At 74.2% G+C, this 55,117-nt stretch carries 53 protein-coding genes and 2 pseudogenes (1 of these 55 running past the window's edge); 30 read left to right on the top strand and 25 right to left on the bottom strand.

The window, feature by feature from the left end:
* Positions 1-53: 53 nt before the first annotated feature.
* On the bottom strand, positions 54-3,086 hold the full coding sequence (locus BLW85_RS35080) for an FAD-binding and (Fe-S)-binding domain-containing protein (protein ID WP_074995349.1): 3,033 nt from the start codon (positions 3,084-3,086) through the stop codon (positions 54-56).
* Between the two features lie 116 nt (positions 3,087-3,202).
* On the opposite strand from BLW85_RS35080, the gene BLW85_RS35075 reads away from it, so the two are divergent.
* Both BLW85_RS35075 and BLW85_RS35070 read left to right on the top strand, forming a co-directional pair.
* A complete protein-coding gene (locus BLW85_RS35075) occupies positions 3,203-3,640 on the top strand; it encodes a MarR family winged helix-turn-helix transcriptional regulator (RefSeq protein WP_070023439.1) in 438 nt (145 codons plus the stop codon).
* Between the two features lie 96 nt (positions 3,641-3,736).
* Entirely contained in the window at positions 3,737-4,321 is a 585-nt protein-coding gene (locus tag BLW85_RS35070) for a hydrolase (RefSeq protein WP_070023318.1), read from the top strand.
* Positions 4,322-4,385: 64 nt separating this feature from the next.
* On the opposite strand, the gene BLW85_RS39640 is transcribed toward BLW85_RS35070, so the two are convergent.
* The 3 genes from BLW85_RS39640 to BLW85_RS35060 all read right to left on the bottom strand — a co-directional run bounded on the left by BLW85_RS39640 (position 4,386) and on the right by BLW85_RS35060 (position 5,592).
* Positions 4,386-4,559 (bottom strand): hypothetical protein, encoded by a 174-nt coding sequence (locus BLW85_RS39640; RefSeq protein ID WP_208624997.1) that lies wholly within the window; start codon positions 4,557-4,559, stop codon positions 4,386-4,388.
* 131 nt (positions 4,560-4,690) lie between these two features.
* On the bottom strand, positions 4,691-5,059 hold the full coding sequence (locus tag BLW85_RS35065; protein WP_239697663.1) for a DUF6479 family protein: 369 nt from the start codon (positions 5,057-5,059) through the stop codon (positions 4,691-4,693).
* Positions 5,060-5,304: 245 nt separating this feature from the next.
* Complete coding sequence (locus BLW85_RS35060) at positions 5,305-5,592, bottom strand: hypothetical protein (protein WP_074995347.1); 288 nt, start codon at positions 5,590-5,592, stop codon at positions 5,305-5,307.
* A 198-nt stretch (positions 5,593-5,790) separates the two neighbouring features.
* Here BLW85_RS35060 and lanKC point away from each other — a divergent pair, with 198 nt between their 5' ends.
* The 4 genes from lanKC (at position 5,791) to BLW85_RS35040 (ending at position 12,337) form a co-directional block, all read left to right on the top strand.
* Entirely contained in the window at positions 5,791-8,418 is a 2,628-nt protein-coding gene (gene lanKC, locus BLW85_RS35055; protein ID WP_074995344.1) for a class III lanthionine synthetase LanKC, read from the top strand.
* Between the two features lie 39 nt (positions 8,419-8,457).
* Positions 8,458-8,574: a SapB/AmfS family lanthipeptide gene (locus BLW85_RS35050; protein ID WP_074995342.1), complete on the top strand. Its 117-nt coding sequence runs from the start codon at positions 8,458-8,460 to the stop codon at positions 8,572-8,574.
* A gap of 89 nt (positions 8,575-8,663) precedes the next feature.
* Positions 8,664-10,433 (top strand): ABC transporter transmembrane domain-containing protein, encoded by a 1,770-nt coding sequence (locus tag BLW85_RS35045; protein WP_074995340.1) that lies wholly within the window; start codon positions 8,664-8,666, stop codon positions 10,431-10,433.
* The gene (locus BLW85_RS35040) at positions 10,430-12,337 is read left to right on the top strand and encodes an ATP-binding cassette domain-containing protein (protein ID WP_341867958.1); all 1,908 of its coding nucleotides are present in this window, start codon (positions 10,430-10,432) and stop codon (positions 12,335-12,337) included. Before BLW85_RS35045 ends, BLW85_RS35040 begins: the two co-directional genes overlap by 4 nt.
* On the opposite strand, the pseudogene BLW85_RS40820 reads toward BLW85_RS35040, so the two are convergent.
* Positions 12,263-12,451, bottom strand: a pseudogene (locus BLW85_RS40820) (LuxR C-terminal-related transcriptional regulator); the annotation flags it as partial. The gene BLW85_RS35040 and the pseudogene BLW85_RS40820 sit on opposite strands and share 75 nt — an antisense overlap.
* A 1,017-nt stretch (positions 12,452-13,468) precedes the next feature.
* Here BLW85_RS40820 and BLW85_RS35030 point away from each other — a divergent pair.
* The 4 genes from BLW85_RS35030 to BLW85_RS35015 all read left to right on the top strand — a co-directional run bounded on the left by BLW85_RS35030 (position 13,469) and on the right by BLW85_RS35015 (position 19,639).
* A complete protein-coding gene (locus BLW85_RS35030) occupies positions 13,469-13,684 on the top strand; it encodes a hypothetical protein (protein ID WP_070023312.1) in 216 nt (71 codons plus the stop codon).
* 102 nt (positions 13,685-13,786) lie between these two features.
* Complete coding sequence (locus tag BLW85_RS35025) at positions 13,787-14,590, top strand: HlyD family efflux transporter periplasmic adaptor subunit (RefSeq protein WP_074995337.1); 804 nt, start codon at positions 13,787-13,789, stop codon at positions 14,588-14,590.
* Entirely contained in the window at positions 14,587-16,812 is a 2,226-nt protein-coding gene (locus BLW85_RS35020) for an NHLP family bacteriocin export ABC transporter peptidase/permease/ATPase subunit (RefSeq protein ID WP_070023310.1), read from the top strand. Before BLW85_RS35025 ends, BLW85_RS35020 begins: the two co-directional genes overlap by 4 nt.
* A gap of 1 nt (position 16,813) precedes the next feature.
* On the top strand, positions 16,814-19,639 hold the full coding sequence (locus BLW85_RS35015) for an NHLP bacteriocin export ABC transporter permease/ATPase subunit (RefSeq protein ID WP_070023309.1): 2,826 nt from the start codon (positions 16,814-16,816) through the stop codon (positions 19,637-19,639).
* 15 nt (positions 19,640-19,654) lie between these two features.
* Here BLW85_RS35015 and BLW85_RS35010 read toward each other — a convergent pair whose 3' ends face one another.
* Positions 19,655-20,470 (bottom strand): ribonuclease BN, encoded by an 816-nt coding sequence (locus BLW85_RS35010; RefSeq protein WP_070023308.1) that lies wholly within the window; start codon positions 20,468-20,470, stop codon positions 19,655-19,657.
* Positions 20,471-20,801: 331 nt separating this feature from the next.
* Here BLW85_RS35010 and BLW85_RS35005 point away from each other — a divergent pair, with 331 nt between their 5' ends.
* Complete coding sequence (locus BLW85_RS35005; RefSeq protein ID WP_107409235.1) at positions 20,802-21,854, top strand: MGDG synthase family glycosyltransferase; 1,053 nt, start codon at positions 20,802-20,804, stop codon at positions 21,852-21,854.
* A gap of 74 nt (positions 21,855-21,928) precedes the next feature.
* Here the strand turns inward: BLW85_RS35005 and BLW85_RS35000 are convergent, their stop codons facing one another.
* The 4 genes from BLW85_RS35000 to BLW85_RS34985 form a co-directional block, all read right to left on the bottom strand.
* Complete coding sequence (locus BLW85_RS35000) at positions 21,929-22,648, bottom strand: polysaccharide deacetylase family protein (protein WP_074995333.1); 720 nt, start codon at positions 22,646-22,648, stop codon at positions 21,929-21,931.
* 28 nt (positions 22,649-22,676) lie between these two features.
* Complete coding sequence (locus tag BLW85_RS34995; protein WP_074995331.1) at positions 22,677-23,594, bottom strand: DMT family transporter; 918 nt, start codon at positions 23,592-23,594, stop codon at positions 22,677-22,679.
* A 5-nt stretch (positions 23,595-23,599) separates the two neighbouring features.
* On the bottom strand, positions 23,600-24,427 hold the full coding sequence (locus BLW85_RS34990) for an SDR family NAD(P)-dependent oxidoreductase (protein ID WP_074995330.1): 828 nt from the start codon (positions 24,425-24,427) through the stop codon (positions 23,600-23,602).
* A gap of 123 nt (positions 24,428-24,550) precedes the next feature.
* Positions 24,551-25,078 carry an SRPBCC family protein gene (locus BLW85_RS34985; RefSeq protein ID WP_074995328.1) on the bottom strand — a complete coding sequence of 176 codons (528 nt, stop codon included), beginning with the start codon at positions 25,076-25,078 and terminating at the stop codon, positions 24,551-24,553.
* A 220-nt stretch (positions 25,079-25,298) separates the two neighbouring features.
* On the opposite strand from BLW85_RS34985, the gene BLW85_RS34980 reads away from it, so the two are divergent.
* From BLW85_RS34980 to BLW85_RS34965, 4 genes are read left to right on the top strand one after another with little or no spacing between them, the layout of a single operon-like run.
* A complete protein-coding gene (locus BLW85_RS34980; protein ID WP_074995325.1) occupies positions 25,299-25,490 on the top strand; it encodes a hypothetical protein in 192 nt (63 codons plus the stop codon).
* Positions 25,491-25,518: 28 nt separating this feature from the next.
* Entirely contained in the window at positions 25,519-26,526 is a 1,008-nt protein-coding gene (locus BLW85_RS34975; RefSeq protein WP_074995323.1) for an iron-containing redox enzyme family protein, read from the top strand.
* 14 nt (positions 26,527-26,540) lie between these two features.
* The gene (locus BLW85_RS34970; protein WP_074995321.1) at positions 26,541-27,215 is read left to right on the top strand and encodes a HemK2/MTQ2 family protein methyltransferase; all 675 of its coding nucleotides are present in this window, start codon (positions 26,541-26,543) and stop codon (positions 27,213-27,215) included.
* Positions 27,196-27,393 carry a CDGSH iron-sulfur domain-containing protein gene (locus BLW85_RS34965; RefSeq protein WP_071828548.1) on the top strand — a complete coding sequence of 66 codons (198 nt, stop codon included), beginning with the start codon at positions 27,196-27,198 and terminating at the stop codon, positions 27,391-27,393. Before BLW85_RS34970 ends, BLW85_RS34965 begins: the two co-directional genes overlap by 20 nt.
* 202 nt (positions 27,394-27,595) lie before the next feature.
* Here the strand turns inward: BLW85_RS34965 and BLW85_RS34960 are convergent, their stop codons facing one another.
* Positions 27,596-28,030, bottom strand: a complete 435-nt coding sequence (locus BLW85_RS34960) for a subtilase-type protease inhibitor (RefSeq protein ID WP_070023299.1) — start codon at positions 28,028-28,030, stop codon at positions 27,596-27,598.
* Between the two features lie 409 nt (positions 28,031-28,439).
* On the opposite strand from BLW85_RS34960, the gene BLW85_RS34955 reads away from it, so the two are divergent.
* The gene (locus tag BLW85_RS34955) at positions 28,440-29,609 is read left to right on the top strand and encodes a lactate 2-monooxygenase (protein ID WP_074995319.1); all 1,170 of its coding nucleotides are present in this window, start codon (positions 28,440-28,442) and stop codon (positions 29,607-29,609) included.
* Between the two features lie 362 nt (positions 29,610-29,971).
* Here BLW85_RS34955 and BLW85_RS34950 read toward each other — a convergent pair whose 3' ends face one another.
* Both BLW85_RS34950 and BLW85_RS34945 read right to left on the bottom strand, forming a co-directional pair.
* The gene (locus tag BLW85_RS34950) at positions 29,972-30,349 is read right to left on the bottom strand and encodes a toxin Doc (protein WP_070023437.1); all 378 of its coding nucleotides are present in this window, start codon (positions 30,347-30,349) and stop codon (positions 29,972-29,974) included.
* Positions 30,350-30,352: 3 nt separating this feature from the next.
* Positions 30,353-30,595 carry a hypothetical protein gene (locus BLW85_RS34945; RefSeq protein WP_070023297.1) on the bottom strand — a complete coding sequence of 81 codons (243 nt, stop codon included), beginning with the start codon at positions 30,593-30,595 and terminating at the stop codon, positions 30,353-30,355.
* A gap of 209 nt (positions 30,596-30,804) precedes the next feature.
* On the opposite strand from BLW85_RS34945, the gene BLW85_RS34940 reads away from it, so the two are divergent.
* A complete protein-coding gene (locus BLW85_RS34940) occupies positions 30,805-31,527 on the top strand; it encodes a 2OG-Fe(II) oxygenase (RefSeq protein WP_074995317.1) in 723 nt (240 codons plus the stop codon).
* A 262-nt stretch (positions 31,528-31,789) separates the two neighbouring features.
* Positions 31,790-34,171, top strand: a complete 2,382-nt coding sequence (locus BLW85_RS34935) for a SpoIIE family protein phosphatase (protein ID WP_074995314.1) — start codon at positions 31,790-31,792, stop codon at positions 34,169-34,171.
* Positions 34,172-34,183: 12 nt separating this feature from the next.
* On the opposite strand, the gene BLW85_RS34930 is transcribed toward BLW85_RS34935, so the two are convergent.
* Positions 34,184-34,768, bottom strand: a complete 585-nt coding sequence (locus tag BLW85_RS34930) for an RNA polymerase sigma factor (RefSeq protein ID WP_177329941.1) — start codon at positions 34,766-34,768, stop codon at positions 34,184-34,186.
* A 9-nt stretch (positions 34,769-34,777) separates the two neighbouring features.
* On the opposite strand from BLW85_RS34930, the gene BLW85_RS34925 reads away from it, so the two are divergent.
* The 4 genes from BLW85_RS34925 (at position 34,778) to BLW85_RS34910 (ending at position 38,863) form a co-directional block, all read left to right on the top strand.
* Entirely contained in the window at positions 34,778-36,166 is a 1,389-nt protein-coding gene (locus BLW85_RS34925; RefSeq protein WP_074995312.1) for a serine/threonine-protein kinase, read from the top strand.
* A 149-nt stretch (positions 36,167-36,315) separates the two neighbouring features.
* Positions 36,316-37,017: a DUF4232 domain-containing protein gene (locus BLW85_RS34920; RefSeq protein ID WP_074995311.1), complete on the top strand. Its 702-nt coding sequence runs from the start codon at positions 36,316-36,318 to the stop codon at positions 37,015-37,017.
* Positions 37,018-37,100: 83 nt separating this feature from the next.
* A complete protein-coding gene (locus tag BLW85_RS34915; RefSeq protein ID WP_079172528.1) occupies positions 37,101-38,354 on the top strand; it encodes an SLC13 family permease in 1,254 nt (417 codons plus the stop codon).
* A gap of 14 nt (positions 38,355-38,368) precedes the next feature.
* Positions 38,369-38,863 (top strand): universal stress protein, encoded by a 495-nt coding sequence (locus BLW85_RS34910; protein ID WP_070023292.1) that lies wholly within the window; start codon positions 38,369-38,371, stop codon positions 38,861-38,863.
* A 26-nt stretch (positions 38,864-38,889) separates the two neighbouring features.
* Here BLW85_RS34910 and BLW85_RS34905 read toward each other — a convergent pair whose 3' ends face one another.
* Positions 38,890-39,858: an aldo/keto reductase gene (locus BLW85_RS34905; protein WP_074995309.1), complete on the bottom strand. Its 969-nt coding sequence runs from the start codon at positions 39,856-39,858 to the stop codon at positions 38,890-38,892.
* Between the two features lie 140 nt (positions 39,859-39,998).
* On the opposite strand from BLW85_RS34905, the gene BLW85_RS34900 reads away from it, so the two are divergent.
* Positions 39,999-40,844, top strand: a complete 846-nt coding sequence (locus BLW85_RS34900) for an endo alpha-1,4 polygalactosaminidase (protein WP_074995307.1) — start codon at positions 39,999-40,001, stop codon at positions 40,842-40,844.
* On the opposite strand, the gene BLW85_RS34895 is transcribed toward BLW85_RS34900, so the two are convergent.
* Positions 40,841-41,794: an IS481 family transposase gene (locus BLW85_RS34895; protein WP_107409234.1), complete on the bottom strand. Its 954-nt coding sequence runs from the start codon at positions 41,792-41,794 to the stop codon at positions 40,841-40,843. The genes BLW85_RS34900 and BLW85_RS34895 overlap by 4 nt on opposite strands.
* Before the next feature lie 294 nt (positions 41,795-42,088).
* Here BLW85_RS34895 and BLW85_RS34890 point away from each other — a divergent pair, with 294 nt between their 5' ends.
* Together BLW85_RS34890 and BLW85_RS34885 are read left to right on the top strand one after the other, a co-directional pair.
* A complete protein-coding gene (locus BLW85_RS34890; protein ID WP_074995305.1) occupies positions 42,089-42,928 on the top strand; it encodes an SDR family NAD(P)-dependent oxidoreductase in 840 nt (279 codons plus the stop codon).
* 153 nt (positions 42,929-43,081) lie between these two features.
* Positions 43,082-43,936: a hypothetical protein gene (locus BLW85_RS34885; RefSeq protein ID WP_074995302.1), complete on the top strand. Its 855-nt coding sequence runs from the start codon at positions 43,082-43,084 to the stop codon at positions 43,934-43,936.
* Between the two features lies 1 nt (position 43,937).
* On the opposite strand, the gene BLW85_RS34880 is transcribed toward BLW85_RS34885, so the two are convergent.
* The 4 genes from BLW85_RS34880 to BLW85_RS34865 all read right to left on the bottom strand — a co-directional run bounded on the left by BLW85_RS34880 (position 43,938) and on the right by BLW85_RS34865 (position 46,657).
* On the bottom strand, positions 43,938-44,480 hold the full coding sequence (locus BLW85_RS34880) for a flavoprotein (RefSeq protein ID WP_074995300.1): 543 nt from the start codon (positions 44,478-44,480) through the stop codon (positions 43,938-43,940).
* 80 nt (positions 44,481-44,560) lie between these two features.
* Positions 44,561-44,779 (bottom strand): ferredoxin, encoded by a 219-nt coding sequence (locus tag BLW85_RS34875; protein ID WP_074995298.1) that lies wholly within the window; start codon positions 44,777-44,779, stop codon positions 44,561-44,563.
* Positions 44,780-44,791: 12 nt separating this feature from the next.
* A complete protein-coding gene (locus BLW85_RS34870; protein WP_074995296.1) occupies positions 44,792-46,021 on the bottom strand; it encodes a cytochrome P450 in 1,230 nt (409 codons plus the stop codon).
* Between the two features lie 177 nt (positions 46,022-46,198).
* Complete coding sequence (locus tag BLW85_RS34865) at positions 46,199-46,657, bottom strand: nuclear transport factor 2 family protein (RefSeq protein ID WP_074995294.1); 459 nt, start codon at positions 46,655-46,657, stop codon at positions 46,199-46,201.
* A 221-nt stretch (positions 46,658-46,878) separates the two neighbouring features.
* Between BLW85_RS34865 and BLW85_RS34860 the strand changes: the two genes are divergently transcribed.
* The gene (locus tag BLW85_RS34860; protein ID WP_070023283.1) at positions 46,879-47,328 is read left to right on the top strand and encodes a nitroreductase family deazaflavin-dependent oxidoreductase; all 450 of its coding nucleotides are present in this window, start codon (positions 46,879-46,881) and stop codon (positions 47,326-47,328) included.
* A gap of 81 nt (positions 47,329-47,409) precedes the next feature.
* Here BLW85_RS34860 and BLW85_RS34855 read toward each other — a convergent pair whose 3' ends face one another.
* On the bottom strand, positions 47,410-48,426 hold the full coding sequence (locus BLW85_RS34855) for a cation diffusion facilitator family transporter (protein ID WP_074995291.1): 1,017 nt from the start codon (positions 48,424-48,426) through the stop codon (positions 47,410-47,412).
* A gap of 64 nt (positions 48,427-48,490) precedes the next feature.
* Between BLW85_RS34855 and BLW85_RS34850 the strand changes: the two genes are divergently transcribed.
* A complete protein-coding gene (locus BLW85_RS34850) occupies positions 48,491-49,507 on the top strand; it encodes a glutathione S-transferase family protein (RefSeq protein WP_074995288.1) in 1,017 nt (338 codons plus the stop codon).
* Between the two features lie 28 nt (positions 49,508-49,535).
* Complete coding sequence (locus tag BLW85_RS34845; RefSeq protein ID WP_070023280.1) at positions 49,536-49,841, top strand: DUF4235 domain-containing protein; 306 nt, start codon at positions 49,536-49,538, stop codon at positions 49,839-49,841.
* Positions 49,842-50,009: 168 nt separating this feature from the next.
* Here the strand turns inward: BLW85_RS34845 and BLW85_RS34840 are convergent, their stop codons facing one another.
* Positions 50,010-50,474: a pyridoxamine 5'-phosphate oxidase family protein gene (locus tag BLW85_RS34840; protein WP_074995286.1), complete on the bottom strand. Its 465-nt coding sequence runs from the start codon at positions 50,472-50,474 to the stop codon at positions 50,010-50,012.
* 99 nt (positions 50,475-50,573) lie between these two features.
* On the bottom strand, positions 50,574-51,434 hold the full coding sequence (locus BLW85_RS34835; protein ID WP_070023278.1) for a hypothetical protein: 861 nt from the start codon (positions 51,432-51,434) through the stop codon (positions 50,574-50,576).
* A 132-nt stretch (positions 51,435-51,566) separates the two neighbouring features.
* Here BLW85_RS34835 and BLW85_RS34830 point away from each other — a divergent pair, with 132 nt between their 5' ends.
* Both BLW85_RS34830 and BLW85_RS34825 read left to right on the top strand, forming a co-directional pair.
* Positions 51,567-52,517, top strand: coding sequence for an NADP-dependent oxidoreductase (locus tag BLW85_RS34830; RefSeq protein WP_074995283.1), 951 nt, complete (start codon positions 51,567-51,569; stop codon positions 52,515-52,517).
* Positions 52,518-52,644: 127 nt separating this feature from the next.
* Positions 52,645-53,025, top strand: a complete 381-nt coding sequence (locus BLW85_RS34825; protein WP_070023276.1) for an anti-sigma factor antagonist — start codon at positions 52,645-52,647, stop codon at positions 53,023-53,025.
* A gap of 17 nt (positions 53,026-53,042) precedes the next feature.
* Here BLW85_RS34825 and BLW85_RS34820 read toward each other — a convergent pair.
* Both BLW85_RS34820 and BLW85_RS34815 read right to left on the bottom strand, forming a co-directional pair.
* Positions 53,043-53,978, bottom strand: a pseudogene (locus BLW85_RS34820) (ribose-phosphate diphosphokinase); the annotation flags it as partial.
* Positions 53,979-54,020: 42 nt separating this feature from the next.
* Positions 54,021-55,117, bottom strand: partial view of an ArnT family glycosyltransferase gene (locus BLW85_RS34815; RefSeq protein WP_074995281.1) — the end only. It continues 1,108 nt past the right edge of the window; the window shows 1,097 of its 2,205 coding nt (coding positions 1,109-2,205); its start codon lies off the right edge, out of view; its stop codon occupies positions 54,021-54,023.

Below are 55,117 nucleotides of genomic sequence, written 5' to 3'. Positions count from 1 at the left end.
CGACGCGGACGTGGTCGTCGTGGAACCGCTTCGGGTGGCACGCGACGGACTCCTCAGGCGCGGCGGCGCAGCAGCCACAGGCCGAGCGCGGCGCCCGCGGGCAGGGCGGCGGCCGTCGCCCAGCGGGCCGTGCGGGACGGTCCGGACGGGCGGTCGGCCAGGCGTTCGGGGTGCTCGCTCGGCAGATTGCCGTCGAGGGCGAACGCCAGGGCCTCGGCGAGGTGCACGGCGCGGCGGCCGGTGCCGCCCTCCTCGATCTGGGTGCGGCAGCTGAATCCGTCGGCGAGGACCAGGCTGTCGGGGGCGGCGCCCCGCACGGCGGGCAGGACGCCCTGCTCGGCGACGGCCATGGAGACCTCGTGGTGGCCGCGTTCAAAACCGAAGTTCCCGGCGAGTCCGCAGCAGCCCTCGTCCAGAACGTCGGCGTCCAGGTGGGCGCGGCGCATCAGCTCGCGGTCGGCGTCGAACCCGAGCACGGCGTGCTGGTGGCAGTGGGTCTGTACGGTGGCCTGCCGGGCGAGCCGGGGTGGTCGCCAGTCGTCGGGGGCGTGGTGCACGAGTTGTTCGGCGAGGGTGCGCACCTGTCCGGCCAGCCGGGCGACGTCCTGGTCCCCGGGGAGGAGTTCGGGGGCGTCGGAGCGGAAGACCGCGGTGCAGGACGGTTCGAGTCCGATCACCGGGGTGCCCGCCGCGAGCCAGGGCGCGAGCACATCCAGGGTGCGCCGCAACACCCGCTTGGCCGCGTCGAGTTGGCCGGTGGAGATCCAGGTGAGGCCACAGCACACCGGCTCGGTGGGGACGGCGACCCGGAATCCGGCGTCCTCCAGGACGCGCACGGCCGAGCGGCCGATCGCCGGATGGAAGTAGGTGGTGAAGGTGTCCGGCCACAGCAGCACGGTGCGCGGGTCGGCGGGGTCCGGCGGCTCGCGGTCCTGGGCCCGCCACCACTGGACGAAGGACTCCTCGGCGAACACGGGCGCCGCGCGGGCCTGGTCCACGCCCGCCAGCAGTTTGCCCGCGCGGGCCAGACCGGGCGCGTGCAGCGCGGAGTTGGCCAGCGCGGGGGCGAGCCGGGACAGCCGGGCCCACAACGGGAGCCGGCCCAGGGCGTAGTGGGCGGCGGGGCGGGGGCGGCCCGCGTAGTGCTGGGAGAGGAACTCGGCCTTGAGGGTGGCCATGTCGACTCCGGTGGGGCAGTCGGACTTGCAGCCCTTGCAGGCCAGGCACAGGTCCAGGGCGTCGCGTACGGCGGTGGAGCGCCAGCCGTCCTTGATCGCGGAGTCGGCGTGCCCGTTCAGCATCTCGAACAGCAGCCGGGCCCGGCCCCGGGTGGAGTGCTCCTCCTCGCGGGTGGCCCGGTAGGAGGGGCACATCACGCCGCCGGAGTGGCTGCGGCAGTTGCCGATGCCGACGCAGCGCATCACCGCGCGGTTGAAGGAGTGGTCGTCCTCGGGGAAGCCGAAGTGGGTGGCCGGGGTGTCGGGCCGCCAGGCGGAGCCGAGGCGCAGCTGTCCGTCCACCGGGTGCGGCCGGACGATCTTTCCGGGGTTCATCCGGTCGTCCGGGTCGAACAGGTCCTTCAGCTCGCCGAAGGCGGTGACCAGGCGCTCGCCGAACATCCGGGTGAGCAGTTCGCCGCGGGCCTGGCCGTCGCCGTGCTCGCCGGAGAGCGAGCCGCCGTAGGAGGAGACGAGGTCGGCCGCGCGTTCCAGGAAGCGGCGGAAGTCGGCGATGCCCTCGGCGGTCCTGAGGGCGAAGGGAATGCGGGTGTGGACACAGCCCTGCCCGAAGTGGCCGTACAGGGAGGGGTGGTCGTAGTCGAACTCCTCGAACAGGCCCTTGAGGTCGCGCAGGTAGTCGCCGAGCCGCTCGGGCGGTACGGCGGAGTCCTCCCAGCCCTCCCAGGTCTCCCGGTCGTCCGGCGGGCGGGCGGTGACGCCGAGGCCGGCCTCGCGGGCCTTGAGCATCTTCTGCTCGCGCTCGGGGTCGTCGGAGAAGGCGACGGCCGGGTCCCGCTCGTCGCGGCCGACGGCGCGCAGCAGGGCGTGCGCCTGCTCGTCGACGTCCTCCTGGCTGTCCCCGCTGTACTGCACCATCAGCCAGCTGTCGCCCTGGGGAAGGACGTCGAGGGAGTCGAGGTAGGCGCCCTCCTCGCGCATCAGCTGGGCCATGCGCCCGTCCAGCGCCTCCAGTTGGGTGGGCGAGCAGTGCTCCAGGAGGCGGGGCACGTCATCGGCGGCGGCGCAGATGTCGTCGTAGCCGAGGACGAGCAGCGACTGGTACGGCGGCACGGGCACGAGGTCGAGTTCGGCCCGCAACACGGTGACCAGGGTGCCCTCGCTGCCGACGAGCGCCTTGGCCACGTCGAAGCCGTTCTCGGGCAGCAGCGAGTCGAGGTTGTAGCCGGAGACGCGGCGCGGGATCTTCGGGTAGCCGTGGCGGATGTCGGCCAGGTACTCGGTGGCGATGCGGTCGAGGCCGGCGTAGATCGCGGCGAGCCGGCCACCGCCGGAGATGATCCGGGCCCGTTCCTCGGGTGGGGTGGGGCCGACCCAGGCGCGCTGTCCGTCGTAGGTGAGGATCTCCAGGCGGCGGACGTTGTCGACGGTCTTGCCGTAGGCCTGGGCGGAGGCCCCGCAGGAGTTGTTGCCGATCATGCCGCCGATGGCGCAGTGGCTGTGGGTGGACGGCTTCGGGCCGAACTGCAGCCGGTGTCGGGCGAGTTCGCCGTTGAGGGCGTCCAGGACGATTCCGGGCTCGACCACGCAGGTGCGCCGTTCGGGGTCCACGGTGATCAGGGCGTCGCAGTACTTGGTCCAGTCGATCACCACGGCGGTGTTGGTGCACTGCCCGGCCAGGCTGGTGCCGCCGCCCCGGGACAGGACGGGCGCGCCGAAGCGCGCGCACACCGACACCGCCCGGGCGCCCGCCTCCACCGTGCGGGGGACGACGACGCCGAGAGGCACCTGCCGGTAGTTGGAGCCGTCCGTGGCGTAGGCGCCACGGCTGCCCGCGTCGAAACGGATCTCGCCGTCCACCTCGGCACGCAGTGCCGCCGCAAGGCCGGCCGTGTCCCCAGAGCTCATCCGCGCTCCTCGCCTTCCGCCGGGTCGGTCCGAGCGCCGAGTACCCGAGAGTTGTTCAGGTAAGGCTGAACAGTCTCAGCTGGACAGTTCTGCCTGGCGGACCTAGGGTGACCGGCATGGATCACATCTCCGACACGGCCGTCCGGGCGGCGCGTGACCTGCGGGTGGTGTTCAGCCGGCTGCGGCGGCGCATCCGCGAGGTCGCCCAGGACGCCGACCTGACACCGTCGCAGGAGTCCGCGCTGAGCCTGGTCGGCAAGCACGGCGCGGCCACCGCGAGCGCGCTGGCCGCCGCCGAGGGGGTGCGCCCGCAGTCCATGGCCACCACGCTGGCCGCACTCGAACAGCACGGGCTGATCCGCCGTGCCCCCGACCCGGACGACGGCCGTCGCCAGCTGGTCACCCTGACCGACGCCGGCCGGGCCCGGATCGAGGGCAACAGGCAGGTGCGCGAGGAGTGGCTGGCGCGCGCCTTCCAGGACCGGTACACGGACGAGGAGCGGCAGACGGTCCTCGCGGCCCTGGAGCTGTTGCAGCGGCTGTCCCAGCACTGACGCCGAAGCCCCACCGGCCGGTCCGCCGGTCCGCCCCGCGCGACCGGCTCCCCGGCGAACCCCCGAAGAACACCCCCCGAAAGGCCTGGCCGACTCATGTCGCTCACCACGCTCGACCCCCGTACCGCCCTCGTCGTCATCGACCTCCAGCGCGGCATCGTGGGCTCCCCCACCCAGCCGCACTCCGGCGCCGACGTCCTGGCCCGCTCGGTGCGGCTGGCCGACGCGTTCCGCGCCCGCGACCTGCCCGTCGTCCTCGTCCGGGTGTCCTTCGCCGCCGACTTCGCCGACGCCATGCCCGGCCGCACCGAGCAGCAGGGCGGCGGCGCGGCCTTCCCGGAGGGCTGGGACGTCCTCGTCGACGAACTGACCGGCCACGACGGCGACATCCAGGTCACCAAGCACAACTGGAGCGCCCTGTTCGGCACCGACCTGGACGTGCAGCTGCGCCGCCGCGGGGTCACCCAGATCGTGCTGACCGGCATCGCCACCAGCATCGGCGTCGAGTCCACCGCCCGCGACGCCTACGCCCTGGGCTACAACGTCACCCTCGCCACGGACGCGATGGCCGACCGGGACGCGCAGACGCACGCGCACAGCGTCGAGAAGATCTTCCCGAAGCTCGGCGAGACCGGCACGACCGCGGAGATCCTGGAGCTGCTCGCCAAGACCCACGGCTGAACCGCACGCGGGCCCGGCCCCACACCGCCTCGTCGCGGTGTGGGGCCGGGCCCGCGCGTGCCGGTCAGTCCTCGCCGCGCACGATGATGTCCTCGGCACCCTCCCCCGGCCGCCGGGCGGCGCGGTCCAGGACGGCGGGGACGCAGGTACGCACTCCCCGGTCCCGCCGGCCGCGCGCCTGCGCCCAGCCCGTCTCGCCCTCCGGCACGTCCGGCTTCCGTGTGGTCCGCACGATCACGTCGCGTCATCTTCCCTCTGCGTGCTGCGCCGACGGGACCGGAACGCCGGCCCCGCGCGGGTCTGGTGTCCGCTGTCGGGGACGGGTCCCACACATGGCGGACCGCAAACCCCGGCCAGACCGCGCGGCCGTCAGGTGCGGCCGCCGCCACCGCCGCCGAAGGACCCGCTGGAACCGGGCGACCAGCGCGGACGACGCTGGTCGTCGGCGCGCCGGGAGCGCACGTTGGTGAGCTGGTGGGGGGTCAGCCGCTCGTTCCCGTCGGCGGCCTTCGGCACGTCCTCGGGCTCCCGCATCTCACGACTCTCGCGCACCGGCCCGGTCGTCGGCAGCTTGGGCTGCTCCTCGGGGCGCGGCGGGGCGGGTTCGCGCTGACGCACCTTGAAGCCCAGCCGGAACGCCCAGATCAGCCCGCCGACACAGGCGGCGCCGACGACCAGGATGAGGACGTATCCGAAGACCTGTGAGCGGGTGGCCGCTTCGTACATGGCAGTGTTCATGGACGCCGGGTACCCGGGCCGCGCGAGCGAATACCCGCAGGCGACGAGCGATACGGGGGCGGCGGGGGTGCGTTGTCGAAGCAGGGGACGCCGAGGCTGCGCAGGCGCGTTGCCCGAGAAGCGGGGGCGCGGGGGCGCGTTGCCCGAGAACCAGGGGCGCGGGGGCGGCTTCGGTCGGCACGGATGTGGGCCCCGCGGGGTGCGGGCGGGTCGTGGCGGGGCCCTGCCCCTCCGGCCCGGCCGTGTCAGCCGGCCGGTGGGCGGTGGGCCTGGTCGGCGGCGGCGCGTTCCACCTCGGCCTCGATGTCGGCGCGCGGCCGGCCGGTCTCCTTCGCGTACTCGCTCAGCGCGGCCTGCACGTCCCGGGCGAGGTCGCGCCAGGCGCGCAGCGCGGTCTCGTAGGTGCCCGACTGGGCGCCGGTCATGCCCCGCTCGGCCGGCGGTCCGTAGGTCTCCCGCAGGTCCTCGACCGTGGCGTGGGCCGCGTCGGCCGCCCGCTGTTTCTGCACCAGTTCATCGAAGGTGTGTGCCACCCCATCGAATCTAGGCGGGGTCCGGTCGGCGCGCCTGTCGAACCCGCGGCCACGGTCCCGCCCGACCACTCGAAAGCCGCCGAACACAACTTGACTCGTGCGTTCCTCACGGTGTTCTCGTGACAGACGTGACTGTCCGCGACCGGTCGGCTCCTGCGAGTGTCTAGCCGTCACCCAGGAGAGGGGCGGAGCAGTCGCATGGACAAGCGGTACGAGGTGTACGCGCTGACCGACGGGCACTTCTACGACACGCCCGACCGGCTCTCGGCGGCCGACGGCACGGCCGCGCCGCTGTTCCCGACGGCGCGCCGCACCGTCCCCGACGGCTGGCGCGCCGCGCGCAGCGGTGACTGGCTGACGCTGACCCCGCTCGGCGCCGACGGCACGCCGCCGCCCGCACCGGCCCAGGGCTGGAAGATCCACTCCTCGGCCACCGCGGAGAACGCGGAGAAGATCGCCGGCATCGTGTGGGACTACTGCGTGCCGCGCCGCATCCCCTTCAAGTTCGTGCCCGGCCCGCATCTGCTGCATCTGCGCAACGCCAAGTACGCGGGCCGCGACACCAGCGGCAAGTTCGTCACCGTCTACCCGGACGGCGAGGAGCAACTCCAGCGGGTGCTGGAGGAGTTGGGCGTCCTGCTGGAAGGGTTCCAGGGGCCGTACATCCTCACCGACCTGCGCTGGGGCGAGGGCCCGCTGTACGTCCGCTACGGCGCCTTCGCGCGCCGGTACGTGGTGGACGAGCGCGGCACGCTGGTCCTGGCGGTCGAGGACGGCACGGGTCGTCTGGTGCCGGACCGGCGGGCGCCGTCCTTCCAGGTGCCGGAGTGGGTGACGCTGCCGGAGTTCCTGCGCCCGCACCTCGCGGCACGCAACACCACGACGGTGGGCGAGCTGCCGTACCGCATCGAGAAGGCGCTGCACTTCTCCAACGGCGGTGGGGTGTACGCCGGTACGGACACCCGCGACGGACGCCGGGTGGTGCTGAAGGAGGCCCGGCCGCACGCGGGGCTGGCCGCCGACGGCGCGGACGCGGTGGCCCGGCTGGAGCGGGAGAAGGCGGCGCTGGAGCGGGTCGCCGGGACCGGGGTGGTGCCCGAGGTACGGGACTGGTTCACCCTCGGCGACCACCGGTTCCTGGTCATGGACTTCCTGGACGGGCGCCCCCTCAACTCCTTCTTCGCCGAACGGCATCCGCTGCTCACCGCCGACCCCGACCCGGCGAAGGTGGCCGCGTACACGGCGTGGGCGCTGCGCATCCACGCGGCGGTGGAGCGGGCGGTGGCGGCGGTGCACGCGCGCGGACTGGTCTTCAACGACCTGCACGTCTTCAACATCATGGTGGCGCCGGACGAGGAGTCGGTGTTCCTCATCGACTTCGAGGCCGCCGCCCCGGCCACGGACAACGCCCGGCAGACGGTGGCCAATCCGGGGTTCTTCGCGCCGCCGGACCGCCGTGGCACGGACGTCGACCGCTACGCGCTCGCCTGTCTGCGGCTCGCCCTCTTCCTGCCGGTGACCACGCTGTTCGTGGTGGACCGGGGCAAGGCGGCGCACCTGGCGGAGGTGATCGCCGGGGAGTTCCCGGACGTGCCGCGCGCCTTCCTTGACGAGGCGGTCGCCGAGATCACCCGGGCCCCCGGGGAACGCGCGGCGCGGCGCAGCCGGCCCGCGCCGCCGGTGGTGCCGGGCGACTGGCCCTACAGCAGGGACTCGATGGTGAAGGCGGTGCTCGCCTCCGCCACGCCCGAGCGCGACGACCGGCTGTTCCCCGGTGACATCGCCCAGTTCTCCGACGGCGGCGGCCTCGGGCTCGCGCACGGCGCGGCCGGGGTGCTGTACGCGCTGCGCGCCGCCGGGGCCGCCCGGTACGAGGAGGGTGAGCGCTGGCTGCTGGACCACACCGCGCCGCCACCGCCCGGCACCCCGCTCGGCCTGTACGACGGGCTCGCGGGCGTGGCCCTCTTCCTCGACGGACTCGGCCACCGGCAAAGGGCATTGGACCTGGTGGAGGGCGTGCTGCGGGAGAACTGGCGCGGCCTGTCCGCCGAGCTGCACGGCGGGCTCGCGGGGCTGGGCCTGGTCCTGGACCACCTCGCGGGCACCACCGGCGAGTCCGCGCTGCGGGCGCATGCCGCGGAGGCCGCCGAGATCCTCGTACGGCGCCTCGCCGAACCGGTGCCGGACACGCCGCGCCGCCGGGCCGGCCTGCTGCGCGGCGCCACCGGACCCGCGCTGTTCCTGCTCCGGTGCTACGAACGGACGGGCGAGGAGCACCTGTTGGTGAGCGCGGCCGAGGCGCTGCGCCGGGACCTGGCCATGTGCGTCCGCCAGGAGGTGACCGGCGGCCTCGAAGTCGACGAGGGCTGGCGGACGCTGCCGTACCTCGGCGACGGCAGCGCCGGGATCGGCATGGTCCTGGACGACCTCCTGGCAGCCAAAGTGCCCGATCCTGACGGCGAGTTCGCACGCGCCCGGGACGGCATCCTCACCTCGGCCACCTCACGCTTCTACGCCCAGCCCGGCCTGTTCCAGGGCCGTGCCGGGATGATCCTGCACCTCGCCCGCAGCGGCGCTCCGGGGGCCACCCCCCAGCGGCTGACGCGGCAGATCGAGGCGCTGGGCTGGTCCGCCATGAGCTATCAGGGCCAACTGGCCTTCCCCGGGCACCAGATGATGCGCCTGTCCATGGACCTCGCCACCGGGACCGCGGGCTGTCTGCTCGCCCTCTCGTCGGCCCTGGACGGCGGGCGCACCGCGCACCTGCCCTTCCTCCCGCCGCCACCGGCGGCCCCGATACGCGGCTCCGCACCGACGGAGTCGTGACACATCCCCGTCCCCGAATCAAGGGAAAGGACAACGATCATGGCACTTCTCGATCTGCAGGCCCTGGAGTCCGACGAGCACAACGGCGGCGGCGGCGCCAGCACGCTGAGCCTGCTCTCCTGTGTCTCCGCGGTGAGCACGCTGCTCTGCCTCTGACCGGGCGGTGAACGGCTCCGGGCGACCCGTGAGGGGCGCCCGGAGCCTTCGCGCGCCATTCCGGCCCGATCCGAGTGAGGCGGCAGCAGATGACCACCTTCGACAAGACTCCCGGCCGTCTGCCGCACGCGGTGCTGCGGCACAGTGGTGCCCGCGCCGCCGCGCTGTGCGCGGCGAACACGGCGGCGACGGCCGCCGGCCTGCTGCTGCCGGCCGCGCTCGGCCACACCCTGGACCTGCTGCTCGCGCACGCCCCGGCCGCCCGCTGGCTGGTGTGCTGTGCGGCCCTGGTCCTGCTGGCCGCCGTGCTGGAGGCGGCCACGGAAGTGCTGGGCGGCACGCTCGGCGCACGGTCCACGGCCTGGCTGCGCCGCCGGGTGACGGAACACGTGCTGGCCCTGGGGCCGCGCGCCACCGGCCGGTTCGGCGCCGGTGACCTGGTGGCACGGCTGGTCGGCGGGACCGCGCAGGCCGGAACGGCGCCGGGCGCGCTCGCCGCGCTGCTCGCCGCGCTCGCGGGGCCCGTCGGGGGCGTGGTGGCGCTCTGGCTCATCGATCCGTGGCTCGCGGCGGTGCTGCTGGCCGGCGCCCCGGTGCTGGCCCTGCTGCTGCGCGCCTTCGCCCGGGACACCTCGGCCTGCGCCGCCGACTACCAGCGGGTGCAGGGCACCATCGCGACCGGACTCGCGGAGGCGGTCGGCGGGCACCGCACGATCCGCGCCGCGGGCGCCGGGGACCGCGAGGCCGCGCGTGTCCTCGCCCCGCTGCCCCGGCTCTCCGCCTCGGGGCACCGGATGTGGCGGGTGCAGGGGCGGGCGGCCGCCCAGGCGGTCACCGTGGCACCGCTGCTGAACCTGGGGGTGCTGGCGGTGGCCGGCATACGTTTGTCCCAACACCACGTGTCGGTAGGTGAGTTGCTGGCCGCCTCCCGGTACGCGGTGCTCGCCACGGGCGTCGGCGTCCTGGTCGGCCAGCTGGCCGCGCTCGGCCGGGCGCGTGCCGCGACCGCGCGGCTCGCCGAGGTGCTGGCCGAGGCCGCACCGGCGCACGGCACCGGGGGCCTGCCGCCGGGGCCCGGCCGTCTGGAACTGCGGGGCGTGCGGGCCGAACGCGGTGGGCGCACCGTGCTGGACGGGGTGGACCTGGTCGTGCCGGGCGGCACGGCGCTGGCCGTGGTCGGCCGCTCCGGCGCCGGGAAGTCCCTGCTGGCGGAGGTGGCCGGGCGGCTCACCGACCCGGACGCGGGCGAGGTGCGCCTCGACGGCGTGCCGCTGCGCGACCTCCGCCACGCCGAGCTGCGCGGCGCGGTCGGCTACGCCTTCGAGCGGCCCGCGCTGCTGGGTACGACGGTCGAGGACACCCTGGGCTTCGGCCTCGCCGCCCCCTCGCCCGCCGCCGTCCGCGCGGCCGCCCGCCGGGCCTGCGCGGACGACTTCGTGCGCCGGCTGCCGCACGGCTACGCGACCCGCCTCTTCGACGCCCCGCGCTCCGGCGGGGAGTCCCAACGGCTGGGCCTCGCACGGGCGTTCGCGCACGGCGGCCGTCTGCTGATCCTCGACGACGCCCTCTCCAGCCTGGACACCATCACCGAACGCCACATCACCCGCTCCCTCCTGGCCCCCGGCCCGGGCCCGACCCGGCTGCTGATCGCCCACCGCGCGGCGACGGCGGCGCGCGCGGACACGGTGGCCTGGCTGGACGGGGGGCGGGTGCGGGCGGTGGGGCCGCACCGGGAGCTGTGGCGGCAGGCGGAGTACCGGGCGGTGTTCGAGGCCGGTGAAGAAGCCGGGGAAGAGGCCGAGGACGAGGGGCCCGGGGGCGGGCGGGACCCGCGGGACGGGGCGGAGGCACGGGCATGACGGACGTACCGGAGGGGCGGGCGGTGCGCGTGTCGTGGCGGGTGGCCCTCGCCGCGCGGTGGCCGGCGGTGCTGCGGACCGGGTGGCCGGTTCTCGCCCGGCTGGCCGGCTGGTCGCTGCTGGAGGCCGGGCAGACCTTCCTGCTCGGGTACGCCCTGGCGCGGGCGCTGGACGGCGGGTTCCTGGCCGGGGACACGCGGGCGGGCCTGCTGTGGCTCGGGGCCGCGGGGCTCGCCGTGGTGGCGGGGGCGTACGGCACCGGGCGGGTGTACGGCGCCGTCGCCGCACTGGTCGAACCGGTCCGGGACCGGCTGGTGCGGGGCGTGGTGGCCCGGGGCATCCGGGAGGGCGACGCCGGGGCGCTGTCCGGGCTGACCCAGCAGGTGGAGCTGGCCCGTGACGCCCTCGCCGGCGTGGTGCTGGTCTCCCGCTCGTTCCTGTTCACCTCCGTCGGCGCGCTGATCGGCCTGTGCTCGCTGGATCCGTTGCTGCTGGCGGTGGTGGTGCCGCCACTGCTGGCCGGAACCGCCCTGTTCGCGGTGACGCTGCGCCCGCTGGCCCGCCGCCAGGAGGCTTTCCTCGCCGCCGACGAGGCGCTGGCGGAGGACCTGGGCACGGTGTGCCCGGGGCTGCGGGACGTGACGGCGGCCGGGGCGGAGGCACGGGTCGCCGAGGCCACCGGGAAGCTGATCGGCGCGGAGCGGCGGGCGGCGTACGCGCTGGCCCGCTGGGGGGTGACCAGGGTGGCCGCGCTGGCCGTGGGCGGGCAGCTGCCGGTGGTGCTGCTGCTCGTCACCGCGCCCTGGCTGCTGGGCCACGGCGTCACCCCGGGCGCCCTGGTCGGCGCGCTCGCCTATGTCACCCAGTCCCTGCTGCCCGCCCTCCAGAACCTCGTGCACGGCCTGGGCACCAGCGGCTCCCGCCTGACGGTGATCCTGCGCCGCCTGACGGCACAGGCACAGGCACAGGCACAGGCACAGGCATCCGTGGAGCGGCGGCCGAGTGGCCGACACGCCGAAGACACCGCCGGCCGCCCCCCGCGGCCGGCGCGGCTCCCCGCCCTCTCCCTCACCGCCGTCACCTTCTCCTACGGCCCCGCGAGCACCCCCGTCCTCGACGGCTTCCACCTCGACCTGCCCGCGGGCGGTCACCTCGCCGTGGTGGGCCCCAGCGGCATCGGCAAGTCGACGCTCGCCGCGCTGGTCGCGGGGCTGCTGCGGCCGGACAGGGGCTCGGTGCGGGTGTTCGGGCGGCCCGTCGAGCAGGCGGCCGGGGCGCGGGTGCTGGTGCCGCAGGAGGCGTACGTGCACAGCGGGACCCTCGCCGAGAACCTGGCCCTGTACCGGGAGGGCCCGGTGCCCGAGGCGGAGTTGCTGGCGGCGGCCGAGGCGGTCGGGCTGACGCCCTTGCTGCGGACGCTGGGCGGCCCCGGCGCGCCGGTCGATCCGGCGGCCCTGTCGGCCGGCGAGCGGCAGCTGATCGCGCTGACCAGGGCCTATCTCTCCCCCGCCCCGCTCGCCCTGCTCGATGAGGCGACCTGCCATCTCGACCCGGCGGCCGAGGCGCGGGCCGAACGGGCCTTCGCCAACCGGCCGGGCGGCACGCTGGTCGTCGTGGCGCACCGGATCAGCTCGGCGCGCCGCGCCGACCGGATCCTGGTCATGGACGGGGCCCGTACCGCCTGCGGCGGCCACGAGGAGTTGCTGCGTGCCTGCGCGCTCTACCGGGAGCTGGTCGGCGGCTGGTCAGACCCAGCCCTCGCCCCGGGATATGCGGATGGCGTCGACGCGATTGCGGGCGCCGGTCTTGCGGGTGATCGAGGCCATGTAGTTGCGGACCGTGCCGTGGGACAGATGCAGACTGCCGGCGATCTCGGCGATGGAGGCTCCTCCGGCCGCGAGTGACAGCACGCTCAACTCCCGTCTGGTGAGCGGGATCTGCGCCGCCCTGAGGAAGCCGAAGCCCAGCGAGGCATCGACGAAACGTTCCCTCTCGGCGACCGACCGGATGGCCCGCACCAGCCGGTCCGGTGAGCCCGCCTTGTCCACGAAGCCCAGCGCGCCCGCCTCGGCGGCCCGCTTCAGCAGTCCCGGCCGGCTGGCGTGGGCGAGCACCACCAGCGCGGGGGGCCTGCCGCCGCTGCCGGGCGGACAGAGTTCGGCGAGCGGCGGCACCCCGTTCCCCTCGGCACAGTCGAGGTCGGCCGCGCAGACGTCGGGACATAAGGACCGCACCCGGGCTCCGGCGCCGCGCCACGGCGTGTCCTCCACGTCCAGCCCGGGTTCCCGGCGCAGCCATTCCGCCAGGACCGATCGCACCAGACACGCATCGTGCACCAGCAAAACCCGGATCACTGTCCGCCCCCTCGGCTCGCCGTACTTGTTCGTGGTCGTGAAGATCCTGTGCTCGATTCCGGCTCGTTACGCGCGTGCCCCATTGTTGGCGGCCGTCAGCCCTCGCGGGCGCGGAGAACCGGCCATCGAGTTGCGCGGGGGCGCATATGAAGCGCTTGTACGCCGTGACGCGCAACCGTTGGGGTGGCATGAGGCAGACCGACCGGGGTACCCGATCGCGTTCCGATCGAACACCCTATGGAATCGTTCAGTAACAGTCAGTATTGGTCGCATACCGGAACCGCTGCTTCAGCGAATCTGCACATTGAATGCTCAACGAAGGCACCGCGGTCAGCGGTTCTGCACATCCGCGCGCCCCTGAACCGTCCGAAACGCGCGACATGCCCGACGCACGGCACCGGGGCAAGGCTGTGTCCGCGACGATGCCGTGCGGCATGTGAAAAAGTCGCCGACAAGCCGTGTCCACGCCTGCACGGATGAACCCCGTTATGGATCAAGTTCCCAGGTGAGAGCCCTGGTTGATTGGAAGCGCGCGCCGCGTGCGTGCTTTGATCCATCGCACCGCGGGGGCCGACGGGCCCCGGCGACGGCGCCCGCCGCCCGCGGCCGCGGCACTCCCTCTGTATCCAGCAGAGCGCCGCTTCCCCCCTTGTGAATATCCATATGAAGGGAAGTTCCATCATGAACTCCACCCCCCAGGTCCAGACCGCCGAGATCGCCGACGCCGAGCTGGACGCCGTCTCCGGCGGTCTCCAGGTGAACGCCCTCAACACCGTGACCGGTGCCGTCAACGGCATCGCCCCGGTTTCCGAGCTGGCCGGCACGGCCATCGGCACCGTCGAGGGTGTCACCGGCCTGAACGTGGCCCCGGTCACCAACCTGGTCGCCGGTCTCTGATCGCACCTCGCACCACCCGAGTGTCCCGGAGCCGTCCCCCGGCTCCGGGGCTCTCGGATGCCCTGGCACACCCGCGTCCGTCCTTCAGGTGAGGGAAGTTCCGTGCAGTTCCGCCAACAGGCCCTCGCCAAGCTCCAGTCGCCCCAGGAGCTGGACCTCCCGGTGCGGCTCGCCCGCCCGCAGGGCTGGCTGGCGCTCGGCGTCACCGTCGTCGTCATGGCCGCGGCCTCCGTGTGGGCGGTGACCGGTTCCGTCGCCTCCACGGTGAGCGCACCGGCCATTCTCACCCACGGGCAGGGCAGTTACGTGCTCCAGAGCCCCGTGGCCGGTCAGGTGACGGCCGTGCTGGCCCGGCAGGGCGAACGCCTGCCCGCGTCCGCGCCCGTGCTCAAGGTCCGCACCCCGCGCGGGGATTCGGTGGTCCGCACGGTCGCCGCGGGCCGCGTCACCACGCTCGCCGCCACCATCGGGCAGATCGTGCAGACCGGCACCGACGTGGCCGCCGTCGAGAAGGTCGGCCACGCGGACGACCCGCTGTACGCGACCGTGTACGTCCCCGCCCAGAACGCCGCCGCCATCCCGGCGCACGCCGCCGTCGACCTCACCGTCTCCTCGGTGCCCGCCCAGCGCTACGGCGTGCTGCGCGGCCAGGTGCGCCAGGTGGACCGCGCCGCGCAGTCCGACCGGTCGATCGCCGCGTTCCTCGGCGACGACCAGCTCGGCCGGCAGTTCACCCGCAGCGGCCGCCCGGTCGCCGTCACCGTACGGCTGACCGAGTCGCGCACCACGAGCGGCTACCGGTGGTCCACCAGCGACGGACCACCGTTCCGGCTGGACTCCATGACCCTCGCCACCGCCTCGATCAGGCTGGCCGACCAGCACCCCGTCGATTGGCTGCTCCCGTGACGCCCACCCCGCAGGAAACCCGTGGCCGCAGACGCGCGGCCCCCGCCCGGCGTCCGGCCCCCAAGCCCCGTACCGGCGGCGTCCGCACCCCGACGGTGCTCCAGATGGAGGCCGTCGAGTGCGGTGCCGCCTCCCTCGCGATGGTCCTCGGCCACTACGGACGACACGTCCCGCTGGAGGAGCTGCGCATCGCCTGCGGTGTCTCCCGGGACGGCTCGCGCGCCAGCAACCTGCTGAAGGCGGCCCGCAGTTACGGCCTGACCGCCAAGGGCATGCAGATGGACCTGGCCGCCCTCGCCGAGGTGCGCGCCCCGGCCATCCTGTTCTGGGAGTTCAACCACTACGTCGTCTACGACGGCATGGGCCGCCGACTCGGCCGGCGCGGCATCCACATCAACGACCCGGCCAAGGGCCGCCGTTTCGTGCCCCTGGAGGAGTTCGACGGCAGCTTCACCGGTGTCGTCCTGGTGCTGGAGCCCGGCGAGGACTTCACCCGCGGCGGACGCCGGCCGGGAGTGCTCGGCGCCATGCCCGCCCGGCTGCGCGGCACCGCCGGCACCCTGCCCGCCGCGGTGCTGGCCAGCCTGCTCCTCGTCGCGGTCGGGGCGGCCGTACCGGCGCTCAGCCGCACGTACATCGACATGTTCCTGATCGGCGGACAGACCTCGCTGCTGGGCGTGCTGTTCGCCGCCATGGCCGCCTGTGTGCTGCTCACACTGGTGCTGACCTGGCTCCAGCAGGCCAATCTGCTGCACGGCCGGATCATCTCCTCGACCCTGACCAGCGCCCGCTTCCTGCGCCATCTGCTGCGGCTGCCGGTGACGTTCTTCGCCCAGCGCTCCCCGGCCGACCTGGTGCAGCGGCTCCAGTCCAACGACCAGGTGGCGGAGACGCTGGCCCGCGACCTCGCGGCGGCCGGCGTGGACGCGGTCGTGGTGGTGCTGTACGCGGTGCTGCTCTACACCTACGACCCCCAGCTGACGTTCCTCGGCATCGGCGTCGCCCTGCTGAACATCGTCGCCATGCGGCTGGTCGTACGGCTGCGCGCGACCCGCACCGCCAAGCTGCGCGCCGACACCGCACGGCTGACCAACACCGCCTACACCGGGCTCCAGTTGATCGAGACGATGAAGGCGACCGGCGGCGAGGACGGCTACTTCCGCAAGTGGGCGGGGCAGCACGCCACCACGCTGGAGGAACAGCAGCGGCTCGGGGTACCGAGCGCCTGGCTCGGGGTGGTCGCGCCGACCCTGGCCACGTTCAACAGCGCGCTGATCCTGTGGATCGGCGGTCTGCGCGCGGTCGAGGGACACATCTCGGTGGGCCTGCTGGTGGCCTTCCAGGCGCTGGTCACCCGCTTCACCGCGCCGCTGACCCGGCTCAACTCGGTCGCGGGCCGCATCCAGGACTTCGCGGCCGACGTGGCCCGGCTCAAGGACGTGGAGAACTTCCAGGCCGACCCGCTCTACGGCCGGCCCGGCACGGGCGAGTCCACGCGCCGGCTGCACGGCCATGTCGAGCTGGAGAACGTCACCTTCGGCTACAGCCCCCTGGACAAGCCGCTGCTGACCGGCTTCGACCTGACCGTGGGCCCCGGGCAGCAGGTGGCCCTGGTCGGCGGCTCGGGCAGCGGCAAGTCCACGGTGTCCCGGCTCATTTCGGGCCTGTACGCCCCCTGGGACGGGGTGATCCGCATCGACGGCCGGCGCCTGGAGGACATCCCGCGCGGCGCGCTCGCCGCCTCCGTCTCCTTCGTGGACCAGGAGGTGTTCCTCTTCGAGGGCTCGGTCCGCGACAACGTCGCCCTGTGGGACCCGTCGATCCCCGACGAGGCGGTGGTCGAGGCGCTGAAGGACGCGGCTCTCTACGACGTGGTGGCGCGCCGCCCCGGCGGCATCCACGGCAAGGTCGAGCAGGACGGCCGCAACTTCTCCGGCGGACAGCGCCAACGCCTGGAGATCGCACGCGCGTTGGTGCGCCGGCCGAGCATCCTCGTCCTCGACGAGGTGACCAGCGCGCTGGACGCGGAGACCGAGCTGGTGGTGATGGACAACCTGCGCCGCCGCGGCTGCGCCTGCGTGGTGATCGCGCACCGGCTGAGCACGGTCCGCGACAGCGACGAGATCGTGGTGCTCCAGCACGGCACGGTGGTCGAGCGCGGACGGCACGAGGAGCTGGTGGCGCGCGGCGGCGCGTACGCGGCGCTGGTCAGGGAGCGGTGAGATGACGACGGTTCAGGAGGGGTACGACGGCGATCTGGTGCTCGGCGCGCTGGGCGCGCTCGGCACCCGGGTGGACTGCGCCGGGCTCACCCGCCTCGATCTGGAGGGCCCGCAGGTGCTGTGGCTGGTGGCGGCCGGCGCGCTGGACCTGTTCGCGGTGGACGCCGCCGAGCAGGGCCACTGGCACCATCTGGGCCGCCTGGAGGCGGGCGCCCTGCTGCTCGGGCCGGTCGCGGGCCCCCGGCACACCCTGGTGGCCCGCCCGGTGCGCGACTGCGTGCTGCACCGCGTGGGCCTGCGCGAGCTGTACCAGCCGGCGGGCACCGAGACCTGGTCGTACGACGAGTACGGCGCTCCGCAGTACGTGCCGCCCGCTTCCAGCCCGCTGGAGTACGCCCTCGCGCTCGGCGTCGGCCGCGGCCTGTCCGTCCTCTTCCAGGCGCCGCTCGCCGAGGACCGCTCCCAAGCGCCCACGGACGACGACGTGTTCTGGATGCAGGTGCCGCCCGGCAGCGTCCAGTACGGCTCTCTGTACGGCGCGGAGGCCGCCGCCGATCTGCTGATGGACCCGGCGCTGTGGCAGTCGCTGGTCGACCAGCAGTACCGGCTGCTGACCGCGCTCGACCGCTGGATCGAACAGCTGGAGCGCAGCCACGAGACCCGGACGGCCGCCGGGATCAGGGCCGGCGAGGCGGCCGGCGCCCAGGCCGACCGGACGCTGCTGGCCTCCATCGGCCGGCGCTCGGGCCGCCGCACCACGGCCGCCGACGCCGACGCGACCTACGCGGCCTGCGCGTTGGTCGCCGAGGCGGCCGGGATCCGGCTGGCCGACCCGGCGCGGGGCGGCGCCGAGAGCGAACGCCTCGATCCGGTGGAGCGGGTGGCTCTGGCCTCCGGGGTGCGCACCCGGGCGGTACGGCTCCAGGGCCGCTGGTGGCGGGAGAACGTGGGCCCGCTGGTGGGACAGCGGGCGCTGTCCGGGGCGCCGGTCGCCCTGCTGTGGCGGCGCGGCGGATACGCGGCCGTGCATCCCGGCACCGGCCGGGAGACCCCCGTCGGGAAGGCGAACGCGCAGGAGTTCGAGCCCCGCGCGGTGATGTTCTACCGGCCGCTGCCGGACAAGCCGCTGTCGCTTTTCGGCCTGCTCCGGTTCACCCTGCGCGGCGCCCGCGGTGATCTGCTGGCCCTGCTGCTCGCCGGGCTGGTGACGGTGGCGATCGGCGCGCTGGTGCCCGTCGCGACCGGCAAGGTGCTCGGCGAGTACGTGCCGAGGGCGCAGGAGGGCCTGATCGTCCAGGTGTGCCTGGCGGTGATGGTGAGCGGGGTGGTGTCGGCGGCGTTCACGCTGCTGGAGAACCTGTCCATCCTGCGGCTGGAGGGGCGGATCGAGGCGGCGTTGCAGCCGGCCGTCTGGGACCGGCTGCTGCGGCTGCCGACCCGGTTCTTCACCCGGCGCTCGACGGGCGAGCTGGCCAGTGCCGCCATGGGGATCAGCGCGATGCGCCGGATGCTGGCGGGCGTCGGCCCGGTGGTCGCGCAGTCCGTGACGGTCGGCGTGATGAACCTCGGGCTGCTGCTGTGGTACAGCGTGCCGATGGCGCTCGCGGCGATCGGCATGCTGGTGGTGATCGCGGCCGTGTTCCTGGGGCTCGGGCTGTGGCAGGTGCGCTGGCAGCGGCGTCTGGTGGTGCTCGGCAACCGGCTGAACAACCAGGCGTTCCAGACCCTGCGCGGGCTGCCCAAGCTGCGGGTGGCGGCCGCCGAGAACTACGCGTACGCCGCCTGGGCGCGGGAGTTCGCGCGCGGCCGGGAGCTTCAGCAGAAGGCGGGGCGGATCAAGAACCTCACCACGGTGCTCGGCGCGGTCTATCTGCCGGTGTGCTCGCTGCTGATGTTCATGCTGCTGGCGGGTCCGGCGAAGGGCACGCTGTCGGCGGCCGACTTCCTCACCTTCAACACCTCGGTGACGATGGTGCTCACCTCGGTCACCCAGCTGACCGGCTCGCTGGTGTCGGCGGTGGCGGCACTGCCGCTGTTCGAGGAGATCCGGCCGGTGCTGGACGCTGCCCCGGAGGTCCCGGCGACGAGCACCCGGCCGGGCCCGCTCTCGGGTGCCCTGGAGGCCCGCCGGCTGTCGTTCCGCTACTCCGACGACGGCCCGCTCGTCCTGGACGACGTCTCGTTCGCGGTGCGGCCGGGCGAGTTCGTCGCGGTCGTCGGCCCGAGCGGCTGCGGCAAGTCCACCCTGCTGCGGCTGCTGATCGGCTTCGACCGGCCGGTCTCCGGCAGCGTCCTGTACGACGGCCAGGACCTCGCGGCGCTGGACCAGTCGGCAGTGCGCCGACAGTGCGGGGTGGTGCTCCAGCACGCCCAGCCGTTCACCGGCTCCCTCCTGGACGTCATCTGCGGCACCGAGCCGTACACCCCCGAGGAGGCGATGGCGGCGGCCGAGATGGCGGGGCTCGCGGAGGACATCAAGCGGATGCCGATGGGGCTGCACACCATCGTCTCCGGCAGCGGCTCGGTCTCCGGCGGCCAGCGCCAGCGCCTGATGATCGCCCAGGCCCTGATCCGCCGTCCCCGCATCCTCTTCTTCGACGAGGCGACCAGCGCCCTGGACAACGACACGCAGCGCATCGTCATCGACAGCACCCGCAAGCTGAACGCCACCCGGATCGTGATCGCCCACCGCCTGTCCACGGTGCTGGACGCGGACCGGGTGCTGGTGATGGAGGCCGGGAAGGTGGTCCAGCAGGGCAGTCCCGCGGAGCTGCTGGCGGACACGACGGGGCGCCTGCACGAACTGGTGCGGCGGCAGCTGGCGTAGCCCGGCGTCCGGCCGCTAGCGCGGCCGCTCCTCCTCGTCCCCGTCGTGGTGGACCGGCATCCAGTGGTGCTCGCAGAACCAGCGGCCGAAGAGGGCGCCGCCGTAGATGACGAAGCCGACGCCGATCAGCCAGGACTCGATGACGAGCACGGTGCCGACCGCGCCGTAGCTCAGGGCGTTGGTGACGATCAGGGGAGTGAAGACGAGGTAGGAGAAGGCCCGCAGACCGGCGAGGCCGACGACCGTGGCCAGCGCGCCCGGCAGCAGCTGCCGCAACCGGACCTGGCGGCCCAGCAGGAACCACTGCCCCCACCAGAAGAACAGCACACCGCTCACCCCGGACAGCAGGATCCGCTGCCCCCCGTGCAGCGCCGACTTGGTCGCCACCTCCTGGTAGAGGTAGGCCGTCAGCACGATCAGCCAGGTGGCCTGCCGCCACACCCGGTGCCAGGGGCCGGCGGCGAGCCCCCAGATACGCTCGTAGGCGTTCTGCACACTGCCGCCGAAGGACACGCCGAAGACGGCGAGCAGGACCGCGCTCCACGCGCTGGTGGTGCCGATGACGTTGTGCGGCGGGCTGATGACGTCGGTGACCACCCGCGCGGACGGGCCGGACAGCCCCATGCCGTCGGTCAGCCAGGAGGCGAACCCGCCGCGCACCAGCGGGTCCGCGGCGGCGACCACGATCAGCAGCGGCGCCAGCGTCACCAGCGCCAGCGTGGCGAAGCCCATGGCCCGGTGCATCAGCTCCAGCTCCCGGCCGTGCTGGAACAGGGCCTGGACGCGCAGCCACTGCCAAGCGCGGTGCAGGCCGCGCCGCCACCGCCTCACGGCACCTCCCGTGCTCGCCACCGCACGCGCGCGCCCGCCGGTGCCCGCGGCGCCCCGCCCGGGTCCGACATGAACGCGCACCTCCGCTTCACTCTGGCACGCTCCGGGCGCCGCGCCACCGAGGAGGCGGCCACTCGGGTCGGCCGGCTCGGTCCCCGCCCCCGCTGCCGGGCGATCCCACCCGCGTGCCCGGACACGACACGGCCCGGTTGGCCGGTTTGCCCGGCGCAGGCCCGGAGAATCGGACCCCGTGTGTGCTTCTGCCGAGGTGCCCCACGGGGAATGGTCCGCGCCCGCCCGCCGGCGCCGGACACTGATCGTCAGCGCGAGCATGGGGGCCGGTCACGACACGGTCGCCGCCGAGCTGGCCCGGCGTGCCGAGCGCTACGGCCACGAGCCGTACGTCGTCGACGTCCTGACGCTGCTGCCGGCCGGCCTCGGGACCGGTCTGCGCGCCTGGTACCAGGCCGTCGTCCGGCACGCCCCCTGGGTGTACGCCGGCGTCTACGGCGCGTTCCTGCGCGGTGGTCCCGGCCGCCGCCCCAGCGGGGTGCCGCTGGCCCGGCTCGCCGGGGACCGGTTGCTCGGGCTCGTGGACCGGCTGGACGCCGACGCGGTGGTGTCCGTCTTCCATCTGGCCGCCCAGCTGACCGGCCACCTCAGGGCGCGGGGGCGGCTGCGGGTGCCGAGCGCGGTCTGTCTCGTCGACTTCGCCGTGCACCGGCAGTGGCTGCACCCGGGCAACGACCGCTATCTGTGTCTGACGGAGACGGCGGCCCGCGAGGTGCGGCGGAGCGTGGACACGGCGGCGGTGGCCACCGGGCCGGTCGTGGCGCCGGAGTTCCTGGCACCGGCGCCGGGTGCCGACCGCTGGCGGGAGCGGTTCGCCCGGCACGCGCCCGGCCGGCCGCCGGTGCTGCTGTCCGCGGGCGCCTGGGGCGCGGCGTCCCGGCCGGACGGCACCGCCGCGCTGCTCGCGGGCGCCGGATATCTGCCGGTGGTGCTGTGCGGCCGTAACCGCCGGCTGCTCGAACGCGTCCGCGGGGTGCCCGGGGTGCTCGCCCTGGACTGGGTCGAGGACATGCCCGGCCTGCTGTCGGCGGCCCACGCTCTGCTGGACAACGCGGCCGGCCAGACCTCCGTGCAGGCGCTCGCCACCGGGCTCCCGGTGATCGGCTACCGGCCGCTGCCCGGCCACGGCCTGGAGGGGGTACGGCGGATGGCCGAACTCGGCCTGACGGAATACGCCCCCGACCCGGTCGCCCTGCTGAAGTCCCTGACCCGCCTGCCCGCCTCCGCCCCGGCCCGCGCCGGCCGCGCCCGCGCCCTCTTCCGGGCCGACCCCATGGCGGAAGTGGCCGAACTCGCCGACCCCACCGCCTGATCCGCCGCCCGCCCGTCACCGGCTGCCGGCCGGCCCCGGCCGCCCGTCCCTCTCACATCCCCCTCGCGCTCCCCCTACTCGTGCTCCCGCAGCGTCCCCACCGTCAGCCCCGCCTCCCGGCAGTCCCGGACGATCGCCGGGAGCGCGGCCAGCGCGGAGCGCCAGCAGCCGGGGGTGGCGAGCCGGTCGGAGTCGTGGAGCAGGATCGTGCCGCCGCCGCGCAGGTCGGCGGAGATCAGCGCGCGCACCGACTCCGGTGTGGCGTCCGCGCGCCAGTCCTTGCCCCAGGCGGACCACAGCACCGGCCGCAGCCCGGCCCGCCGCGCGGCCAGCCAGCGGGCGGAGGTGAGGATGCCGTAGGGCGGCCGGTACCACCGGGGCCGCCGGCCGGTGATGTCCCGCACCGCGTGGGCGGTTCGGACGAGGCCCGTGGTCTCGCGGCCGACGGCCGGGAGCCAGGGCCGGTCGTGGGTCCAGCCGTGCACCGCGACCTCGTGCCCGCGCCGGGCGGTCTCGGCGACCAGGGCGGGATGGCGCGCGGCGTGCTCGCCGAGCACGAAGAAGGTGGCGCGTGCGCCGAGTTCGTCCAGGAGGTCCAGGAAACGTGGGGTGGCGACCGGGTCGGGCCCGTCGTCGAAGGTCAGGGCGACATGGTGGCGCGGTCCGGCGCCGGCGAGCCGGGGGAAGAACGGCAGCCGCACGCCCGGCAGCCAGGTGGCGGCCGGGCCGATGTGGGCCCCGGCAAGCCCGATGGGCAGCAGTACGGCCGCCGTACGAAGGGCGCGGGATGACATGGTGACCTTCCTTGAGGGGGTTGCGCGTTCAGTTGTGGCGCATCGGGAGGTGGGTGTCCGGCGGGTGGCCCTCCGAGGGGGTGTCCCAGCCCCGGCCGACCGAGGGGGCGTTCGCGAGCCCGATGCTGCCCGCGCCGATCAGCACGATGCCGATGGCCTCGGGGACCATCCGCGGCCCGAGCTGGACGGACTCCTCGAACAGGGCCCAGCCGAGCGCGACGCTGGTGAGCGCGTCGCCGAGGGTGAGCGCGGGCTGGGACGCGGCCAGCGAGCCGGCGCCCAGCGCGCTCTGCAGGAGCAGGAAGGCGACGAGCCCGACGGCGGCGGTGGCGTACGGCGACCAGTGGGCGAACATCGCGCCGGGCCCGAGCCGCAGCCGTCCGACGGTCTCCTTGAGCAGCGCGGCGGTGGTCGCGAAGGACACGGCGGACGCGAGGCCCAGCAGCGCCGCGCGGGCCGCGCCCCGTACCGTGCGCGCGACCAGCACCAGCAGCACCACGACACAGCAGGCCACTCCCCCGGCCATCAGCCAGGCGCGGGAGGTCGCGTCGGTGCGGCCCGGCACCGGCGCGGCCGAGAGCAGGAACACCGCCAGCCCCACGGCGAGCGCGACGAACGCCAGCCAGGTGCGGCGGTCCGGGCGGCGCCGGAACACCAGGCCGCCCACGATCAGCGTGAACAGCAGCTCCGTGGCGAGCAGCGGCTGCACCAGGGACAGGCTGCCCACGGCCAGTGCCCAGGCCTGGAGCAGGGCGGACAGCATCAGCAGGGCGACGCCGCCCAGCCAGTCGGGGCGGTGCAGCAGCCGCCGCAGCCCGCGCAGGAACGCCCCGGTCCCGGCGGGTGCCTCCGGGGTGTCGGCGGCGGCGGCCCGGCGCTGGAGCACCGAGGAGGCGGCGTTCGCCAGGGCCGCGCACAGCGCGAGGACGACCGGCAGCGCGAGCACGCCGTTCACCCGAATTGGGCGGCGAGCCGCCGGTAGAGGCCCGGCGCGGCCCCGCGCACCCGGGCGGGCAGCCGCAGCCAGCCGGGGACGTACACCTCGTCCTTGCCGCGTCGTACGGCGGTGAGCACCGCGTCCGCCACGCGTTCGGGGGGCACCGGCCGCGGCCAGGAGCGCCGGTAGGGGGCGCCGCGCCGGTCGAAGAAGGGGGTGTCGACCACTCCGGGGACCACGTGGGTGACGCCGACGCCGGTGCCGCGCAGTTCGTAGCGCAGGGCGTCGGCGAACGTGGCGACGGCGGCCTTGACCGCGGAGTACACGGCCTCGCCGCGCACGCCCACGCTGCCCGCGACGGAGCCGAGCAGCACGACGCGCCCGGAGCCGGCGGCGACCATGTGCGGCAGCAGACCGCGCACCAGGTGCAGGGTGGCCAGCAGATCGGTGCCGACCAGTTCCTCGATGCGGGCGCGGGGCATGCCGGTGAAGTCGCCCGCCCAGCCGACGCCGGCGCCCGCCACGACGAGGTCCACCCGGCCCAGGTGGTCCAGGGCGGCCTCGGCCACCCGGCGGTCGGCGCCGGGCCGGGTGAGGTCCGCGGCGACGGCCAGGGCCGAGATCTCGGCGGCCACATGCTCCAGGCGGGTGAGGTCGCGGCCGTTGAGCACCAGCCGCCAGCCGCCCTCGGCGGCCAGCCGGCGGGCCACGGCCGCGCCGATGCCGGAGGAGGCGCCGGTGACCAGCGCCGTGCCACGGCAGGCCGGCGCGGCACCCGGGCCGGCCTCCGTCACCGGCCGCGTGCGGTTCGACGGTCCTGCGGGGGACGGTGCATGGGACATGGTGGCGACCTCACTGCGACGGCGTACACGTCTCGCGAACTCCAGGGCCGAACCCTCGCGGTGTATCCAGGGCGCCACACCCTGACACAACGCGCATGTGGAGATGGCGCGGACGGGGGCGGGTCAGGGCCGGTCCAGGCCGGGTACCGGGGCGCCCGAGGGGACGCCCGCGGCGAGGTACCCCTCGTAGTACGCCCTCCAGAGCGGGGTGGGGCCGGCGGGCGGTCCCGCGGGGTGTTCGCCGCGCGCCAGGGCGTCGAGGGCGGCCAGGCACACCTCCCAGCCGGCGCCGTTGCGGGCGGCGGCCTCGGGGGTGTCGAGGACGTCGGTGAACGTCAGCCGGGTGCGGTCGGTGCCCGCCGGGTCCAGGGCGAAGCGGAGTTCGTCGCCGCCCCACGCGAAGGAGAGCCGCCGAGGCGGGTCGACGGCGAGCACGCGGCCGGGGGGCAGGCCGGGGTCGTCGCCGAAGCGGACGGTGCCGCCGGGGCGCAGCTCCGGTTCCGCGCGGCAGGGGAACCACCGGGCGAGTTCGCCGGGGTCGGTCACGAAGTGCCAGACACGTTCGGCGGGGTGGTCGTAGGCGCGGCTGAAGCGGACGGCGGGGCGGCCGTCGTCGAGGGTGAGGTAGCTGCCGGTGAGGTCGACGGCCATGGCACCTCGCTATTCCGGGGGCGGGGGTTCCGGAGTTGTTCCCCGTCTGCCGGGAAACCCCGGCGGGCACCCCCCCGAACGGGCGTGGTCCGGCACACCCACCGGTCACCCGCACGGCCGCGCCGACGCCTCCGTCGGGGCGTGCCGCCGCCGTCCAGGCTTGAGACCGCCGTACCGGGCAACCCGGATGATCAGACGACACCGACGGAAGGGAGACGTCATGTCCGGTGAGGACGAGCGCCAGGAGCGGCCCGAGACGGCGCTGGGCGAGGTGCTGCACGAGGCGGAGGAGGCCGAGCGGCGCGGTGAGACGGACCGCGGCCGGGGCGAGGCGGGCGACGCCATCACCCCGAACACGGGGGCCCAGGAGCAGTCGAAGGGCGACCGCAAGACACCCGGACGGCACCACTGAGCTGCCCGGACGCGGGTACCCGGGTGCCATGGACCACCCTGTGCGAGGACCCGAGCTGCCGGACGCCCGCGGACCGCTGTCCGCCGCGATCATCGCGTATCTGCGGGATGCCGGCCCCCTGCCGGCGGCCGTGGACGCGAAGGACGCGGACCCTTACGGCGACGATCCGCAGCTCGCCCTGTACCTGTGTTACGAGCTGCATTACCGAGGCTTCGCGGGTGTGCCCGCCGAGGCCGAGTGGGACCCTGACCTGCTGCGGGTGCGGGCCGCGCTGGAGCGCCGGTTCCTGGCCGCCCTGCGCGCCGACACCCCGGTCCACGACAGTCTGGACGACGCGCTCGGTGCCCTCCTGGTGGAACCGGCAGAGGGCACCGGCGTCAGCCATTTCCTGTGCGCCGAGGGCGAGTTGTGGCAGCTCCGGGAGTACGCGGCGCAGCGTTCCCTGTACCACCTGAAGGAGGCCGACCCGCACGCCTGGGTGCTGCCGCGGCTGTGGGGCCGGGCGAAGGCGGCGATGGCGGCGGTCGAGTACGACGAGTTCGGCGGCGGCCGCGCCGAGCGGGTCCACGCGCGCCTGTTCGCCGACCTGATGCGGGACCTGGACCTGGACACCGGATACGGGCGGTTCCTGGACGCGGCCCCGGCCGAGATGCTCGCCGTCGTCAACCTGATGTCCCTGTTCGGCCTGCACCGCGCCCTGCGCGGAGCGCTGGTGGGCCACTTCGCCGACGTGGAGATCACCTCCTCCCCCGGCTCCCGGCGGCTCGCCGAGGCGCTGCGCCGCACCGGGGCGGGGGCGGCCGCGCAGTTCTTCTACGACGAGCACGTGGAGGCGGACGCGGTGCACGAGCAGGTGGTCCGGCACGAGGTGATCGGCGGTCTCCTGGAGGAGGAGCCGGAGCTGGCCGCGGACATCGCCTTCGGCATCGACGCCACCGAGTACCTGGAGGACCGGCTGGCCCGGCGGCTGCTGTCCGACTGGCGCGCGGGGCGGTCGTCGCTCCGCGTGCCCCTGGGAGAGCCGAGCACGGTGTGACCCATACATCCGGTATGTACGGGTACTCGCGGTCCGTGATCGCATTGCTGATTCCGGGCGTCTACGCCCCACAGGACGACACGGCGCTGCTGGCCGAGGCCCTGCGCGAGGAAGTGGTGCCGCCTGGGGCCCGGGTTCTCGACGTGGGCACCGGGAGCGGCGCGCTGGCGCTGACGGCGGCCCGGATGGGCGCCGAGGTGACCGCGGTGGACGTGTCCCGGCGGGCGGTGTGGACGGCCCGGCTGAACGCCTGGCTGAGGCGGCTGCCGGTGCGGATCCGGCGCGGCGACCTCTTCACCCCGGTGCGCGGGCGGACCTACGACATGATCCTCGCGAACCCGCCCTACGTCCCCGCGCCGCACACCGGAGACCGTCCGCGCGGCCGGTCCCGGGCCTGGGACGCCGGCCACGACGGGCGGCTGCTGCTGGACCGCGTCTGCCAGGGCGCGCCCGCGCTGCTGGCGCCCGGGGGCGTGGTGCTGATCGTGCAGTCCGCGCTGAGCGATCCCGATCGGACGGTGGACCTGCTGCGCGGCGCGGGGCTGAAGGCCGCGGTGGTGCGGCGGCGCTGGATCGAACTCGGGCCGGTACTGCGGTCCCGGGCGGACTGGCTGCGCCGGCGCGGACTGCTGGCGCCGCACGAGACGAGGGAAGAGCTGGTGGTGATCCGTGCCGAACGAACCTGCTGAGCGCGCCCGGCGGATCACGGTGCAACGGCGCGGGCCGCTGCTCGTGGAGGGGCCGGTGGAGGTCGAGCTGGAGGACGGTACGACGGTGTCCTCGGACCGGTTCCGTGTCGCTCTGTGCACCTGCCGGCGCAGCCGTCGCTATCCCTGGTGCGACACCAGTCACCGGCGCAAGGCCTGAGCACCGTTCGTTTTTGGCCGCTCCCCGGCAGGACCCCCACGGACCTGACCGGGGAGCGGCTTCGGTGCCGGGCAGGCGGCGGGCGACCCCACTTCGCCCAACGGCCCGGCGCGAGACCGCGGGTTCCCCGCTTCACAGGGCCGCACTCCCCAGTCACGGTCCTGATCGGTGTCCACGCGGGGGCACCTGCGATCCCGGTCCACTAGAACGCGAAGAGGCTGCCGCCCGTCGCGTCCCGCTCACAGGTGTTGCCGAAGGTGCGCTCGTACGAGACGCGCTGGCCCTGCCACACGCCCTGGACGGTGATGACCACGGGGTCGTACAGCTTGTTGCACCACACGTCCTCGCGTGCCTTGAGGGCGCCGAGGTCGCCACCGACTCCGCGCAGCTCCGCGCAGGCCTCGGCGGCGGCCGGGTGGGTGCCGGAGGCGCCGGGGGCGCAGCTGAGGGTGACGGCACGCTCGGGGGCCGCCGTGGCCGCGTCGCCGCCGTGGCCGGTGGTCAGCACCAGCGCCGAGGGGGCGTAGAGCGAGGCGGGGGCGGCGTCCGGTGCGGCGACGGCGGCCCCGGTCAGGGGTCCGCAGACGGCGACGGCCGTGAGGCCGAAGGCCGCTGCCCAGCGCGCGGTGTTCCGCATTGTGTGCATCCTTCCGCTCGAACAGACAGGGTGCCGGCTCCGTTTCCGGTGGGACGTCGGAGCGGCGAGCGCCACTCTGCCGAGTCCCCCGCGGAAACACACATCGACCCCACGGCTTTCGGTAACCTTTCGTGTTGAATCAGTGGCGTGAAGTCACAGAATTCGAACGACAGGACCCGGTAACTGCGCGGTAGTTGCCATCAAGAAGCCGTCAATTGGCTGAAAAACAGCGCTTATTTAATCGTCCGGAAACATTCCGACACTGTCGCCCACGGCCCCCTTCATGACTCCCTGTGTTCATGGAACGATCACCGGAGGCGGGGGCTCCGCCCGGGGGCCGACTCCCCCACTACCGGCCAGTATTGTCGGCGCCGCACGCGAACTCGGCCCGGGAAGACGGGAGCAGCGGATGGCCAGGCACTGGGCGGACTTCCAGTACGAGATCTACCTGAACGGGATGTCGGGTGCCGTGCCCCGGCTCCCGACCGACCTGACCCGGCTGGAGGAGCTCGCCGAACACCGGCTCGGGCCGGGCCCGGTGGGCTATGTGGCGGGCAACGCGGGCGACGGCAGCACCGCCCGCGCCAACCGCGCGGCGCTCGCCCGGCGCCGGATCGTGCCGCGCATGCTGCGGGACGTACGGGAGCGCGATCTGTCGGTCGAGGTCTTCGGGCGGACCCTGCCGGCACCGCTCGCCCTGGCGCCCGTGGGGGTGCTGTCGATCATGCACCCGGACGCCGAGAGCGCCGCCGCACGCGCCGCGGCGGCGCAGGGCGTGCCGTACGTCCTGTCGTCCGCGTCCAGCACGCCGATGGAGCAGGTGGCGGAGGCGATGGGGGAGGCCGAGCGCTGGTTCCAGCTGTACTGGGGCAAGGACCGCGAGGTGACCCGGAGTTTCCTCGGGCGGGCGAGGGCGGCCGGGTTCTCGGTGCTGGTGGTCACGCTGGACACCCCGCTGCTGTCCTGGCGGCCGCGCGATCTGGACCAGGCATATCTGCCGTTCCTGCACGGGGTGGGCACCGCCAACTACTTCACCGACCCGGCCTTCCGCGCGGGTCTGGCCAAGCCGGTGCACGAGGATCCCGACGCGGCGGTGCTGCACTTCCTCGGCCTGTTCGGGGACCCCGGTCACACCTGGCCGGACCTGGAGTTCCTGCGGGCGCACTGGGACGGGCCGATCGTCCTCAAGGGCGTGCTGCACCCGGACGACGCCCGGCTCGCGGCGGACGCGGGGATGGACGGCGTGGTGGTCTCCAACCACGGCGGCCGGCAGGTCGCCGGGTCCGTCGCGGCGGCCGACGCGCTGCCCCGGGTCGCGGCGGCGGCCGGCGACCGGCTGACGGTGCTGTTCGACAGCGGGATCCGCAGCGGCGACGACGTGTTCAAGGCGCTCGCCCTCGGCGCGGAGGCGGTTCTGCTGGGCCGGCCGTACGTCTACGGCCTGGGCCTGGACGGCGAGGTGGGCGTGACCCACGTCGTCCGCTGCCTGCTCGCCGAACTCGACCTGACCCTCGCCCTCTCGGGCCACACCACCCCGGCGACCCTCACCCCGGCCGACCTGTCCGAGGACCCGGCCTGACGGGCTGGGAGGGCCCGGCCCGACGGGGGGCCGGCCCGCCGCCCGGACGAACCCGGAGCCGGGACGGACGTACGCCCCGGCCGGACCCGGGGCCGGGGCGTACGCGCGCACCCCGCGTGAACCCCGCGCACCCATCGCGCGGGCGCGCACCGTACCGCCGCGCCCGCGCCGGTGGTGGACTGGGCCCGGCCCCTCGGAAGGCCCCGCGCGGGACGGCGGCTCTCCCGTGCGCGACCGGCCGCCGGCCCGTTCTGCCCGCCCCGGCCGGCGGCCCCGGCGCCTTCCCCCTCCGGCCGGGCGGGCACGGACGGCTCCGCGGCCTGTCCGGCTAAGCCCCCCGTCGGGCCGGCGGCCGGTGCGGATCAGATCTGCCAGGAACGCAGCCGGTCGGCGGCGCCGTAGACGTCGGTCTTGCCGGAGAGCAGATCGCGGGCGAGGTCCACGAGGGCGCCGTAGGGCGGGTCGATGCCGACGCCGCTGACGAACATGTAGGCCACGGCGGTGGCGCAGGCGAAGCGGGCGTTGGCGGTGGGCAAGGGCCTGAGCAGGGTGAGGGTGTGCAGCAGGGCGGCGGCCCGCCAGGCGGGGTCGGAGTCCACGCCGAGCCTGGGCGGATCGACCCGGTGCCGGGCGACGGCGGCGACGAGTGCGGAGAAGTCGTCGACCGCGGGCTGGTCGGGCAGCACTTCCTCGTGCCGCTGGAGCAGCCACGGGACATCGATGTGGATGACGGGAGGCATCACTCAGGCGGCCTCGCCCCGCGCGACGGGAGGTTCGTCCTCGGGGAAGGCGGCCGCGAATTCCTCGGCGTGAGTGGTGAAGAAACTGCGGAACGCCTCGGCGCCCTCCTGGAGCGCCCGGTGCCGGGCGATGTCGGCGGCGGCGGCCTCGCGGACGAGGGCCTTCATCGACGTACCGCGCTCCTTGGCGATCTGCCGCAGGTCCTCTAGTTCCCGTTCGCTGAACTCCACGTTGAGAGCTGGCATGGACCAAACGGTACCGCTCGGGTACTCACCCGTAAATATCCGCAGGTCATCTCACACCTGATGCGGTACCGGCCGTGACCTGCGGCACCCGAGGACCACGTCCGTTGTCCGCCGGTCCCGCCCCGCCCGGCGACGCAGACTCGGCATGGAGAGCCCACGAGAGCCGTTCGGGAGGACCGATGAGCACCGATCCGATGGAGGCGCCAGGCATGACACCCACCGAGGCCGAGGTCCGCCGCCGGGTGGCCGGCACCGACTGGACCGCGCTCGCGGCCGAGCTGGACGAGCACGGCTGCGCGGCCACCGGCCCGCTGCTGACGCCCGCCGAGTGCGCCGCGCTGGCCGCCCTGTACGACCGGCCGGAGCTGTTCCGCACCACCGTCGACCTGGCCCGGCACCGGTACGGCTGCGGCGAGTACCGCTACTTCACCCATGACCTGCCCGCCCCGGTGGCCGCCCTGCGCGCCGCGCTCTACCCGCGGCTGCTTCCGGTGGCCCGGGACTGGGCGGCCCGGCTCGGCCGCCCCGCGCCCTGGCCCGACGAGCTGGACGAGTGGCTGGCCCGCTGCCACTGCGCCGGCCAGGACCGCTCGGCGCAGATCCTGCTGCGCTACGGGCCCGGCGACTGGAACGCCCTGCACCGGGACGTGTTCGGGGAGCTGGTCTTCCCGCTCCAGGTGGTGCTCGCCCTGGACGCGTACGGCGACGACTACACCGGCGGCGAGTTCCTGATGGTCGAGCAGCGGGCGCGGGCCCAGTCCCGGGGCACGGCGACCGTGCTGCGACAGGGGCACGGGCTGGTGTTCACCACCCGGGACCGCCCCGTGCGCACGCGGCGCGGCTGGTCGGCCGGGGCGATGCGGCACGGAGTGAGCACCGTGCGGTCCGGACGGCGGCGCACCCTCGGGCTGGTGTTCCACGACGCCGCGTGACCAAATGTTCGCCCGCCGCCGCTGCCGGACCGACAAGCGCACACGACCGGTCTCGAACAAACAGATTCCGACCCTCCCTTACAACGGAACCAAAAAAATGCGCAAGCTCTTTGTGACCTGCGGAGACCGGCGATCTTGACCGTGTTCGGCCAACCAGTCGTCCGCCTGGGTGCCGACGTTCACCGGCAGGCGCGAGCCACTAGTCTGGACTCACGAGTAGTGCCACCTGTTCACTGTGAGTGTGCGCTTGGGAGCGGCGACGATGAGCCGGGTCTATCCGTTCGACGAGGCGGCGACGGCCCGGGCTGTCCTCGATGACGACGGAACGCTGGTGGAGTGGAACGAGGGCGCGCGGCGTCTGCTCGGCCACCCCGCCGACACCGTCGTGGGCCGCCCCGCCGCCCGTCTGCTCGCCGGACCGGCCCCCAGCCTGCCCGCGGGCGCCCGCCGCTGGCACGGCACGCTCGGGCTGCGCCACCGGGACGGCCGCAGCCTGGAGGTCTGGCTGCTCGCCCAGCGGCTGCCGGGCCCCGACGGCGCCGGGGACCGCTGGGTCCTCGTCACCCCCCTGACCGGCACGGAGCCACCCGCCGAGGACGATCCGCTGGGCGAGGCGGGCCTGATGCAGTCGCCGTGCGCGCTCGCCGTCTACGACGAGGACCTGCGGCTGCGCCGGATGAACGACGCGATGGCCGCGCTCTGCGGGCTGCCCGAGGACGACCGGACGCGGGGGCTGCACTTCACGGAGGTCGTCGGCGAGCCCCAGGGCGAGGAACTGGCCCGCGGCATCCACGAGGTGCTGGAGAGCGGCCGGTCACGGGACGTGCAGACCTTCATGCGGGCGGGCGGCGAACAGCGGCCGCACGCCTGGCTCGTGCGGATGAACCCGGTGAGGGACCGGACCGGCCGGGTGCGCGGGGTGTGTCTGGCCGTGCACGACGTCAGCGAGAACCACCGGGCCCGGCAGCGCCTGCAACTGGTGAACGAGGCGAGCGTGCGCATCGGCACCACCCTCGACGTCACGCGTACCGCGCAGGAGCTGGCCGCGATGTGCGTGCCCGCGCTGGCCGACTTCGTCACCGTCGACCTGCTGGACCCCGAGGAGTACGGCGGGGAGCCACCGGCCCGGGTCACCACCCCGGTCACCCTGCGCCGCGCCGCCCATCTGTCGGTCCTCGACGGGGTGCCGGAGGCGGTGCTGAAGCCGGGTCAGAACGAGCGCTATCCGGCCGGTTCGCCGCAGGCTGACGCGCTGACCGCGGGCCGGACGATCATCGCCTCGATGGCCGCGGGCGACATGCGCCCCTGGCTGGACTGGAACAGCGCCCGCACCCGGCAGGTGCGCAACTTCGGCATCCACTCCACGATGGCGGTCCCGGTGCGCGCCCGCGGACTCACCCTGGGGGTCGCGGTGTTCTCCCGGCACCGGCGCCCGGAGGGCTTCGCCCCGGACGACCGGCTGCTGGCGGAGGAGATCACCACCCGCGCCGCGGTCTGCATCGACAACGCCCGGCGCTACTCCCGCGAGCGCGAGACCGCCCTCGCCCTGCAACGCAGCCTGCTGCCCCGCACCCTGCCGCGCACGGCCGCCCTGGAGGCCTCCTCCCGGTATCTGCCGGCCGCGCGGGCCGGGGTGGGGGGCGACTGGTTCGACGTGATCCCGCTGTCCGGGCTGCGGGTCGCGATGGTCGTCGGCGACGTGGTCGGGCACGGCATCCAGGCATCGGCCACCATGGGCCGGCTGCGCACCGCCGTACGCACCCTCGCGGACATCGACCTGGCCCCGGACGAACTGCTCACGCATCTGGACGATCTGGTGGTGCGGCTGGCGGAGGAGGCCGGCGACGGCAGCACCGGCGAGGTCGGCGCGACCTGTCTGTACGCGGTCTACGACCCGGTGTCGCGCTGCTGCACGCTGGCCCGGGCCGGGCATCCGCCACCCGTGCTGCTGCCGCCGGGCGGCCGGCCGCACCAGCTGGACGTGCCCGCCGGTCCCCCGCTGGGCCTGGGCGGGCTGCCCTTCGAGTCCACCGAGGTGGATCTGGCGGAGGGGACCGTGCTCGCCCTGTACACGGACGGTCTGGTGAAGTCCCGGGAGCGGGACGCGGACGCCGGGCGCGGGCTGCTGTACCAGGCGCTGGAGGCGTACGCCGGTTCGCTGGACGCCTCCTGCGACCGCATCCTGCGCGCCCTGCTGCCCTCCGGCGGTGTCGCCGACGACGTGGCGCTGCTGCTGGCCCGCACCCAGGGTCTGCCCGCGTCCCAGGTGGCGACCTGGGACATCCCGGCCGATCCGGCACTGGTGGCGCCGATCCGCAAGCAGGTGGTGGAGCAACTGGACACCTGGGGGCTCAGCGAGGCCGCGTTCACCGCGGAGCTGGTGGTCAGCGAGCTGGTCACCAACGCCATCCGGTACGGCGCCCATCCGATCCGGCTGCGGCTGATCCATGACGCGGCCACCCTGATCTGCGAGGTCTCCGACACCAACCCCACCGCCCCGCATCTGCGCCGGGCCAAGACCTTCGACGAGGGCGGCCGGGGGCTGCTGCTGGTCGCCCAGCTCACCCAGCGCTGGGGCAGCCGGCACGGCTCGCAGGGCAAGACGATCTGGGCGGAGCTGCCGCTGTACGAGGAGGAGCAGTAGCCCGGGCGGCCGTCAGGAACCGGTGAGCCAGGGCCGTACCTTCCTGCGGGCCTCGTGCAGGCGGGACTTGAGGGTGCCGAGCGGAAGGCCGGCGCGTTCGGCGGCCTCGGCGTAGTCCAGCTGGCAGATGTCCCGGTACACCAACGGCGCCACCAGGTGCGGGTGTTCGCGCTCCAGCCGGTCCAGGGCCTCCAGCAGGTCCACCCGGGAACCGGCGATGACGCTGGTGGTACGCGGGTCGACGGCGTGCGCCGGCTCGATGGCGGCGGGCTGTTCGGCGGCCCGCCGCTTCAGCTCGCGGTACTTCTGCCGGCAGCAGTTGGCGACCACGGTGTACAGCCAGGTGCCGAAGCGGCTGCGGCCCTCGAAGGTGCCGATGCGGCGGGCCACTTGGAGCAGCACGTCCTGGGCGGCCTCCTCGGCGTCCTCGCGGCACGGCAGGAAGCGCCCGCAGCGGCGCAGCACCTCGGGCCGCAGCTCGGTCAGCAGCCGGTCCAGGGCCGCCGTGTCCCCGGCGGCGGCACGCCGGGCGAGGTCCTCCACCGGCGTCTCGTCCTGCACGTCGGGCCCTCCTTCGGTCGATCTCGGGGCAGGCATGATAGTCGCATGCACTCCCTGGAGCGGATCGGCCGCTACCGTCTCGAACGGCCGCTGGGCACCGGTGCGTTCGCCACCGTGTGGCTCGCCCACGACCCGCAGCTCGAGGCCCCGGTGGCGGTGAAGGTCCTCGCCGAGAACTGGTCGCACCGGCTGGACGTCAGGGACCGCTTCCTGTCCGAGGCGCGGCTGCTGCGCCGGGCCGGCTCCAGCCGGGTGGTGCAGGTCTACGACATCGGCGAACTCCCGGACGGAAGGCCGTACTTCGTGATGGAGTACGCCGACGCGGGCACCCTCGCCGAGCTGCTGGCGGACGGCCCGCTGCCGGTGTCCGACGCGCTGGCGCTGACGGCGGAGGCCGCGCGGGCCGCCGCCGCGCTGCACGAGGCGGGGATCGTGCACCGCGACATCAAGCCGACCAACCTGCTGCTGCGCACCGCCCCGGACGGCACCCGGCGGGTCCTGCTGGCCGACCTGGGGCTCGCCAAGAGTCTGGCGCAGGCCTCGGTGCTGACGCTCGCGGCGGGCTCGGCGGGGTACCGGCCGCCGGAACAGGCCGAGCCCGGCGAGGGCATCGACGAGCGGGCCGACGTCTACAGCCTGGGCGCGGTCGGCTACGAACTGGTCACCGGGAGCGTGCCCGGAGCGCCGGGGAAGGTGGTGCCGCCCGGGCGGCTGCGGCCGGACCTCGGGGACGACGTGGCGCGGGCCCTGCTGCGCGCGCTGGAACCGGACCGGACCCGGCGCTGGCCGGCCGCGCGGGAGTTCGCGGCCGAGCTGGACCGGCTGGCGGCGGGGCCCGGCGGGCCCGCGCGGCGGCGGCTGGACCGGGTCCGCGGGCGGCTCGGCGCGGTGACGCTGACGGTCGCCGCGCTCGCCGCCGCCGCGGTGACGGCGGCCGCGGTGACCGTGGTCCTGCACCACGACGGCACGGCGCGGCAGGCCCGGGTGGCGGACGCGCACGGGCGGGTGAGCGTGCGGGTGCCGGCCGGCTGGGACCGCCAGGTGCGCGACTCCGGCTGGGACCCGCGGGCGCTGGGCCTCGGCGCGGGCCACGAGCCGGGTCTGGTGGTGGCCGACGACCTCGCCCACTGGCCCGACCTGGACGCCCCCGTGAACGGGGTGTTCGTCGGGGTCAGCGAACACGGTGACGTCACCGCCCGGGTGAAGGCGCTCACCCATCCCGGCTGCCACTACTCCAGCAGCCGCGCTTTCACCGGCGCCGGCCGGCACGGCCTGGTGCGGGCCTGGAGCGGCTGTCCGGACGGCGGCTCGATCACCGAGTCGGCGCTGGTCCCGGCGGCCGGTGCCGGCGGTCCCCAGGTGTACGTGCAGCTACGCCAGCGGGGTGACGGGGACGCCACCGATGGCGTACTGCGCTCGCTGCGGGTGGGCTGAGGAGTCGGCCGGGCGCCGAAGTGGGGAAAAGAACCCCTGTGTTCCGAACTTTTCCCACGGTCCGTGCATCGGAGTGGGGTGACGGCGCACTCGGCACCGTAGGCACGCGTCCGCACGCGTGCCCCGACCCTCCAGGAGTGTTGAGCGACATGGTGTACACCCCTCGGTCCGCGCGGCGCGGGGCCCTGCTCGCGGGCTCGATGGCCGTGCTGGGCCTGCTGACCGCCTGTGGCAACGGCCAGACCGTGCACAGCGACCCGCCCGTGACGGCCTCCGGTACGGCCGCGCCCGCGACCGATGCCCCGACGCCGTCGGCGTCCGACAGCCCGGCCGCGCCCTCCGCCGGGTCCCCCACGCCCACCGGCGCCGCCTCGACGGCGGTGTCCCGGGCGGCCCAGAGCTCGGGCAGCGCGGGAGCGACCGCGGCGACGAGCACCCGCTGCCACACCTCCGAACTGCGCGCCTCGGTGGGCCGCAACGACCCCGGCGCCGGGCAGGAGAACTTCCCCCTGGTCCTCACCAACGCCTCCCACCGGACCTGCACCCTGCGCGGCTTCCCGGGCGCGGCCTTCGTGAGTGCGGGCGGCGCCCAGCTCGGCCCCGACCCCCGGCGCGAGTCGGGCTCCCCGACGACCGTCACCCTGCGGCCCGGGCAGAGCGCCTGGGCCGGGCTGACCTTCTCCAACCCGGAGGTCAGCGGCGCCAGGACGGCGAAGCCGGCCGCGCTGCTGATCACCCCGCCGGACGAGCGGGACCATCTGAAGGTGGCCTGGACGGGCGGCGCGGTGCCCGTCTCCGGGAACTCCTCGTCCGTCTTCCTGACCGTGTTCAGCCCCGGTACCGCGCCCTGACCCGCCCGTGCCGACGGCGCGGGCACCGGGGGGCGTCTGTTTTCATGGGCGGGAATGCCTGATCGAATCCGGAAGGACCCGCCCTGAACAGCCCGCTCGCCGAAGCACTCTCCGCCGTACTGCTCCTCGCGGTACTGGCCTTCGCCGTGGTACGGCCCTTCGGCTGGCCGGAGGCGGTCGTGGCCGTCCCGGCCGCCGGGATCGCGATCGCCACCGGCGCCATCTCCCTCGACCACGCCCGGGCCGAGGCCGAGCGGCTGGGGCCGGTGGTCGGTTTCCTCGCGGCGGTCCTGGTGCTCGCCCACTTCTGCGACGTGGACGGGCTGTTCCGGGCGTGCGGGGCATGGATGGCCCGGTGGGCGGCGGGCCGTCCGGTGCGGCTGCTGACGGCGGTCTTCGCGCTCGCCTCCGCGATCACCGCCGTGCTCAGCCTGGACGCCACGATCGTGCTGCTCACCCCGGTGGTGTTCGCCACCGCCGCACGCACCGGCGTACGCCCCAAGCCGCATGTGTACGCCTGCACGCATCTGTCGAACACGGCGTCACTGCTGCTGCCCGTGTCCAATCTGACGAACCTGCTGGCCTTCGCGGCCAGCGGGCTGAGCTTCACCCGGTTCGCGGCGCTGATGGCGCTGCCGTGGCTGGCGGCGATCGGCACCGAGTACCTGGTGTTCCGGCGGTTCTTCGCCGGTGACCTCACCGCGGCGGCACCGGCAGCCCCGGACACCGGCGAACAGCCCCCCTTCCCCCGGTTCGCGCTGGTGACCGTCGCCAGCACGCTGGCCGGGTTCGTGGTGGCCTCGCTGTTCGGCGTCGAGCCCGCCTGGGTGGCGGCGGCCGGGGCCCTGGTGCTGGCCGGGCGGGCGCTGCTGCGGGGCCGGGCGACCCCGCTGAGCGTGGTGCGGGCGGCGGCCCCGGCGTTCCTCGCGTTCGTGCTGGCGCTGGGCATCGTGGTCCGGGCGGTGGTCGACAACGGGCTCGCCGACGTGCTCGGGCGGGTCGTGCCGGGCGGCACCGGACTGCCCGCGCTGCTGGGGATCGCCGCACTGGCCGCCGTACTGGCGAACATCGTCAACAACCTGCCCGCGGTGCTGGTCCTGCTGCCGCTGGCGGCGCCGGCCGGCCCGGGCGCGGTGCTCGCGGTGCTGCTCGGGGTGAACATCGGCCCGAACCTGACCTATGCCGGGTCGCTGGCCACCCTGCTGTGGCGGCGGATCGTGCACCAGCACGAGCACGGGGTGAACCTCGGGGAGTTCACCCGGCTGGGTCTGCTCGCCGTGCCGTCCTCCCTCGCCGTCGCGGTGGTGGCACTGTGGGGGTCGCTGCACGTCTTCTGAGGGAGGCCGACCGTATGCGCGTGATCGCCTGGCTGGTGGAGGGAACCTGGCCCGCCTGTGTGGACGCCGTGCGCACCCATGCGCCCGAGAGCGCCGAGGTGGTGCTGCTACACGTCAGCGGGCCCGACGTGCCCGGGGTGGCGCACGGCGCGTTCGCCGGGCTGCTGGGCCGGGGGCACCCGGAGCGCGATCCGGGTGCCCTGCTGGAGCGGCTCGGCGACACGTCGGCGGCGGAACTCCTCTCGGCCGCGGCCGAGCGGCTGGGCCGGCCCTGCGCACGCGAGGAGCGCTCGGGCCGGGTCGAGCGGGAGGTGGTGGCCGCCGCCGAGGGGGCGGACCTGCTGGTGCTGGCGCGGGACGGCGACCGGTCCCGGCTGGGCCCGCACAGCCTCGGCCCGGCGGGCCGGTTCGCCGTCGACCACGCCCCCTGCCCGGTCCTCCTGGTCTGGCCGGAACCGGCCCCCGGTCTGGCCACCATCCCGCCCCCGCCGCCGCACCACCACCCCTGACCCGGGCCACCCGGCCCGGCGGCCGCTCAGTGGCCGCTGATGGCGTGCGGGGCGTAGGGCCGCTCCAGCTCCTCGATCTCCTTGTCGGACAGGGTGAGTTCGACGGCCGCGACCGCGTCCTCCAGGTGCCGCGGCTTGCCGGCACCGACGATCGGCGCGGTCACGGTGGACTGGTGCAGCAGCCAGGCCAGCGCCACCTGCGCGCGCGGCACGCCCCGTTCGTCCGCGATCCGGGTGACCGCCTCCACGATCGAGCGGTCGCTGTCCGGGTACAGCCGGCTCCCGAAGGCGTCGTGCTCGCTGCGGTCGGTGACCGCGCCCCAGTCACGGGTGAGCCGGCCCCGGGCGAGCGGGCTCCACGGCAGCACGCCGACACCCTGGTCCGCGCAGAGCGGCAGCATCTCCCGCTCCTCCTCGCGATAGAGCAGGTTGTAGTGGTTCTGCATGGAGACGAACTTCGTCCAGCCGTGCCGCTCGGCCGTGTACTGCGCCTTGGAGAACTCCCACGCGTACATCGAACTGGCCCCGATGTAGCGGGCCTTGCCCGCCTTGACCACGTCGTGCAGCGCCTCCATCGTCTCCTCGATCGGCGTCTCGTGGTCGTAGCGGTGGATCTGGTAGAGGTCGACGTAGTCGGTGCCGAGGCGGCGCAGGCTGTGGTCGATCTCGGTCATGATCGCCTTGCGGGACAGCCCGCCGCCGTTGGGGCCCGGCCGCATCCGGCCGTGCACCTTGGTGGCCAGCACGATCTCGTCGCGGTTCGCGAAGTCCTTCAGGGCCTTGCCGACGATCTCCTCGCTGGTGCCGTCCGAGTAGACGTTGGCGGTGTCGAAGAAGTTGATGCCCGCGTCCAGCGCCTGCCGGATCAGCGGACGGGAGGCCTCCTCGTCCAGGGTCCATTCGTGGTTGCCTCGGTCCGGCAGCCCGTAGGTCATGCAGCCCAGACAGACGCGCGAGACGTCCAGGCCCGTCGAACCGAGCTTCACATACTGCATCGTTGCTGCTCCTGCCTTCGGGACGGGTGATCACCTCCGAGCCTACGACGTGGCTCGGCACCGGCTTGACGGCCTCGGGGCGCGGACGATTTGATCCTGAGACGTGCCGCGCCGCCCGGCGTGGGCAGGAAGGAGCGGACGTGCCCCTTTGGGGTGTCTTTCGCGCCACCGGTCCGGCCAGGACCACCGGCGCCCTGTCACTGGCCTTCGGCGTCGCCGTCTCGGTACTGGCGGGCTGCGCCGCGCCCGACGGGACCGGCTCCGCGAAGCCCGCCGGCGTCCGGCTGCCGCCGCGGCACGCCGGGTTCGACTACCAGATCGGCGGCGCGTACACACCGCCGGCCGGGGTGCGGATCGTCAGCCGCGACCGCTCCGACACGCCCGCGCCCGGCCTGTACAACATCTGCTACGTCAACGCCTTCCAGGCGCAGCCCGACGAGCGCGGCTCCTGGCCGCGCGACCTGCTGCTGCGCGACGCGCACGGCGGGGTCGTCGTCGACCGGGACTGGAACGAGGCGCTGCTGGACATCGGCACCGCGGCCAAGCGCGAGCGGGTGGCGCAACGGGTGAACCGCTGGATCGACGGCTGCGCGCGCAAGGGCTTCGACGCGGTGGAACCGGACAACTACGACAGCTACACCCGCTCCCGGGGACTGCTCGACGCGGGCGACGCGACGGCCTTCATGGCGCTGCTCTCCCGCCACGCGCACGCCCGGCACCTGGCCATCGCCCAGAAGAACACCGCCGAACTGGCCGGGCAACGGCGCCGGGCCGGACTGGACTTCGCGGTGACGGAGGAGTGCGGGCAGTACGACGAGTGCGGGGTGTACGCGAAGGCGTTCGCGGACCGGGTGGTGGACATCGAGTACACCGCGAGCGGTCTGCGCAAGGCCCTCGCGGGCTGGGGAAACCGCCTGAGCATCGTCCGCCGCGACCGTGACGTCACGACACCGGGCAGCAAGGGGTACGTGCGCGCGGTGCGCTAGGTGTGCTGTTCGGACAGGTTGGTGACGCGGCTGGCTGGTGGGTGGCCGCCGATGCCGGTGTGGGGTCGGTGGTAGTTGTACCAGTCCAGCCAGTCGGGGAACGCCGCTTGTCGTTCGGTGTCTGAGGTGTAGGGCCGGGTGTAGGCCCATTCGTCGAGCAGGGTGCGGTGGAAGCGTTCGACCTTGCCATTGGTCTGGGGCCGCCAGGGCCTGGTCCAGCGGGGGCTGATGCCCAGGTCGCGGCAAGTCTGGCGCCAGGTGTTCTTGGTGTAGGCCCAGGCGTTGTCGGTCAGGACCCGCTCGACGATGACGCCTTGCCGGGCGAACCAGGCAGTTGCTCGTCGTAGGAAGCCGGCGCAGGTGGTGGCGGTCTCGTCGGGCAGGTCTTCGGTGTAGGCGAGGCGGGTGTGGTCGTCCAGGGCGGTGTGCAGGTAGGCGTAGCCGACTCCGGTGCGGTTGCGTCGGCCTTCGGCACGGCCCTGGGTGCGGTGCCCGCCGCCTTCTGGGATGCGGCCGAGCTTCTTGACGTCGATGTGGATGAGTTCGCCGGGCCGGGCGCGTTCGTAGCGGCGGACGGGTTCGCCGGTGGCCCGGTCGCAGGCGGCCAGGGCAGGCAGGCCGTGGCGGACGAGGATGCGGTGGACGGTGGATGCGGCGATGCCGGTGCGGGCGGCGAGTCGCAGCGGGCCGATCCGGTGCTCGCGCCGCAGCCGCAGAACCTGTGCCTCGACGGCAGCCGGGGTGCGGCGGGGTTGATGGTGCGGGCGGCTGGAGCGGTCGTGCATGCCCGCCTCGCCCAGCTGCCGGTAGCGGCTGGCCCAGCGTGCGGCGGTGGTGTGGCTGACCTGGAAGCGTTCCGCGGCCCGGCGCAGCGGCCAGCCGTCGTCCACGACACACCGGGCCAGACGCAGCCTCCCAGTCGGCGTCAGCGGGGCGTTACGGTGGGACACGAGGGCCTCCTGGCGGTCGGCGGTAGATGTCGCAATCCACACCGAACCCAGAAGGCCCTCACCTGTTCAAGCACCCAGCACGCGTGTCACCAACGTCCCGGGACAGCACAGCTAGGGCCTCTCGTGTCGCACGGTGCGTCCGCGGCGCACCGCGGCGGGGCGGGTGCCGGGCATCCCACGGCCACCAGGTACAAAGGTCGCCGTGTCCCGCTCCGGGTTCGGGTGGTGGGGCTTCGGTCACCCGGCCGGTCCCGGCCGCCGGGTGGCGCCATCACCGACCGAAGGGGTTCGACCATGGGATTCGACGAGGCGGCGGGCTCGGCCGTGGTGACGGGGGCGTCGTCCGGCATCGGTGCCGAGTACGCCCTCCAGCTGGCGCGGCGCGGCCGCAACCTGGTGCTGGTGGCCCGGCGCGCCGATCGGCTCGACTCCCTGGCGCGACGGCTGCGGGCGGAGACCGGGGCGGAAGTGGAGACGGTGGTGGCCGATCTCGCGCGCTCCTCGGACCTCGCCCGGGTCGCCGAGCGGGTCGCCGCGGACGATGTGGCGCTCCTGGTGAACAACGCGGGGATCAACGGCTACGGCTCCTTCGCCGAGGTCGACCCCGCCCTGCTGACCAAGGTGATCGACGTGAACGTCGTGGCGCCGACGGTCCTGACCCGCGCCGCCGTGCCCGGCATGGTGGCGCGGGGCCGCGGCGCGGTCGTCAACGTCGCCTCGCTGCTGGCGTTCGCCGGCGCCCTGCCGCCCGGCCCCCTCCCGCAGCGGGCCGTGTACGGGGGCACCAAGGGGTACATGGTGACGTTCACCAGGACCCTCGCCGCCGAACTCGCCGGCACCCCGGTCGGCGTCCAGGTCGTCTGCCCCGGGCTCACCGCCACCGAGTTCCACCTGGGCACGGGTGAGGCGCCCGTCGCCGGGGAGGCCCGGGTCCACGACGAGGGCGGCATGGCGCCGGCCGATGTCGTCACCGCGTCCCTCGCCGGCCTGGAGGCCGGGGAGGTGGTGTGTGTGCCCGGTCTGTCCGAGCCGGCGGCCGTGAACCGGCTCGCCGAGGCGGAACTGGCCGTGCGCAGCGGCTCCGGCACCGCCCTGGCCCCCCGCTACCGCGCCGCGGAGCGCGCACACGACTGAACGGGTGCCGCCGCCACCGGCCTTCGGGGCGCAAGTGTTGCTGCCGCCAGGTGACCGCCCGGCGTGGGAGGCGGCCGGAGGTCGTACCGTCGGATGATCCTCGACCGCAGGCGACCGGTGCCCGGCCGGTCACGGCCGTACCGGAGGAACGCGGTGCCGACCCATCCGACCACGCTCAAAGCCCTGGCCGGGGCGGCGCTGCTGCCCCTGGCCCTTGTCACCCCCGCCTGGGGAAGCCCGGCCGCGCCGACCCCGCGGGCCGACCAGCCGAGCACGCTGTGCGCCGTCGCCGGAACCCTGCGCGGCGACCACGGTCAGCACGCCGTGGTCTCCCTGTGCGCGGGCGCCGGGACCCCTCGGTTCTCCGTCTCCGCCCCCGCCTCCTGCGGCCGGGCCGGTACCCGCGTCCGGTACAACTGCCGCAGCGACGGCAGGTGGACGGCCACCCGCTCCGGGAAGACCCTGGCCGGCGGCACGCTGCCCGGCTCCGGCGAGTACCCGGGGCCCGGGACGTACGACATCACGGCCACCGTGCGGGTGCGGTCCGCGCCCACCGGGGTCGACCTCACGGGCACGGTGCGGGCCACCCTGACCCTGACCGATCCCAAGGCGAAGCCCACCCACGCCATCACCGTCGACCGGACGACGCTGCACCGCAACGCCACCACCACGTTGACCTACACCGTCCGCAGGGACAGCGCGCAGGGCGACGGCAGCGGGCGGTTCGGGCTGATCGGCGAGGCGGGCACCGGCGTGCGGATCGCCACCTCCGACGCCCGCTGCGTCAACCCGCTGGTCGGCGAGTACCCGGCGAAGACCCGGCTGCCCTACTCCCTGGACTGCGCGCTGACCGAGTTGCAGCCCGGCCACCCGGAGCGGGTGAAGGTCCGTGTCACGGTCGGCGGCACCTGCTCCACGGTGGTGTCCAAGCTCGGCTTCTGGATGCCGGACGGCCAGGTCCTGGAGACCGGAGGCATGCTGGAGGGCCCGAAGCTGACCTGCGTCTGAGTCAGGGCCTCTCCAGCAGGTCGAGGGCCATGGTCCAGGCGAACTCCGGGCGGCTGCCGTCCGGGCCCGGTTCGCCGGAGTACGGGTCCCCGAAGCGGACGCCCATCCCGCGCAGCCGTGCCAGGCTGTCCCGGTAGGCGGGGTGGGCGGCCAGCGCCCCGGCGACACAGGGCAGCACGGCGACGGGCACCCCGAGCCCCGCGGCCTCGCACAGGGTGCCGAGGGCCAGGGTGTCGGCGATGCCCGCCGCCCACTTGTTGACGGTGTTGAAGGTGGCCGGCGCGACCACCACGGCGTCCGGCGGCGGGAACGGGCGCGGGTCGGCCGGTGACCGCCACGCCGACCGCACGACCCGTCCGGTCTGCGCCGCCACCGCCGCGGAGTCGAAGAACCCGTTCATCGCGACCGGAGTGGCGATCACCCCGACCTCCCAGTCCCGTTCCTGCGCGGCCGTGATCAGCTTGCTGACGCCCGCGGCGATCCCGGCTGCGCAGACGACGACGTACAGGAAGGGCTTCTCGCGTGTTCCGGGGTGTTCGGTCACCCGGGAAGCGTATCGAGCGACGACCGTCCGCGCGGGCGCTCCCGCCCCCGTCGTCCGGGGTGGCGGGGGCGCCCGGCCGGTCAGTCCGCCTGTGTCGGTGCCGGTTCGGAGTCCGTGATGGTGATCGCGCCCACCGGGCACGCACGGGCGGCCTCGCGGACCATGGGATCGCCCGCCCCGTCCTCGTGGCCGGGGACCAGCATGCTGAAGCCGTCGTCGTCCTGGGTGAACACGCCCGGCGCGGTCAGCGCGCACTGCCCCGCGCCGATGCAGGCGTCCTTGTCGATCTCGATGTGCATGAGCTGAGCCTCTTACCAGGTCACGGGGAGTTCCAGCATCCCCTGGATGGTGTCGCCGGGTTTGAACGGGATGGTGTCGGCGGGTGCGGCCAGCCGCAGGCCGGGCAGCCGGGTGAGCAGGGTGCCGAGGGCGATCTCCAGCTCCGCGCGGGCCAGGTTCTGGCCCAGGCACTGGTGGATGCCGAAGCCGAACGCCACGTGGTGGCGGGCGGGGCGGTGGAAGTCGAGGACGTCCGGGTCCTCGTACTGGTCGGGGTCGCGGTTGATCACCGAGGTGGAGAAGAAGACGCCGTCGCCGGCCCGGATGGTGGTGCCGTCGATCTCGATGTCCTCCAGCGCCACCCGCGCCAGCCCGTCGGCGATGGACAGCATCCGCATCAGTTCCTCGACCGCGGCGGGCAGCAGCGTCGGGTCGGCCCGCAGTTCGGCCAGCCGGGCGGGGTTCTCCAGCAGGGTGTAGGTGCCGAGGGAGATCATGTTGGCGGTGGTCTCGTGGCCCGCGACCAGCAGGATCACGGCGAGCAGCACGACCTCGGATCGCTCCAGCGTGCCCTGGGCCAGCTGCTGGTGGACCAGTTCGTCGAGGACACCGTCGCCCGGTTCGGACTCCCGCTGCTTGACGTCGATCAGACCGCCGATGTACTCCTCCAGGCGGGCGCGGGCGGCCCGGGTGTCCTCGGCCGTCGGACCGCGCAGCAGCCGCCGGGACTGCTCCTCGAAGAACTCGTGGTCGGCGTAGGGCACGCCGAGCAGGTCGCAGATGACCATCGACGGTACGGGCAGCGCGAACGAGGAGACCAGCTCGGCGGGCGGCCCCTTCTCGATCATCGTGTCCAGCAGGCCGTCCACGATCCGCTGGATGGCGGGCCGCAGCCCGCTCGCGCGTTTGACGGTGAACGACGGGATCATCATCCGCCGCTGCCGCTGGTGCTCGGGGTCGTCCTGGCCGAGCAGGGCCACCCGGCGGTCGCGGACGCCCTCGAAGCGCTTGGTGGGCACCGGGAACTCGGGGCGCCGGCGGTCGCTGGACAGCCGGGGGTCGGCGAGCAGCGCGCGGGCGGCGGTGTGCCCGGTGACCAGCCAGACCTCGCGCCCGTCGTACAGGGTGACGCGGGACAGGGGACGCTGCTCGCGCAGCGGGGCGTAGCCGGTGGGCGGGTGGTAGGGACAGGTGCGGTCCTGGGGGAAGGCGACGGGGTCGGCCGGGGTAGCCGGGCCGGTGATGTCCGTCAGTTCCGTCATGGAAAGACCTCGCAGACGAAGAAGTGCCTCGTACCGATCTTCATTAGATGCCTCAGGCACCTATGAATCGACGGCAAGTTCGGCCACTTCAATGTTCTCCCCGATCTGTCCGATCCGCGAAGGTACGAGGAACCGGATCCGGCCATTCGGCCCCGGTCCGCGCGGTGGCGGGGCGGTTCAGGGCCGTCGGACGCCTCCGGCGGGCCTGGCGAAGGCACGGGCGACGGTGAGGCTGTCCTCGTAGACGTGGTGGCGTACGACGAGGCCGTCGCGGACCGTCAGATGGAGGGCGAACCGGGCGGCGTAGGAGCGGCCGGTCGGTGCTGCGGTCTGCCGGAGGACGCCGAGCACGACCGCGTCCTCGCCGTCGACCAGGATCCGCTCGACCGTGGTGGCCGCCTTCTCGGGGATGTGGTGGGCGGCCAGTTCCCGGTAGTGCGCGGCCGCGTCGGCGCGGGTGGCCCGGTGCCGGATCCACGGGGTGTCCGGGCGGCCGTGCTCCTCCTCGGGCCAGTCCAGCCGCCAGTCGCAGTCGTCGGCGTACAGCTCGGCGATCCGGTCCGGCTCGCCCTCGTCGATCCTGGCGAGCAGTTCCTGGACGGTGGTGCGGGTGGCACGGGGGTGGCCGGTCGGCAAGGCGGGTGCTCCGGGGAAAGGGCGGGTCACGGCCACACCACTGTGCCGGGACCGGCCGGGTGACGCGATCACCCGGCGGGTAGTGATCTTGTTCGAGTTGTCATCCCGGCCGGCGTGAGGGCGTCGGCGACGGGGAAGCACGGTACGGATGATTCACCGGGCATCCGGTGTTGCAGCCGGGTGACGGACCATCCGTTGGAACGACGAAGGGGACTGATCCGATGCCTCTCGAGGGTGAGTACGAGCCGAGCCCCGAGCAGTGGGTGCGCGAGCAGGTCGAGTTGTACGAGAGTTCGGGCGGGACGGAGGGCACCACGCTGCGCGACACCGGGCTGCCGGTGATCGTGCTGACCACCCGGGGCGCGAAGAGCGGGAAGATCCGCAAGACGCCGCTGATGCGGGTGGAGCACGAGGGTGCGTACGCGGTGGTCGCCTCGCAGGGCGGCGCCCCGAAGCACCCGGTGTGGTACTTCAACATCAAGGCCGATCCGCGGGTCGAGCTGCAGGACGGCCCGGTGCGGCAGGACATGGTGGCGCGCGAGGTCACCGGCACCGAGAAGGCCCAGTGGTGGGAGCGGGCGGTGGCCGCGTTCCCGCCGTATGCCGACTACCAGCGCAAGACGGACCGGGAGATCCCGGTGTTCGTGCTGGAGCGGACCGGGGACAGCTGACCGGGGGCCGGGCCGCGGCCCGTTCCGGAGAAATCTCCGCCCGGCAGGTGTGAAGCCGCTTCCGGGCGGGCAGTCGTGCGATCAGGCCCCGCCGCGTTCCCCCGTCGCGGCGGGGCTCTGCCGTGTCCCGTCGGCCGGGCGGTCGGTGATGTCGAGGAAGATCTGGTCGGCGGCCGGGAACGTCGCGGCCAGGGAACGCTTGATGCGGTCGGCGGCCTCCTCGACCCGCTCGCTGTCCAGGCCCGGTACGAGGTCGATCCGCGCGGCCACCAGGGTGGAGTCGAGGCCCAGCCTCATGGTGAACAGCGCCGCCACGCAGTCGATCTCCGGCTGCGCCCGCAGCAGCGCGTGGATCCGCCCGCTCAGCTCCGGGTCGGCGGCCTCACCGATGAGCTGGTCGCGGGCCTCGCGGCCGAGCCGGTAGGCGACGTACACCAGCAGCACACCGATGGCGAGCGAGGCGGACGCCTCCCAGACGACCTGGCCGGTCGCCATGTGCAGGGCCATGCCGGCGATCGCCAGGGTCACGCCGAGCACGGCCGTGCCGTCCTCGGCGACCACGGTGCGCAGCGCCGGGTCGCGCAACGCGGCCCGGCCGCCGCCCCGGCGGCGCACCTGGTGGAGGGCGCGCAGCAGCGAGGCGCCCTCGGCGAGCAGCGCCACGCCCAGCACGATCAGGCCCGCGACGTAGCCCTCGGTCTTCTCCTCGGTGCCCTGGCGCAGGGCCTGGAAGCCCTGGAAGAAGGAGAAGCAGCCGCCCATCACGAAGATCCCGACGGCGGCGAGCAGGGACCAGAAGAAGCGCTCCTTGCCGTAGCCGAACGGGTGCCGTTTGTCGGCGGGGCGGCGGCTGCGGCGCAGGGCGGCCAGCAGGAACACCTCGTTGAACCCGTCGGCGACGGAGTGCGCGGCCTCCGACAGCAGCGCGGGCGAGCCGGAGAGGACACCGCCGACGGCCTTGGCGACGGCGATCAGCAGATTGGCGGCGAGGGCGACGAGCACGGTGATCCGGGTACGCCGGTCGGCGCGTGCGCCCTGTTGGTCTCGCGGTGATGGTTCGCTCACGTCGGCCGGTTGCCCCCGATGCGGGCGGATCACACCGTGCGCCCGGCGGGAAACGGGGAAGTCGGTGCTTCGGGGACCCCCGCGGCAAGGAGGAGACATGGGCGGTGACGGCAACCGCGCCTACGGCCACAAGACGTTCAGCCGGTCGCGCAGCCACTTCCGGGACCGGATCACGGCGGACGGCTCGGACGGCTGGCCCGTGGCGCCGGGACGCTACCGGCTGGTGGTGTCCCGGGCGTGCCCGTGGGCCAGCCGGGCGGTGATCTCCCGTCGGCTGCTGGGTCTGGAGGACGCGCTGTCGATGGGGGTGGCCGACCCGGTCCAGGACGACCGCAGCTGGCGCTTCACCCTGGATCCGGACGGCCGGGACCCGGTGCTCGGCATCCGCTACCTGAGCGAGGCCTACGACCGCCGGGAGACCGGCTACCCGGGCGGGGTGAGCGTGCCGGCCGTGGTGGACGTGCCCAGCGGGCGGCTGGTGACCAACGACTACCAGCAGCTCACCCTGGACCTCGCCACCGAGTGGACGGCACTGCACCGCGAGGGCGCCCCCGAGCTGTATCCGGCACGGCGGCGCGACGAGATCGACGCGGTGATGGCCGAGGTGTACGAGGACGTCAACAACGGGGTGTACCGGGCCGGTTTCGCCACCCACCAGAAGGAGTACGAGGAGGCGTGCGCGGGTGTCTTCCGGCGGCTGGAACTGCTCGCCGAACGGCTGTCCGGACAGCGGTATCTGGTCGGGGACACCCTCACGGAAGCGGACATCCGGTTGTTCACCACGCTGGTCCGGTTCGATCCGGTGTACCACGGCCACTTCAAGTGCAACCGGTGGAAGCTGGCGGAGGATCCGGTGCTGTGGGCGTACGCCCGGGACCTGTTCCAGACGCCGGGCTTCGGTGACACGGTCGACTTCGACCACATCAAACGCCACTACTACCAGGTGCACTCGGGCATCAACCCGACCGGCATCGTGCCGCTCGGCCCGGACCTCGCGGGCTGGCTGAGCCCGCACCATCGCGAGCAGCTGGGCGGCCGGCCGTTCGGCGACGGCACGCCCCCGGGGCCGGTGCCCCCGGGCGAACGGGTGGCTCCCCAGGGCCGGCCCGCATGAGGATCCCTTGACGAGGAAGTAGGCGGCTATGTCCAAGTCGAAGAAGAAAAAGCTCCCCTTCGTCTACCAGCCGATCGGATTCGCGCTCAGCTGGGTGAGCGGCGCGGTCGCCGGTCTCGCCTTCAAACAGGCGTGGAAGGCGATACGCCACGAGGACGACGCGCCCACCGCCCTGGACCAGGAACGCGGCTGGGGCGAGATCCTGCTGGCCGCGGCGGTGCAGGGTGCGATCTTCGCGGTCGTCCGCACCGCCGTGGACCGCACCGGTGCGAAGGCCATCGCGCGGTCGACGGGAGTGTGGCCGGTGGCCGACGACAAGGACGACCAACACTGAGCCGGCGGCCGGGGGCGGCCGCGACCGCTCCCGGCTCCCTCGGCTCACCTGCCGGGCCTTCACGCCGACCGGCTCCGGCGCAACCGGCGGCCGGTCCGGCCGAGACTCCTGACCGGTTCCCGCTCAACCACGCGGGCCCGGCCGGAGTTCCCGCCCGGCGCGGTGGGGTCAGCCGGTGAGGAGCCAGTCGCCGTCGCGCATCAGGTCGCGGCCGGGCAGTTCGTTCGCTTCCCGCCAGGCCTGGATGCGGTCGGGGACGACGCGGAAGTACAGGTAGCGGGTGGTGAGGCGGCGGGGGTCGAAGCCGGTCTTGCCCGCGAAGACCTCGGCGTCCTCCTCGGGCAGGTCCTCGGGCGTGACCGCCCGGGCGCTGCCCTCCACGAGCACGACGTCCCGGGTCGGGCCGATGCCGAGCCGGGCCCGGCCGGTGGCCACCAGGTTGCGGCCGGTGGGGCTGTCGGCGGGGGTGGCGAACAGCAGCACCGCGCCGTCCCAGACGAACGACAGCGGCACCAGGTAGGGCGCGCCGCCGTCGGGGCCGGCCGTGGCCACCCAGGCGTCGACGTCGTGGTCCAGCCGGTGCAGGGTGTCCTTCTTGCGCTGCTCGGCGGTGCGGGCGGGCGGCGGGGTCATCGCGTTCGGCCTCCAGGAAGTGACGAGTGCGGTCCAGTGTGGCCGCCGGGGACACGTCGGCGCACGGATGGGGAAGCGCCGGTGCGTCGCCGCCGGACGTCAGTCGCAGCCGGCCTTCGGCTTCAGCAGCGGCCAGGCCTCCACGCCGTGCGCGGTGCGGACGTAGGCGGTGGCGCGGTCGGGGGTGAGCCACAGCCGCCAGTCGTGGTAGCGGTACCCGGTGTCGTACGCGTCGGCGGGCAGGTGGTCCACCCGGCCCCGGTACGGCGCGGTGAGCAGGCCCGCGCCGGCGAGGACGCCCTTGGGGTCGCGGGCGTAGTTCCGCCCGCCCATGTCCAGGAAGTGGGCGGATTCCCAGCCGCAGTGCTCCGGTCCCGACGAGCTCTCCAGCGTGGTCACCGGCACCCGCCTGCCGTCGCGGCCGGTCCAGATCTCCCGGCCGGTGGTGGCCGTGAAGCTCGCCGGGAGTTCGGCCGGGTCGCAGGAGGCACTGGTCTCGGGGCCCCAGCCGGGCCGGTTCGGCTGGTCCTTGGCCACCACGACGGCCGCCTTGGTACGGCCGTCGACGTCCAGGGAGAACAGCACCCGGTCGGCCTCACGGCGCTCCACGCGGTATCCGTGGTCGGGCAGTTCCGGCTGGACCATGTCGAGGTAGAGCGCGAGGCCCTGCTCGGGGGTGGCGCCGCCGTCGGCCTCGCTCCAGCCGTCGGGCCCGGTGCCGTCGAAGATCCGGCCGTCGCACTCCAGCGCCCGCCCGGCCGCTCCGGAGGCCGCCAGCAGCGCCTCGGGACTGCTGTCGTCGGCGTTCTCGACCGGGACGTGGAGGGGCCCCCGGTACGGCGTGGCGGGCGGGGTGCCGCGCACCACCAGGTCCGCCCTGGGGCCGCCGCCGTGGCCGCAGCCGGTCGCCACCACGGCCGTCAGGCCCGCCAGTACCACCGTGACCAGCCCTCTGCGCATGCGCCGCCCCTTCCGCTCCCGGATCCGTACGGCTCTTGGACACCCGAGCTGCCCGGAAGGTTGGGGGGCGGGCCGGAACTCGGATCATGGTGCCGGTTCGCGGACGCGCGGGGCGGGGCAGGCTGGGGGACCATGAGCGACGTGAACACCATGCGAGCCATCGGCCAGGACGTCCTCGGCGGTCCCGAGGTGCTGAAGGAAGTACGGCTGGAGCGGCCCGAGCCGCGGCCGAACGAGGTACTGGTCCGGGTGCGGGCCGCCGGGGTGAACCCGACCGACTGGAAACACCGGGCCACCGGTGGGTTCCTGGGCGAGCCGCCGTTCGTGCTCGGCTGGGACGTGTCCGGGGAGGTCGCCGCGACGGGGGTCGGCGTGGCGGCCTTCCGGCCCGGCGACGAGGTGTTCGGCATGCTGCCCTACCCCTTCGGGCACGGCTCGCACGCCGAGTACGTGATCGCCCCGGTCCGTGCCCTGTGGCACAAGCCGGCCTCGATCGACCACACCCAGGCGGGCGCGCTGCCGCTGGTCTCGCTGACCGCCTGGCAGGCGCTGACGGAGCAGGCCGACGTGCGGCCGGGGCAGCGGGTGCTGATCCATGCGGCGGCCGGCGGGGTCGGGCACGTGGCCGTGCAGATCGCCAAGGCGCGCGGCGCGTACGTGATCGGCACGGCGAGTGCGGGCAAGCACGGCTTCCTGCGGGAGATCGGCGTGGACGAGCCCGTCGACTACCGGTCCACCGATGTCACGGAGACGGTGCGGGACGTGGACGTGGTCCTGGACACCCTCGGCGGCGAGACGTCCCCGCGCTCGCTGCGGATGCTGCGGCCGGGCGGGATCCTGGTCTCCATCCTGCCGGTGGGCTCCCAGGAACTGTTCGACGAGGCCGAGCGGCTCGGCGTACGGGCGGTGCGGATGCTGGTGGACGCCGACCGGGCCGGAATGCGGTCGGTCGCGGAACTGGTGGAGTCCGGGACACTGCGGGCCACGATCGCGGGGACGTACCCGCTGGCGGATGCCGCGAAGGCGCACGAACAGGGAGAGACGGGGCGCACCACGGGGAAGCTGGTCCTGCTGGTCGACTGAGCGCCCCGGCGAGACACGCCTCAAACCGCAAGACATATGTCAATCGAACATGCTCAAATTCCTTCCATCGAGGGTAACTTGACGGTCGATAACCGACGTCCGGGTGCGGGTGGGAGGTGATGCCGAGGTGCGACGGGAACCCGTGTCCCTCACCCGGCATCTGCGTGTGTACGCCTATCGTGCGCACACCGTCCTGGAGTTCCGGGGCGAGATCGACATCAGCGCGGCGGCGGAGATCCTCCCGGTCCTGGACCGCGTCACCGCCCGACCCGGCGCACGGGTCGTGATCGATCTGCGGCCCGTGGACTTCTTCGACTGCTCGGGGCTGCGCCTGCTCTACCGGGCGCGGGCCCACGTCCAGGCGGGCGACGGACGGCTGCACCTGGTGTGCACCCATCCGCTGACCCTGCGCGTGCTGCGGGTGACGGGCCTGTCCCGGCTGCTGCCGCCGCACGCCACGCCGGACGCGGCCCTGGAGCAGGCCGGGGCCGCCTCCGGTTCGTGGTGAGCCGCTCCGCAGTCCTCCTCGAACAGGGCGCTGACGGACTCGCCGTCGTGGATGCGCCGTACCGCCTCGGCGAGGGCCGGGGCGGTGGACAGCACCCGCAGCTTCTCGGTGTGCTCGTCGGCGGGAATCGGCACGGTGTTGGTGCAGACGATCTCCAGCACGTCGGGCTGCTCGCCCAGGCGCTTGAGCGCCCCGGAGGCGAACAGCCCGTGGGTGCACGCCACTCGGATCGAACGGGGACCCGACTCCCGCAGCCGGTCCAGCAGTTCCAGTACGGTGCTGCCCTTGGCGATCTCGTCGTCCAGCACGATGACGTCCCGCCCGGCGATCTCGCCGATGACGGAGCTGATGCTCACCCGGTCGTCCGCGTACCGCTGCTTGGCGCCCGCCGCCACCTGCGCGCCGATGCGCCGGGCGAAGGCGGCGGCCTCCTTGGCGTTGCCGAGGTCCGGGGAGACCACCGTGGTGCGCGAGAGGTCGTACTGCCGGAAGTGGTCGGCCAGTTCGCGCAGCGCGTGCAGATGGTCCACCGGCACCGAGAAGAAGCCGTGCACCTGCGGGGAGTGCAGGGTCATGGCGAGCACCCGGCTCGCGCCCGCCGCCACCATGAGGTCGGCGACCAGCCGCCCGCCGATGGAGATGCGGGGCGCGTCCTTCTTGTCGGAGCGGGCGTAGGAGTAGTGCGGCATGACGACGGTGATCCGGGAGGCGGAGGCGCCCCGCGCCGCGTCGCACATCAGCAGCAGCTCCACCAGGTGTTCCTGCACCGGCTTGACCAGCGGCTGGATCAGGAAGACGTCCCGTTCCCGGCAGTTGGCCTGGAGCTGGACCTCCAGGCAGTCGTTGGCGAACCGGCTGATCCGCGTGGGGCTGAGCGGCACACCGAGGTGGGCGCAGACCTCCGCGGCCAGGTCGGGATGGGCACTGCCGCTGAAGACGGCGATGTCTCGCACGATCTGCTCCTCGCATGATCATTCCGGGCTGCCGCGTTCATGCTACTGGCCCACGTCGCAGCGGTAGAGCGTCTGGCCCGGGGCGGCGGCCGTGCCACCGTAGGCCGCGGCCGGGACCTCGGCGCAGGAGGACTCGACCCAGTCGGCGATCCGCGTCGCCGCCGTCCTCCCGGCCGCCGCGTTCGCCGTGCCGGCCGCCGCCGGACCGAACCCCGCGCTGCCGCCCGCCAGGACGTACCGGACCCGGCCGTCGGCCACCAGCCGGCGGAACCGCGCCGGCGTCGGGAAGGGCACCCGGCCGCTGAACCCGCCGAGCGGGAGCACCTCGGCGCCGGTCGCGAGGATGTACGGGGACGCCGCGGTCCAGTTGGTGGTGGCGAACACATAGCGGGCGGAGCCCCGGTGGGCGCGGGTGTAGTCGAGCAGCCGGCGCTGGGCCGCGGTCATGCCGCCGTCCGAGGCGACGCCGCCCCAGGCGCCGGGCCCGGCGGAGGCGGGGGTACGGCCGCGGGCCGCCTGGGCGCCAGGGGTGCCGGTGCGCGCGGTGCCCCGGTCCGGGGCGGTCGGGCCGACCGATCCCATGCCCGCGGTCCCGTACGCGGGATCGAAGACCTGCACCGCCCACGCGGTCGGGGCGGCGAGCAGGGCCGCGAGGGCGGCGGCGAGTCCGCCGAGCGCGAGCCGGCCGCCGGCGCGGGGGCGGCCCGGCCGGGTGAGGACCAGCAGGACGGCGGCGGCCGACCCGAGCACGGCCACCGCGGGCGCCAGCCACGGCAGGAAGGCGGGGAACCGGCCGGCCAGGTATGCGCTCCAGGCCGTCGTCGCCGCGACCGCGCCCGGCAGGGCCCATGCGCGGCGACCGCCGGCCCGGTGGGCGCGCCACAGCCGCACCGCCCCGGCGCCGGTGAGCGCGGCGAGCGGCACGGCGATCACGCCCATGTAGTAGGTGTGCGGGCCGACGCTGCCGGCGCTGAAGACCAGGAAGTACGTGGCGAGCCAGGTGCCCCACAGCAGGAAACCGGCCCGCGCCGCGTCGGTGCGCGGCCGCCCCCGGCGCCAGAGCACTCCACAGCCGGCGGCCACGGCGGCGAACGGGTAGAACCAGCCGGTCTGGGCGGCGAGCGCGGGGCCGAACATCT

Origin of the sequence: Streptomyces misionensis, from assembly GCF_900104815.1 — a bacterium.
GTDB lineage: Bacteria > Actinomycetota > Actinomycetes > Streptomycetales > Streptomycetaceae > Streptomyces > Streptomyces misionensis.
This window is presented reverse-complemented; position numbering and strand designations above follow the sequence as displayed.

What these genes read in the sequence shown, in the direction of transcription:
- BLW85_RS35080 (WP_074995349.1), bottom strand. Translation starts at nt 3,086, where the DNA reads ATGAGCTCTGGGGACACGGCCGGCCTTGCGGCGGCACTGCGTGCCGAG.
- BLW85_RS35075 (WP_070023439.1), top strand. Translation starts at nt 3,203, where the DNA reads ATGGATCACATCTCCGACACGGCCGTCCGGGCGGCGCGTGACCTGCGG.
- BLW85_RS35070 (WP_070023318.1), top strand. Translation starts at nt 3,737, where the DNA reads ATGTCGCTCACCACGCTCGACCCCCGTACCGCCCTCGTCGTCATCGAC.
- BLW85_RS35065 (WP_239697663.1), bottom strand. Translation starts at nt 5,059, where the DNA reads ATGAACACTGCCATGTACGAAGCGGCCACCCGCTCACAGGTCTTCGGA.
- lanKC (WP_074995344.1), top strand. Translation starts at nt 5,791, where the DNA reads ATGGACAAGCGGTACGAGGTGTACGCGCTGACCGACGGGCACTTCTAC.
- BLW85_RS35050 (WP_074995342.1), top strand. Translation starts at nt 8,458, where the DNA reads ATGGCACTTCTCGATCTGCAGGCCCTGGAGTCCGACGAGCACAACGGC.
- BLW85_RS35045 (WP_074995340.1), top strand. Translation starts at nt 8,664, where the DNA reads ATGACCACCTTCGACAAGACTCCCGGCCGTCTGCCGCACGCGGTGCTG.
- BLW85_RS35040 (WP_341867958.1), top strand. Translation starts at nt 10,430, where the DNA reads ATGACGGACGTACCGGAGGGGCGGGCGGTGCGCGTGTCGTGGCGGGTG.
- BLW85_RS35030 (WP_070023312.1), top strand. Translation starts at nt 13,469, where the DNA reads ATGAACTCCACCCCCCAGGTCCAGACCGCCGAGATCGCCGACGCCGAG.
- BLW85_RS35015 (WP_070023309.1), top strand. Translation starts at nt 16,814, where the DNA reads ATGACGACGGTTCAGGAGGGGTACGACGGCGATCTGGTGCTCGGCGCG.
- BLW85_RS35005 (WP_107409235.1), top strand. Translation starts at nt 20,802, where the DNA reads ATGGGGGCCGGTCACGACACGGTCGCCGCCGAGCTGGCCCGGCGTGCC.
- BLW85_RS35000 (WP_074995333.1), bottom strand. Translation starts at nt 22,648, where the DNA reads ATGTCATCCCGCGCCCTTCGTACGGCGGCCGTACTGCTGCCCATCGGG.
- BLW85_RS34990 (WP_074995330.1), bottom strand. Translation starts at nt 24,427, where the DNA reads ATGTCCCATGCACCGTCCCCCGCAGGACCGTCGAACCGCACGCGGCCG.
- BLW85_RS34985 (WP_074995328.1), bottom strand. Translation starts at nt 25,078, where the DNA reads ATGGCCGTCGACCTCACCGGCAGCTACCTCACCCTCGACGACGGCCGC.
- BLW85_RS34980 (WP_074995325.1), top strand. Translation starts at nt 25,299, where the DNA reads ATGTCCGGTGAGGACGAGCGCCAGGAGCGGCCCGAGACGGCGCTGGGC.
- BLW85_RS34975 (WP_074995323.1), top strand. Translation starts at nt 25,519, where the DNA reads ATGGACCACCCTGTGCGAGGACCCGAGCTGCCGGACGCCCGCGGACCG.
- BLW85_RS34970 (WP_074995321.1), top strand. Translation starts at nt 26,541, where the DNA reads ATGTACGGGTACTCGCGGTCCGTGATCGCATTGCTGATTCCGGGCGTC.
- BLW85_RS34960 (WP_070023299.1), bottom strand. Translation starts at nt 28,030, where the DNA reads ATGCGGAACACCGCGCGCTGGGCAGCGGCCTTCGGCCTCACGGCCGTC.
- BLW85_RS34955 (WP_074995319.1), top strand. Translation starts at nt 28,440, where the DNA reads ATGGCCAGGCACTGGGCGGACTTCCAGTACGAGATCTACCTGAACGGG.
- BLW85_RS34950 (WP_070023437.1), bottom strand. Translation starts at nt 30,349, where the DNA reads ATGCCTCCCGTCATCCACATCGATGTCCCGTGGCTGCTCCAGCGGCAC.
- BLW85_RS34945 (WP_070023297.1), bottom strand. Translation starts at nt 30,595, where the DNA reads ATGCCAGCTCTCAACGTGGAGTTCAGCGAACGGGAACTAGAGGACCTG.
- BLW85_RS34940 (WP_074995317.1), top strand. Translation starts at nt 30,805, where the DNA reads ATGACACCCACCGAGGCCGAGGTCCGCCGCCGGGTGGCCGGCACCGAC.
- BLW85_RS34935 (WP_074995314.1), top strand. Translation starts at nt 31,790, where the DNA reads ATGAGCCGGGTCTATCCGTTCGACGAGGCGGCGACGGCCCGGGCTGTC.
- BLW85_RS34930 (WP_177329941.1), bottom strand. Translation starts at nt 34,768, where the DNA reads ATGCCTGCCCCGAGATCGACCGAAGGAGGGCCCGACGTGCAGGACGAG.
- BLW85_RS34925 (WP_074995312.1), top strand. Translation starts at nt 34,778, where the DNA reads ATGCACTCCCTGGAGCGGATCGGCCGCTACCGTCTCGAACGGCCGCTG.
- BLW85_RS34920 (WP_074995311.1), top strand. Translation starts at nt 36,316, where the DNA reads ATGGTGTACACCCCTCGGTCCGCGCGGCGCGGGGCCCTGCTCGCGGGC.
- BLW85_RS34910 (WP_070023292.1), top strand. Translation starts at nt 38,369, where the DNA reads ATGCGCGTGATCGCCTGGCTGGTGGAGGGAACCTGGCCCGCCTGTGTG.
- BLW85_RS34905 (WP_074995309.1), bottom strand. Translation starts at nt 39,858, where the DNA reads ATGCAGTATGTGAAGCTCGGTTCGACGGGCCTGGACGTCTCGCGCGTC.
- BLW85_RS34890 (WP_074995305.1), top strand. Translation starts at nt 42,089, where the DNA reads ATGGGATTCGACGAGGCGGCGGGCTCGGCCGTGGTGACGGGGGCGTCG.
- BLW85_RS34875 (WP_074995298.1), bottom strand. Translation starts at nt 44,779, where the DNA reads ATGCACATCGAGATCGACAAGGACGCCTGCATCGGCGCGGGGCAGTGC.
- BLW85_RS34870 (WP_074995296.1), bottom strand. Translation starts at nt 46,021, where the DNA reads ATGACGGAACTGACGGACATCACCGGCCCGGCTACCCCGGCCGACCCC.
- BLW85_RS34860 (WP_070023283.1), top strand. Translation starts at nt 46,879, where the DNA reads ATGCCTCTCGAGGGTGAGTACGAGCCGAGCCCCGAGCAGTGGGTGCGC.
- BLW85_RS34850 (WP_074995288.1), top strand. Translation starts at nt 48,491, where the DNA reads ATGGGCGGTGACGGCAACCGCGCCTACGGCCACAAGACGTTCAGCCGG.
- BLW85_RS34845 (WP_070023280.1), top strand. Translation starts at nt 49,536, where the DNA reads ATGTCCAAGTCGAAGAAGAAAAAGCTCCCCTTCGTCTACCAGCCGATC.
- BLW85_RS34840 (WP_074995286.1), bottom strand. Translation starts at nt 50,474, where the DNA reads ATGACCCCGCCGCCCGCCCGCACCGCCGAGCAGCGCAAGAAGGACACC.
- BLW85_RS34835 (WP_070023278.1), bottom strand. Translation starts at nt 51,434, where the DNA reads ATGCGCAGAGGGCTGGTCACGGTGGTACTGGCGGGCCTGACGGCCGTG.
- BLW85_RS34830 (WP_074995283.1), top strand. Translation starts at nt 51,567, where the DNA reads ATGAGCGACGTGAACACCATGCGAGCCATCGGCCAGGACGTCCTCGGC.